The organism is Streptomyces sp. NPDC020996 (assembly GCF_040641355.1).
Taxonomy (GTDB): Bacteria; Actinomycetota; Actinomycetes; order Streptomycetales; family Streptomycetaceae; genus Streptomyces.
In genome coordinates this window covers 1-56,568 of record NZ_JBFADM010000040.1, presented here as the reverse complement: position 1 = coordinate 56,568, position 56,568 = coordinate 1, and the positions used below count along the sequence as shown (strand labels likewise).

Sequence of the window (56,568 nt, the reverse complement as noted above, 5' to 3'; positions counted from 1 at the left end):
GCCGCCGGCAGTGCGTGTACGCCTGCCGCAGCGCGGGATCGGCGATGCCGGCTGCGTCGAGTTCGCGGTCGGTCACGCCGGCCTCCCTTCCCGGGCCTCCCGCACGACGGGCCGCGGTGGCGCGCCGGAGCGTCGGGAGCGGCCGCCGCCCGTGATCCGCGCCGCGGCCAGCTTCCCCGACACCAGCACGGTCGGCACGCCGACGCCGGGGGTGGTGCCGCAGCCGGCCAGGACCGCGTTGGCCGTGCCGCGCACCAGGTTCCGCGGCCGGAACGGGCCGGTCTGCGCGAAGGTGTGGGCGGCGGAGAAGGGTGAGCCGGCGGCGTGTCCCTGCGCCTGCCAGTCGGCCGGGGTGACCAGGCACTGTTCCTCGATGGCGGAGGCGATGCCGTCGAGGCCCCGCCGCTCCAGCTCGGTGAGCAGGGTGTTGCGGTAGCCCGGGGCCAGGTCGCCCCAGTCCGCCGCGCTGGGGCCGAGGGCGGTGTTGGGTGCCGGGGCCAGGATGTAGTGCAGGTGCCGTCCGGGCGGGGCGAGGCCGGGGTCGGTGGTGGTGGGACGGGTGATGAGCAGGGACGGGTCGCTCATCAGGCGGCCGGTCTCGGTGAGTTCGGTGAACGTCCGCCGCCAGGCCGCGCCGAAGGAGATGGTGTGGTGGGCCAGCCACGGCCAGGTGCGGTCCGTCCCGGCGTGCAGGATCACGGCGGAGGGGGAGAACCGCAGCGGCACCGGGCGCTTCGGGGCGTGACCGAGCAGGCGGTAGGCGACGGGCAGGTCGGGAGTGAGGACCACCGCGTCGCAGGGGATCCGCTCCCGCTCGGTGACGACGGCCGTGACGCGGTCCCCGGAACGCTCCAGCCGGGTGACCGCCTCCCCGAAGCGCAGCTCCGCCCCCGCGTCGGCGGCGGCGTCCGCCATGGCCCGGGGGAGCGCGTGCATGCCACCGCGCGGGAAGTACACGCCGGCCACGGTGTCCATGTAGGCGATCACGGCGTAGGCGGCCAGGGCGCGGGCCGGTGACACGCCCGCGTAGAGGGACTGGAAGGAGAAGACCCGCCGCAGCCGTTCGTCGCGCACGAAGCGGCCGATGCGCGTGTCCAGCCGGCCGAACCCGCCGAGCGCGGCCAGCCGGGCGAGGTCCGGGCCGAGCAGTTGCAGCGGGGAGTCGAAGTTGACGTCGATGAAGCGGCGCATCTGCGCCCGGTAGAGCTTCTCCAGCCAGGCGCGCAGCCTGCGGTAGCCGGCTGCCTCGCGCGCTCCGGCGAAGCGTTCCACCTCCGCTTCCATCGCCTCGGCGCCGGTGTGCACGTCCAGGGTGCTGCCGTCGGCGAAGCGCGCCCGGTACGCCGGGTGCAGCGGCAGGAGTTCCACGCGGGCGTGCAGGCTGTCGCCGACGGCGGCGAAGGCCTCGTCGGCGAGGTGCGGCATCGTCAGCACGGTGGGCCCGGTGTCGATGTGGTAGCCGCCCCGCACCAGGCGCCCGGCCCGCCCGCCGGGCGACTCGTCGCGCTCGACCAGGGTGACCCGGCGTCCGGCGCCGAGCAGGTGCAGGGCGGCCGCCAGCCCGGACAGACCGGCGCCGACGACCACGACGTGGTCGGTGCGCCCGGGAACGGTGCGGGTCATCGGCGCGCCCCCTCGTCCGCGGCGGTCAGCAGCAGCGAGACGGGGACCGCGCTGTCCGCCGCGGCGCCGGCGACGCCCGCGGCGTCCCCGGCGCCCGGGGTGCCGGTCGGTGGCGGCGCTGCGGCGGAGCGCAGCAACGCGGTCAGCCGTTGCCCGGCGTGCGGTTCCAGCGGGGCGGCGTCCAGGTGCCGCAGGCCCTGCGCCACCAGCCGCCCGATCTTGCCTTCCACGGTCCGCCGTGCCCCGGTGGCCGTGAACACCTCGCGTACGGCGTCCAGTTCGGCGTCGGACGCGTCGGCCCGGCCGAGCGTGTCCCGCAGCACGGTCAGGGCGTGCCGGTCGCCCGCCGCCTCGGCCCGCGCCCGGGCGACGGCGGCGAGGTAGGTCGGCTTGCCGGTGCGCAGGTCGCCCCCGGCGGGCTTGCCGGTGCGGCGGGGGTCGCCGAAGACGTCGAGGAGGTCGTCGCGCAGCTGGAAGGCGAGGCCGACGCAGCGGCCGGCCGAGCACAGCGCCCGGGTCGTGAGCGGGTCCGCGCCGGCCAGGGCGGCGCCCAGCGCCAGCGGACGCTCCACGGAGTACAGCGCGCTCTTGAGGCAGGCGGCGCGGATCGCGCGGGCGAGGGACCGCGCCGAGGTGGCCTCGCCGTGCGCGTCGAGGTACTGCCCGGCGACCATCTCCATCCGCATGGTGCTCCACAGCTCCCGCACCCGGTGGGCGGTGTCCGGCGTCAGCTCGGTGTCCGCGACCACGTCGTCCGCCCAGGCCAGGGCCAGGTCGCCGGCCAGGATGGCGGCCGCCTGGCCGAGTCGGGCGCTGCCCGGTCCGGCGGCGCGGGCGTACTGGGCGGCGACGTCGGCGTGCAGCGCGGGACGGCCGCGGCGCAGCGGCGCGGCGTCCATCACGTCGTCGTGGACCAGGGCACAGGTCTGGATTAGTTCGAGGGCGGCCCCGATCCGCAGGGCGGCGTGCGGCGCCGGGGGCGCGCTGCCGGCGCAGGCGCGCTGCGCCCACCACACGAGCCGGGAGCGGGTGAACTTGCCGCCGTCCTCCGTGAACCGCGCGACCCGCGCGGCCAGGTCCCGTGCGAACAGCGGGTCGACCGCCTCGGCCGCGGCCACCCGCTCGGCGAGCAGGCCGGCCAGGACCCCGCGCACCGCCCCGGTCACGTCGGCGTCCACGACGCGCGGATCGTCCGCGCCGGTCGAGTCGCCGTCCACGGCGTGCGGACGGGCCTCGGCGTCCACGGCGTGCGGATCGTCCGCGCCGGTCGCGTCGGCGTCCACGGCGTGCGGGTCATCCGCTCCGGTCATGTCGCCGTCCACGGCGTACGGGTCGTCCGCGCCCGCCGGGTGCGCGGCGGTCGGGGCGCCGTGCGGGGCGCCGTACGGCCGGTCGGCGCGGGGGCGGTCCGGCGGACGTCGGTCCGCACGGTGATCCTTCGCCGCGGTGGGGCTCATGCCGGTTCCCCTCATCGAGATCCTCGCGATCAGAGCTGGCGTCGTCGTCATCGTCGTCATCGGTTCCGCGCGGGCCGGGGCGACGGATGCGGCGATCCCTGCCGGATGACGGCTCTCACGCCGGCTGCTGCCGAATTTTCGATGCAAAGACGATGCGAGTTGTATCGGGGTGCATCGAATCCGCACGGTGGAGTGGTCGTAGTCGCTCTCAGTGGTGATCAGGCTCAGCAGAGGAGTAGCCATGACGACCGCACAGCAAACCCTCGCGGACCTCGACGAGACCGAACTCGTCGACGGTTTCCTCGCCGGGGACGAGGCGTGTCTCGAGGTCGTCCACCGCCGCTGGGGCCCGCTGGTGTACACCCTGGCCAAGCGCTCGCTGGGCGACGCGAGGGAGGCGGAGGACGTCACCCAGTTGGTGTTCCTCGCGGCGTGGCGGGGCCGGGCCGGGTTCGTCCCGGGGCGCGGGACCCTGCCGGCCTGGCTCGTCGGCATCGCCCGCCGGAAGATCGCCGACGCGCTGTCGGCCCGTACCCGGCGGACCGAGCTCGTCGCGGCGGCGGGCGCCAGGCTGCTGCTGACGGTCCCCGACCAGGGGGCCCGGCCGGAGGCGGCGCTCGACCGGGTCCTGCTGGCCCGGGAACTGGAGCGGCTGCCCGCACCGCAGCGGCGCGTGCTCAACCTCGCCTTCTACGACGACCTCACCCAGACCCAGATCGCCGAACTCACCGGATGGCCGCTGGGCACCGTCAAGAGCCACGCCCGCCGCGGACTGCATCGCCTCGCGAGCCGTCTCGCCGACGACGAGGACGAGTACGCGGCGTGACACCGGTGCACGAACGATGCGCGCACCGCGCCGGAGCCGGTACGGCTCGGTAGGCTCACGCGGGACGCGACCGCGCAGGTGACGTACCGCATCCGAACGGGTACCCCGGCGGGAATGATCCGGACAGGCGGGACCGGTGCGGGAGGAGTGAGCGGGACGTGCTCGAGGCGGACGTCGCCATCATCGGAGCGGGAGCCGCCGGGCTGTCCCTGGCGCACCGCCTGTCCTGCCCCGAGCCCGGCGCCCGACGGCTGTCCGCCGTCCTGGTCGACGCCCCGCCCGGCCCGCTGCGCCCGCCGCCCCGCACCTGGTGCTTCTGGGAGGCGGGCCGCGGCCGCTACGACGCCGCCGTCACCGCGTCCTGGCGGCGCCTGCGCGTCCACCGGCCCACCGGAGAGCCGATCGAGGACGACATCGCCCCGCTGACGTACAAGATGCTCCGCTCGGACGACTTCGAGTACCTGGTCGGTCACGACCTCGCACAGAGTGGACGGGTGCAGCGGCTCCAGGCGACGGTCGAGAGCGTCGAGGGCGTCCCCGACGGCGCGCGCGTCCACGCCCGGACGGCCGACGGCCGGGCCCTGTCCGTGCGGGCCCGCTGGGTGTTCGACTCCCGTCCGCCGGGCAGCCTGCCCGCCGCCCGGACCACGCTGCTGCAGCACTTCCACGGCTGGTTCGTGCGCACCGGCCGCCCCGCGTTCGACCCGGCCCGCGTGGAGCTCATGGACTTCCGCACCGCCCAGCCCGCCAAGGGTCTGTCCTTCGGTTACGTCCTGCCCACCGGCTCCGGGCAGGCCCTGGTGGAGTACACCGAGTTCTCCCCGGCGGTGCTGTCCGCCGACGCCTACGAGGCGGCGCTGCGCCACTACACCGGCACCGTGCTCGGCCTCGAGGACTTCGAGGTGGTCGGCACCGAGACCGGCGTCATCCCGATGACCGACGGTCCCTTCCCCCGGCAGACGGCGCCGTCGGTCTTCCGCATCGGCGCGGCCGGAGGAGCGACCCGGCCGTCGACCGGCTACACCTTCGCCGGCGTGCAGCGGCAGACCGCCGCCGTCGCGGCCGCCCTGAGCCAGGGTCGCCGTCCGGTGCCGCCGCAGCCCCACTCGGCGCGTTCCCGCGCCATGGACGCCGTCCTGCTGCACGCCCTGGACGGCGGCCTGGTGGACGGCGCGGCCTTCTTCTCCGGCCTGTTCTCCCGGGTGCCCATGGCCCGGCTGCTGCGCTTCCTCGACGGCGGCACCCGCCTGCACGAGGAGCTCGGCATCGGCCTGCGCACCCCCGTCCTGCCCATGCTCCGCGCCGCCGCGGAGGTCCCCCGGCTGCCCCGCCGCCCCTTCCCCGGACCCTGACCGGCGTGCGCCCCACCGCACCCCCCGCGCCCCGCCCGGCGTGCGCCCCGCCCAGCCCACCGCACGCCCAGCCCACCGCACACCCCGCGCCCCGCACACCCCACGCCCCGCACCTCGCCCACCGCACGCCCCACACCCGACCACCCGCACCAGGAGACGGCATGACCTTGCTGCACGACGCGGACCTGGCCGCCGCGTTCGACCGCGCGGCACACGGCTACGACTCACTCGTCGCCGCCAACCCCGGCTACCACGCCCACCTGCGCCGCTCGGTACGCCGGCTCGGCCTGCCGGGTCCCGGCACGGGACTGCGCGTGCTCGACCTCGGCTGCGGCACGGGCGCGTCCACCGCCGCCCTGTGCGCCGCGCTGCCCGACGCCGAGATCACCGCCGTGGACGCCTCCGCCGGCATGCTGCGCCGCGCGACGGCCAAGCCCTGGCCGAAGGGCGTCCGCTTCGTGTGCGCCCCGGTGGAGGCCCTCGCCGAAGCGGGGGTCGAAGGGCCCTTCGACGCGGTGTTCGCCGGCTACCTCTTCCGCAACGTGACGGACCCCGACGCCGTACTGGCCGCCGTCCACCGCCTGCTCGCCCCGCACGGCCGGCTCGCCGTGCACGAGTACACCCTCAGCGGCCGTCCCGCCCACCGCGCGGTGTGGACCGCCGTGTGCCGGGGGCTGGTGCTGCCCGTCGCCACCGCGCTCGGCGACGGCGACCTGTACCGCCACCTGTGGCGCAGCGTCGTCGGCTTCGACACCGCCGACCGGTTCGCGGGCCGCGTCCGCGCCGCCGGGTTCGACCGGGTGCGGGTCCTGCCGCTGCCCGGATGGCAGACCGGGATCACCCACACGGTCGTCGGCCGCCGCGCCCGCTCCACCGCCGGAGGGCCGCGATGACCCGCGAAACCGCGCCCGCCGCCCGCCCCGGCCGGGACCGGCGCGCCGTCCACCTGCCCGCGCCGCCCGGAGCGCCCCGGGTGAGCGGGACGCCCCGCAGCACCGCCGTCGTCGGCGCCGGCATCGCGGGCCTCGCCGCCGCGACGGCCCTCGCCGAACGCGGCGTCGACGTCACCCTGTACGAGCGCGAGCCCTACCTGGGCGGCCGGGTGGGCGGCTGGCCGGTGGACCTGTACGACGGCTCGCCCGCGACCATGAGCCGGGGCTTCCACGCCTTCTTCCGCCAGTACTACAACCTGCGCGCCCTGCTGCGCCGCACCGACCCCGGCCTGGAACGCCTCACCGGACTGCCCGACTACCCGCTGCTCCACGCGAACGGACTGCACGACAGCTTCCGCAGGGTCCCGCGCACCCCGCCGCTGAGCGCGCTCGGCTTCGTCGCGCTCAGCCCCTCCTTCCGCGCGCGGGACCTCGTGCGGATGAACCCGGCCACCGCGCTGGGGCTCCTCGACGTCCGCGTGCCCGACGTCTACGACCGGCTCGACGGCGTCAGCGCCCACGACTTCCTCGAGGCGCTGGGCTTCCCGCAGGCCGCGCGCCACCTGGCCTTCGAGGTCTTCTCCCGCAGCTTCTTCGCCGACCCCCGGCGCCTGTCGGCCGCCGAGATGGTCCTGATGTTCCACATCTACTTCCTCGGCTCCGCCGAAGGGCTGCTGTTCGACGTGCCCCGCGACCCGTTCCCGGCGGCCCTGTGGGACCCGCTCGGCGGCTACCTGCGGCAGCACGGTGTCACCCTGCGCACCTCCACGGCCGTCGAGTACGTGTCCCCGGCCGCGGACGGGGCCTTCACGGTCACCGCGGGCGGCGCGGAGACACGGCACGACAGCGTCGTACTGGCCCTGGACACCCCCGGACTGCGCTCCCTGGTCGGCCGGTCCCCGCGACTGGGCGACGCCGCCTGGCGCGAACGCGTCGCGCGGCTGCGCACCGCACCGCCCTTCCTGGTCTCCCGCCTCTGGCTGGACCGCCCCGTCGCCCGGGACCGGCCCGGCTTCCTGGGCACCGCCGGCTACGGCTCCCTCGACAACGTCAGCGTCCTCGAACGCTGGGAGTCGCAGGCCGCCCGCTGGGCCGGGCGCACCGGCGGATCCGTGGTCGAACTGCACGGATACGCGCTGCCCGAGGACGCCGACCGCGAGGTGGAGACCAAGCGGCTGATCGACCAGCTCGGCCGGGTCTACCCGGAGACCCGGGCCGCGCGGATCCTCGACGAACGGCACGAGTGGCGCCGGGACTGCCCCCTGTTCCCGGTCGGCGGCCACGAGGACCGGCCCGGTGTGCACACCCCGCAGAACGGTCTGGTGCTCGCCGGTGACCTGGTGCGCACCGACCTGCCGGTGGCGCTGATGGAGCGGGCCGCCACCACCGGATTCCTGGCCGCCAACGCCCTCCTGCGGTCCTGGGGCGTGCGCGGACACCCGCTGTGGACCGTGCCCGGCCACGGCCGCAGCCGCCTGCTCGGAAGCCTGGCGGGCCGGGCCGCCGGCGGCGCCCGCCGAACACAGAGACGAACACGGTGACGAACACTCTGACGAAAGGGGAGGATGAAATGAGAATTCGGGGGTACCTGCCAGCCCGGGCGGCCGACCGGCCGTTCGGGACCGAGGGAGAGGGAACCAACATGACGGCGGCGTTGACGACCGAAGCCGGTGCGGGGCAACTGTCGGAGGTCGCCGACCCCTCCCGGATCGCTCCCAAGGACGCCCGCGAGCTGACCCGTCACTTCCTGGCGCGGCTGGCGGTGCTGGAGGAGGGCACCGAGGAGTACCAGTACGCGCGCAACACCCTGATCGAGATGAACATCTCCCTGGTGCGCTACGCCGCCGCACGGTTCCGCAGCCGCGGGCCGGAGGAGATGGAGGACATCGTCCAGGTCGGTGTCATCGGCCTGATCAAGGCCATCGACCGGTTCGAGGTCTCCCGCGAGGTGGAGTTCACCTCCTTCTCCATCCCCTACATCGTCGGCGAGATCAAGCGGTTCTTCCGCGACACCTCCTGGGCCGTCCACGTGCCGCGCCGGCTGCAGGAGGCCCGGGTGCAGCTGGCGCAGGCGACGGAGGAACTGAGCAGCCGGCTCGGCCGTACGCCGACGGTCGCCGAACTCGCCCAGCTGATGTCCCTGACCGAGGAGGAGGTCATCGAGGCGCGCCTGGCCTCCAACGGCTACAACTCCTCCTCCCTGGACGCCGCCATCTCCACCAGCGAGGACGGCGAGAGCGTCCTGGCGGACTTCATCGGCTGCGAGGACGCCGCGCTGGAACTCGTGGAGGACTTCCACGCCCTGGCGCCGCTGATCTCCCAGCTCGACGAACGCGACCGGCTGATCATCCACATGCGTTTCGTGGAGGAGCGCACCCAGGCGGAGATCGGGGAGCGTCTGGGCGTGTCGCAGATGCACGTCTCCCGCCTGCTCAGCCGCCTGCTGACCCGTCTGCGCGAGGGACTGCTCACCACGGGGTGAGCGTCCGGTCCACCGGGCCGCGGCCGCATGCCGCGGACCCCTTCCCCGTGCCTTTCCGCGCCCCGCCGGGAGCCGACGCACCCGGCGGGGCTCGGTCGTGCCCCCGGCCTCCGCCCGGGTTCGGTATGTTTCCCCCTCCGGCCGCCTCCGGGCCCGCCGCGCTCGGCGCCCCGCCGTACCGGGAGCGGCCGGGAGGGGAGGCGGCGGCACTGGGAGCGGAAGCACAGGTCGGGAGGTGCGGACGTGCCCGGACCGTGCGGCACGGAGATCGGGACGCGAGTATGCTCCCGACTGTTGTCGGCCGACAACGGTCGGGGCGGACGTGAGGCGGGGAAGGCAGGACAATGGTGACGTCGCAGCCGAGGGCTGCAGGGTCGGCCTCTCCCGTCCGCGTCGACGTCGGCGTGCCGTGGCAGTGGCGCGAGCCGACGGTGCTGCTGGTCGAGGACGACCCCGGCGACGCGCTGCTGGTGGAGGAACTGGTCGCCGACAGCGCCCTGCGGATACGGCTGCGGTGGGTCCGTTCGATGACCGACGCCCGCGACGCCCTGCTGCGGGAGAAACCGGACTGCGTGCTGCTGGACCTCAACCTGCCCGACGCCCGGGGGCTGGAGGCGGTCTCGCAGATCCGGGCGCAGGCCGACCAGGTGGCCGTGGTGGTCCTCACCGGACTGGCCGAGGAGGAGACGGGCCTGGCCGCGGTGGCGGCCGGCGCCCAGGACTACCTGGTCAAGGGGCGGGTCGAACCGGACCTCTTCGGCCGGGCCGTGCGCTACGCCATCCAGCGCAAGCAGGCCGAACGGGCGGCCGTGGCACTGCGCGCCAGCCAGCTCCAGGCCCGGGAGAACGCCCGCCTGGAACGCGGCCTGCTGCCGCGCCCGCTGCTGCGCGGCGACGGCGTCGAGGTCGTGGCGCGCTACCGCCCCGGCCGTTCCCAGGCGCTGCTGGGCGGCGACTTCTTCGACATAGTGCAGAGCACGGAAGGCACCGTGCACGCGCTGATCGGCGACGTGTCCGGACACGGACCGGACGAGGCCGCCCTGGGCGTGGCCCTGCGGATCGCGTGGCGCACCCTCGTGCTCAGCGGTGTCACGGGCGCCGAGCAGATCGCGCGGCTCGAGGAGATCCTCGTCGCCGAGCGGGCCCGCACCGAGATGTTCGCCACGCTGGCCACCCTGACCGCGGCGCCGGGTGAACGCCGGGCCCGCATCATCCGCGCCGGGCACCCGGGGATGCTGCTGCGCACGCCGGACGCGCGCGTGGAGTGGGTGGAGGTGCCGGCCGGACCGGCGCTCGGCGTGGTGCCCGGCCGGGCCCGGTGGCCGGTCGAGCAGTTCCACGTGCCGCCCGGAGCGGCGGTGGTGCTGTTCACCGACGGCCTGTTCGAGGGGTACGTCGGACGCGGGCCGGAGCGCCTCGGCGAGCAGGGGCTGCTGCGGCTGGCCCGGGAGACGGCCGGGCTGGCGCCGGAGGACTTCGTCGACGGGCTGATCCAGCGTGCGGAGGCGCTGGCGGAACAACAGGGCGGTCTCGACGACGACGTCGCCGTCCTGCATCTGAGCTGGAACTGAACGAGCCGGACGAACGGGTCGGAGTTGTGCGTGAGTGACAGGACGAGCAGGCCGCCGAGCGGTCCTCGGCTGACGGTGCTGGGCTGGTTCCAGCTGGTCGTGGCCCTGATGATGGTGCTGGTGGTGGTCGGCACCGTCATCGGCGCGCGGCTGCTCGGACAGACCGCGGACATCACCGACCGGCTGACCGACCGCGTCCTGCCGGCCCAGACCGAGGCGTACCGGCTGCAGGCGGCCCTGGTGGACCAGGAGACCGGGGTGCGCGGCTACGCCATCGCCGCCGACCGGCAGTTCCTCGAACCGTACTCCCAGGGCAGGCGGGACGAGGCCCGCTCGGCCGCCCGCCTGCGGGCGCTCGTCGGCGACCGGCCCGCCCTCCTGAAGGACCTGCGGTCGGTGGAGCGGAACGCGGACACCTGGCGCCGCACCTACGCCGAGCCGCTGATCGCCGACGTCACCGAAGGACAGCCGGGGACGATCGACAAGGCGACCGCCGAGCGGGGCCGGAAGGCCTTCGACACGGTGCGCGCCCAGTGGGCGGCGCAGACCGCCGACCTCACCCGGGCCGTGCACGCCGAGAAGGAACGGCTGGCGCACCAGCGGACCGTCCGCGCGGCGGTCCTCACCGCGCTGGTGGTCCTGTTCCTGCTCACCGGCGCGGTGCTGACGGTGCTGATCCGGCTGCTGGTGGCCCGCCCGCTGGCGGCGCTGCGCGACTCCTCCCGCCGGGTCGCCCGCGGCGAGTACAGCCACGTCATCACGGGCGGGGGGCCGAAGGACGTCACCGCCGTCGCCGCGGCCGTGGAGGACATGCGGCAGCGGATCGTCGCCGAACTCGACGCCTCCCGCACCCAGCAGGACCTCCTCACCCGGCAGGCCGCCGACCTCGACGTCCAGGCCGTGGAGCTGCGCCGCTCCAACGCGGAACTGGAGCAGTTCGCCTACGTCGCCTCGCACGACCTGCAGGAGCCGCTGCGCAAGGTGGCCTCCTTCTGCCAGCTGCTGGAGAAGCGGTACGGCGACAAGCTGGACGAGCGAGGCCTGCAGTACATCGCCTTCGCCGTCGACGGCGCCAAACGCATGCAGGTGCTCATCAACGACCTGCTCACCTTCTCCCGGGTCGGCCGGGTCAACGACGCCCATCTGCCGGTCGAGCTCGACCAGGCGCTGGACAAGGCGCTGGCCAACCTGGACACCGCCGTCACCGAGGCACAGGCGCGCCTCGAACGCCCGGAGAAGCTCCCCCGGGTGGTCGGAGACCCGATGCTGCTGGCCATGCTGTGGCAGAACCTGATCGGCAACGCCGTCAAGTTCCGCCACCCCGACCGCGCCCCGGACATCCGCATCACCTGCGAGGAGAGCGCCGAGAACCCCGGCAGCTGGCTGCTGAGCGTCACCGACAACGGCATCGGCGTCCCGCAGGAGTTCGCCGAGAAGGTCTTCGTGATCTTCCAGCGGCTGCACAGCCGGGACGCCTACGGGGGCACGGGCATAGGACTCGCCCTGTGCAAGAAGATCGTCGAGTACCACGGCGGCCGGATATGGATCGACCCCGGTCACACCGACGGCACCCGCTTCCGCTTCACCCTGCCGCTCACCGCCGAGGCCGGCGACGACGCGCCTCACGACACCGACGAAAAGGCCCTGACATGACCGAGCCCGGCGCCACCCCGATCGACGTCCTCCTGGTCGAGGACGACCCCGGCGACGAGTTGATGACGCGGGAGGCGTTCGAGGACAACAAGATCGGCAACACGCTGCACGTGGTCCGCGACGGCGAGGAGGCGCTCGACTTCCTCCACCGGCGCGGCGAGCACGCGGACGCGCCGACGCCGGACCTCATCCTGCTGGACCTGAACCTGCCCAAGTACGACGGCCGGCAGGTGCTGGAGCACATCAAGTCCGACCCGGACCTGTCCCACATCCCCGTGGTGGTGCTCACCACCTCCGCCGCGGAGGAGGACATCCTGCGCAGCTACAAGCTGCACGCCAACGCCTACGTCACCAAGCCGGTGGACCTCGACCAGTTCATCGCGGCGGTCCGCCAGATCGACGACTTCTTCGTCCAGGTGGTTCGGCTGCCCCGCAGCCACGGCTGAAGCGCCCCCGCGTGGGTGAGATACGTCTCGATCCGTGAGCCGATCGGGTCGGGACTGCATGCTTGCGCCAGCGGGGGTAGAAGTGACGGCGTGAGCGTGGTGAAGGCGAGCCGTATGGAGTGGACGTCCCGGGACGAGGACGACACCGCCCCGAGTGCTGAGCGGATACAGGCGATGGCGGGCTTCGACGGGGACGACGGTTCCATCGCCGAGGCCCGCCGCGTGGCGGGCGCGTTCCTCGGCAGAGCGCGGTCCCGGCACGGGGTGCCGGTGTCCGTGCGCGCGGTGGACGTGACCCAGCTGGTGGTGAGCGAGCTGGTCACCAACGCCCGCAAGTACGCGCCCGGCCCCGTGCTGACGGACCTGCGGATCGTCGGGGACACGGTCGAGATCGCGGTCTGGGACTCCGACCCGCGGCTGCCGGCGCCGCAGGCCCCGGACCCCGAGCGCCTCGGCCGGCACGGCCTGGAGATCGTGCTGGCCCTGGTGGAGTCCTACGAGGTGACACGCGAGCCGGTGGGCAAGCGCGTCACGGTACGGATCTCCCTGCGCGACACGCCCCACGGCGCGGCCGGCCGCCCGCTGGCCGCCTGAACCGCACCCCACGGCGGCGTCGATATGACCGCACCCCAGGGCGGGCGGCGCTGATACGACAGCGCCCCCGGCCCCGGCGCTGATCCCGCCCGCCCCGGCCCCGGCTTCACCGCGGCCGGGGTTTCGTCCGTTCGGCCGAGCATGACGGCGCGGTGCCCGGGCAGACGCCCGGACGCCGGGGCAGGTAATGGCGAAGACCCGGCACCCCAGCGGCGTTGCCCTCGATCCCCGAGCCGGCGGCAACGCCGCCGTGTGGTGTCCGACGGGGAATCCCGCCGCCGGGCCGGGTCCGCCGGGCTGGCAGACTGCGCGGCATGGACGTGGACGAAGCGCTGCGCCGCCTCGCGGAGGCGGACGGCGACCGGCGCAGACCGGAGTGGTGCGGCGGACGCTACCTCGCGGTCGCCTACGGCGAGAACCTGGCACTGGACGTGGAGCACCTCCGGTCGCTGGGCGCGGAGAGGTTCGCGGCCCGCGGCGCCGCCGCCTCCCTCTACGACGCCCTGGACCTGCTGGCCGACGACCTCGTGGCGGCCACCGGCGAGCCCGTGGAGGATGTGCTGGACCCGCTGGAGGACGACGTGTCGCCGGCCGGTGACGTGCCCCCGCTCTCCGAGATCGTGTCACCGCGCCGGCGCCTGCTCGCGCTGCTCCTGCTCGGCTTCGGCGGGCCCATGGACCTGGTCACCGAGCGGTTCGAGGAGGAGCACTACCTCGGCGACGCCCTGGCCCAGGTACCCGGCGCCCGCTTCGTCCTCCTGGCGAGCGCGGCCCCGCCGCACCAGGAGTTCGCGCTGGGCGTGCTGGAACTGGGCCGCCGCTAGAGCCCCGCCGGAGCCCGCCTCAGTCGCTCTCGTTCGGTTCCGCGAGCGCGGGCACGGTCGCGGGCCGTGGTTCGGCCGCCGGGGCGGGGCTGGTCGGGCGGGCGGTCAGCCGGAGCGCCACGGGCTCGGTCCAGCGGGCGGTGAGCGGGCCCACGACGACCAGGATGAGCACGTAGGCCGTGGCGAGCGGGCCCAGGGAGGGCTCGACCCCGGCGGTGACGGCGAGTCCGGCGATGACGATGGAGAACTCGCCGCGCGCGACGAGGGCGCCGCCCGCCCGCCAGCGTCCCCTGGCCGAGACGCCGGCCCGCCTCGCCGCCAGGTAACCGGTGGCGATCTTCGTCAGCGCGGTGACGACGGCCAGCGCGAGGGCGGGCAGCAGTACCGGCGGAATGCTGGAGGGGTCCGTGTGCAGGCCGAAGAAGACGAAGAACACGGCGGCGAACAGGTCCCGCAGCGGGGCCAGCAGGTTGTGCGCGCCCTCGGCGACCTCGCCGGACAGCGCGATGCCCACCAGGAAGGCGCCGACGGCGGCCGAGACCTGCAGTTCCTGCGCGAGCCCGGCGATCAGCAGGGTCAGCCCCAGCACCACCAGCAGCAGCTTCTCGGGATCGTCGCTGGAGACGAAGCGTGAGATGTGCCGGCCGAACCGCACCGCCGCCACCAGCACCAGCCCGGCGGCACCGAGGGCGACGGCCAGCGTGACACTGCCGGACGCCAGCCCCGTCCCGGCCAGCAGCGCGGTGATGATCGGCAGGTACACCGCCATCGAGAGGTCTTCCAGGACCAGGATGCTGAGGATCACCGGGGTCTCCCGGTTGCCCAGCCGCCCGAGATCGCCGAGCACCTTGGCGATCACCCCGGACGACGACACCCACGTCACTCCGGCCAGCACCACCGCGGCCACCGGCCCCCAGCCCAGCAGCAGCGCCGCCACGGCGCCGGGTACGGCGTTCAGCGCGGCGTCGACCAGCCCCGCCGGGTACTGCGTCTTGAGGTTGGACACCAGGTCACTGGCGGTGTACTCCAGGCCCAGCATGAGCAGCAGCAGGATCACGCCGATCTCGGCGCCGATCGCCACGAACTCCCCACTGGTGTCCAGCGGCAGCAGTCCGCCCTGCCCGAAGGCGAGCCCGGCGAGCAGGTACAGGGGGATGGGGGAGAACCGGAAACGCCCGGCGAGCCGGCCCAGCAGCCCCAGGGCGAGGATGATCGCCCCGAATTCGATGAGGAAGACGGCGGAGGAGTGCATGCCGGATCACTCCCGACCGAGGATCGCGGCGGCAGCCTCCACGCCCTCACGGGTGCCGATGACGATGAGGGTGTCGCCGCCGGCCAGCCGGAAGTCAGGTCCCGGTGAGGGGATCGCCTCGGCCAGGCGCAGCGCGGCCACGATCGACACTCCGGTCTGCGTCCGCATGCGGGTGTCGCCGAGCAGCCGCCCGTTCCAGTGCGAGGTGGCGGCCAGTTCGATCCGCTCGGCCACCAGCCCCAGCTCGGTCGTCGACAGCAGCCCCGCCCTGTGGTGCGCGGGCATCAGCGCGCCGACGAGCGCCTCCGCCTCCCCGGCCGACAGCCGGACGGACAGCGCGCAGGCGTCGGGATCGTCCTCGCGGTACGCGCTGAGGGTCCGCGCCCCGTCCCGGTGCGCGACCACGGACAGGCGCTGCTGCTCCCGCGTGGTCAGGTCGTAACGGACCCCGATGCCCGGCAACGGCGTACTGCTCATGCGCGTGGCGCCCACGGCTGCCCCCCTGTTCGAGACTTGGGTGTTTCTTGGGTGATTCTTTAACGACACCCTATCGGGCGGTGCCGGGGAGCCGGGCCTGGGCCGGTCTACAGGAACCGTCTGATCGGTGTGACGGCGGTCTCCCTGGCCCGCTGGAGCAGGGACCGGCGCCGCCACCGGGCGAGGTCCACCGGGGCGCTCCGTTCGCGGTCCGCGTCGAAGTCGCGGTCCAGGGCCGCGGTGAACTCCTCGTCCAGGACCGCGAGCATGACCTCCTCGTCGTGCTCCAGCGAACGCCGGTTGAAGTTGGTGGATCCGATCAGCGACGCGACGCCGTCGACCGTCATGATCTTCGTGTGGAGCATGGTCGGCTGGTACTCGCGGATCTCGACGCCCGCCGCCAGCAGCGTCTCGTAGTGCTGCTGTCCGGCCAGCCGGCAGGCCCGCTGGTCGGTGTGCGGGCCGGGCAGCAGGATCTGCACCCGCACCCCACGCCGGGCGGTGTCCGCGAGGAGGCCGACGAAGTAGTCGTCGGGGGCGAAGTAGGCGGTGGACAGCCGGAAGCGTTCCTCCACCGAGGCCAGCACCACCCGGATCAGAGTCTGCATGTCCTGCCAGCCGAAGCTGGCCGAGCCCCGCACCACCTGGACGGTCGCGCCGCCCACCTGCTCGTGCTCGATGAAGCGGTCGCGTTCGTCGTGGAGCGTGTCATGGCACTCGGCCCAGTTCTGCGCGAAGGCGGCGGCTATGCCGTCGACGGCCGGGCCCCGCACCCGGACGTGGGTGTCCCGCCACTCGCCGGGATGACGCGCGTCGCCGCACCACTCCTCGGCGATGCCGACCCCTCCGGTGAAGGCGGTGGTCTCGTCGACGACGAGGGCCTTGCGATGGCAGCGGTGGTTCTGCTTCAGCGGGGACAGCCGCACCGGCTTGCGGAACCACGCGACCTGCACGCCCGCGGCGTCCATGGCGTCGAGGAGGTCCTGCTCGATCTTCTGGGCGCCGAACCCGTCGAGGAGGAGACGCACCCGCAGTCCGGCCCGGGCGCGTTCGGCGAGGGCGTCCGCGAACTCGTGGGCGATATCGCCGCGCCAGTAGACGAAGGTCATCATGTCGACCGTGTGCCGCGCCGAGCGGATCGCCTCCAGCATGGCGGGGAAGATGGCGTCCCCGTTGCGCAGCGGCGTGAGGTCGTTGCCCTCCGTCGCGGCGATGCCGATGAGGCGTTCGAGCCGTCTTCGCAGCCGCTGCTTGCGGACGCGTGTGCGGTCCGTCGTGCCGTCGCTCGCGTCGGCCGTCGCAGCGGTCGCAGCGGTCGCCGTCGCCGTCGCCGCCGCCGACGTCGTCGCCGTCGTCGCAACAGTCGCAGCCGCGAGCGGCTCCGGCTTCGGCGACGGCGTGTCCGGTGTCTCCACCGACCGCAGGGTCATCTCCCGTGCTCCTCTCGTCCTCCACGCCGGGGCCGGCCACGGACGCGGTCCGCGGCGGGCGCGCGTACGTATACCCGGCATCGCCCCTCGTACGGCCCGTTCAGCGCGCCTCGTTTCCGCCGCCGGGCGCCGGGTCCGGACGGACGCCGGGCGCCGGGTCCGGACGGGCGCCGGGCGCCGGCTCCAGATAGACCTCGTCCGCGTAGCACCAGGCCCACGCCTCGCCGGGCTCGGCGGAGCACGCCACCGGGTGCCCGGTCTCCTCGTAGTGCGCGGTCGCGTGGGCTCCGGCGGAACTGTCGCAGCAGCCGACGTGCCCGCAGGTCAGGCACATCCGAAGGTGCAGCCAGGTCCGCCCGCGGGCCGCGCACCGGGCGCAGCCCGGCGGGCGCTCCGGCACGGCGACGGGAGCGGTCCCGCCCAGGTGAGCGCAGCCACGCCCCTCCGGCCGGCCGCCGTCCGGACGTACCCTCCACATGTCCATGGCTCCTCAGCCCTCCTCGTCCGCGCCCGCCGACAGGCACCGACAGTGATTCCGCCGCGGACCGGCCTCCGGTTGCGGCGTGTGCCCCGGCGAGTCGGGGGCATCAGGACCGCACGCACCGTGACGGATTCGACGATCCGAAGGGACGGCTCCCCGTGCTGGCGATCTTCTCCGCGGTCCTGTTCTTCATCGCGTTTCTCATCAACGCGGCCGACATATCGACCAACGACACCTTCACCTCGACCAACGTGATGCTGCTCGGCCTCACCGCGCTGGCCCTGCACCTGGCGGGCATCGGCAGCGCATGGCCCGTGCCGCGCCGCCGGCGCTGACACCGGGCCGCCGCACGGCCGAGGGCGAGAAAGCCTGTGACCTTCTCGGCACGTCCGCGTTAGGGTCGCCGTCATGACCGACGATCTGCGCTCCGTCACCGTCGAGCGGACCGGCCCCGGCCGCTTCACCGCCACCAACGCCCGCGGCGGCACGATCAGCTTCGGCACCGGTGCGGGTCCCGACGGGGCGGAGGAGTTCACCCCGGTCGAGCTGCTGCTCGCCGCACTGGGCGGGTGCACCGCGGTCGACGTCGACCTCGCCACCACCCGGCACGCGGAGCCCACCCGGTTCTCCGTCGCCGTGACCGGCCGGAAGACCGACGACGAACTCGGCAACCGGCTGACCGACCTCACGGTCACCTTCTCCGTCGCCTTCGAGGACGGCGCGGGCGCCGACCGCGCCCGCGCGATCCTGCCCCGCGCGGTCAGGACCTCGCACGACCGGCTGTGCACGGTCAGCCGCACGGTCGAGACCGGTACGCCGGTGACGGCGACGGTCGAGGACGTCTGAGGTCCGCCCATGGCCGCGGACGGACGCGCTCAGCGGCCGGCTCCGTCCGCGTGCCGCCGGTCGGAGTCCGGCCAGACGTAGGGCAGGTCGTCCGGCACTCCGGGAAACCTGGCGGCGTAGACGTCCGGGTCCTTGCGGACGAGGGCGGACCGGTGGCTGAGGTGGAAGGCCTCGTCGCCGAGCCACGGCGGCAGCTCGCCGGCCGCCGCCAGTTCCGCCTGGCCGCGCGGTGGAGTGCCGGGGCGGAAGGCGGCGAAGTCGGCCACCAGGGTGGCGGCGCAGCTGTCCTGGTGGCCCAGCTCGCGCCACACCCGGCAGACCTCCAGCCCGTAGCGCACGAGCGCCTCCTCGTACCCGGTCCACATGCGCACGGCGGGGTGGTGACGCCATCCGTACCCCGGGACGGTCAGGCCGCGCAGCACCTGGAGCGCCTCGACGCGCTGCTTGCCCAGCCGACGCCGGTCGAGTTCCAGCGCCGACAGCCGGAAGTCGGGGTGGGGCAGAAACGTCTGCATGGGGCGGTTTCCGTTCCGGGCCGGGAGGGCGGGGGGAGTCCACCGCGTCCGGGCCCGCTGCCTGCGCCTACGCCTGCTTCTTCCGCTTCAGGGCGGACGGCTTGTGCACCGCCGACCGGCCGGACTTGTCGCTGCGGACCTGGTACTGGGGGTCGTCGGGCGAGGCGTCGACCGGGCGTCCGGCCGCCTCCGTCCGCTCGGTGATCTTCTGCTCGACGGTGCCGGTGGTCTCGGTGCCGTGCGTGCGCCAGGCGACCTTGTCGCCCTTGCGAGGTTCCTCCTCCGTTCCCCCCGATGCCTTCTCCGATGCCTTCTCCGAGTCCTTCTTCGGTGAGCTGTCCCTGTCCTTGGCCATGGGCCGGCCTCCTCGTGGGCGGGGTCGGGCACGTCCGCGGTCCACTCTGACGGCGGTCACCCCGGGACGCACCTCGACGGGTTCCCGGTCACCGGCCGAGCATCCAGGCGCGGGTGCCGAACATCGCGCACGCCTGTGAGGCGAGCGCGGCGGCTTCCCGCAGGGCCGTGACGAAGACCCGCGTCGTCAGGGGGCCCTGGGCGGCGAGGCGGTGGGCGAGGGCCCCGTGCAGGACGTCCCCTGCGCCGAGCGTGTCCGCCACACGGACGGCGGGCACGTCCACGGTGCCGCCTCCCTCGGGTCCCGCCCACACGATGGACCGCCCGCCGCGGCTGACCGCCGACCAGGTGACGCCGTGGGCCCGCAGGAACTCCAGCACCTGCGTGGGCGAGCCCGTGCCGGGCGGGTGGAAGTCGGCCGAGCAGACGGCGACATCGGTCAGGGGCAGCAGGCGGTCGGTGCCGTCCTTCCAGCTTCCGCCGTCGTAGAGGACCGGGCGGCCGGCGGCACGTGCGGCGCGGGCGGCCGCCAGGGCCAGCCGCGGATGGTGGCCGTCGGACTCGACGATGTCGCAGCCGGCCACCAGCTCGTCGAGGCCGTCGGGCGGGAGCAGCCGGTGCCGCGCCGCGTTGGTCGAGGCGACCGCGCGCTCCCCGCTGGAGGCGGTCACCAGGATCGAGGACACGGCCGGTGGTCCGGGCGAGTCGGCCGCCAGGTCCGTCACGCGCACGCCCAGCCGGGCGAGGTCCGTCGCGGCGGCCACGCCCAGGGGGTGCCGGCCGATCGCGGTGAGCAGCGCGGCCGTACCGCCCAGGTGGCTGAAGACCGCCGCCGCGTTCGCCGCCGGGCCTCCCGCGGCGACGACCTGCTCCCGCGCGGTCACCTTCTCGTCCGGACCGGGCGGACGGTCGACGAGCTGGATGACGTCCAGGGTGCACAGGCCGACGAAGAGACCCGCGGGCCGCTTCCGCGTCGCCGACGTCACCCGCGGCACCTCCTCGTCCCTGGGTCTCCCGCCCGGTTCCCCTGCCTGGGCCTGCGGTCAGTGTAGGAACGGACGGCCGCCGCGTGGGCGTGGCAGTTGCGGGCGGGACGGCGGGACGGTCACCGTCGGCGCAGTGCCGGGTCGAGGAGGGAGGGCGGGGTGTCGTTCTTCTCGTGGGGGGCGAGGTCGACGCCGGGGGCGACGACGGCGTCGATCGCGTCGAGGACGTCGGCGGACAGCACGGTGTCGGCGGCGGCGAGCTGTGCGCGCAGGTGGTCCTGCGTGCGCGGGCCGATGAGCGCGCTGGTCACGGCCGGGTGGGCGGTCACGAATCCGAGCGCGAGCTGGATCATGGTCAGGCCGGCCTCGTCGGCGATCCGGGCCAGCCGCTCCACGGCGTCGAGCCGGGCCCGGTTGGCGGGCAGGGTGGTGTCGAACCGCTGCGGCATGAACGTCGAACGGTTGGTGGTGATCTCCCGGCCCTCGCGGATCGCGCCCGACAGCCAGCCGGAGGCCAGCGGGCTCCACACCAGCACGCCGAGGCCGTACTCCTCGGTCACCGGCAGCACATGGGTCTCGGCCCCGCGCTGCAGGACGGAATAACTGGGCTGCTCGGTGACGTACCGGCCCAGGCGGTGCTCGCGGGCCGCCCACTGGGCCTGCACGATGCGGTGGGCCGGGAACGTCGAGGAGCCGAAGTAGCGGATCTTGCCCGCGCGTTGCAGGTCGGTCAGCGCCGACAGGGTCTCCTCGTCGCCGGTGTTCGGGTCCCACCGGTGGATCTGGTACAGGTCGATGTGGTCGACGCCGAGACGGCGCAGGCTGTCCTCCACCGCGGTGACCAGCCAACGGCGCGAACCGCCCTGGCTGTTGCGCCCGTCGCCCATGGGCAGTCCGGCCTTCGTGGCCAGCACGACGTCGTCGCGGCGTCCGGCGATCGCCTTGCCGGTCATCTCCTCCGATTCGCCGTCGCCGTACTTGTCGGCGGTGTCGATGAGGTTGATCCCGGCATCGAGAGCGGTGTCGACGAGGGCGGTGACCTCGTCCTGGGTGGTCCGTCCGATCCTGCCGAAGTTCATCGCGCCGAGCGCGAGGGAGCTGACCTGAACGCCGGTGCGGCCCAGGGTGCGGTACTGCATGGCGGTGTTCCTCCGGGAAGGGGTGGGGTGCGGGCGGGGGCACGGCTTGGCCGGGGGTTCCCGCTCTGGCATCATGAGAAAGCGGAACGTCGTTCCGGAAATGAAGATACGGAACGTTGTTCCGTTTAGCAAGGCCCGGCTGTGGAAGGAGTGCGCCGTGAACGACGGCGAGGAGGGCGCGGGGCGCGCGGCCCCGTCCAGGCGGGCGGACGCCCGGCGCAACAAGGAGACGCTGCTGGACGCGGCCGCCGCGGTCTTCGTCGCCTCGGGCGTGGAGGCGCCGGTGCGGGACATCGCGGCCAAGGCCGGCGTCGGACTGGGCACGATCTACCGGCACTTCCCGACGCGGGCGGACCTCATCATCGCCGTCTACCGGCACCAGGTCGAAGCCTGCGCCGAGGCCGGCCCGGCTCTGCTGGCGAGCTGCGCGACCCCCTACGACGCGTTGCGGGAGTGGATCGACCGCTTCGTCGAGTTCCTGGTCACCAAGCACGGCCTCGCCGCCGTGCTGCGGTCCGACGACGCCGGCTTCGAGGCGCTGCACGCCTACTTCCTCGACCGCCTCGTGCCCGTGTGCGCCCGGCTGCTCGACGCCGCGGCCGACGCCGGCGAGATCAGCCCCGGCATGGACGCCTTCGCGCTCATGCGTGGCGTCGGCAACCTCTGCATCGGCGCGGAGAGCGATCCCCGCTACGACGCGCGCCGGCTGGTCGGACTCCTCGTCGCGGGACTGCGGCGGAGCTGACTCCCTGTCTGACGTACCGTCAACCTGTGGTCGTACAAGGTGACGTGTCCCTAGGATGGACTGCCTCAAGGGCGAGGTCGCCGGGTGCGCGCAGGGAGTTGGGGAGACGATGGAGTCCGGGAAGCAGCAGCTGTCCACCAAGATCGATGCCACGGTGCCGACGGCTGCGCGCATGTACGACCACTACCTCGGCGGCAAGGACAACTACGCCGCCGACCGGGCCGCCTGCGAGGAACTGGACAAGGTGGTGCCGAGCACGCGGGCGCTGGCCCTGAACAACCGGCGCTTCCTGCAGCGCGTGGTCAGGACGCTGGCCGAGGAATACGGCATGCGGCAGTTCCTCGACCACGGATCCGGGCTGCCCACCCAGAACAACGTGCACCACGTTGCCCAGGCGGTCGACCCGTCCTCGCGGGTGGTGTACGTCGACATCGACCCGATGGTCCTGGTGCACGGCCGGGCCCTGCTGGAGCAGAACGAGCGCACCGCCGTCATCCAGGCGGACTTCCGCGACACCGAGAGCATATTGTCCCACCCCGACACCCAGCGGCTGATCGACTTCTCCCAGCCGGTGGCGGTGCTGTTCAACTCGGTGTTCCACTGCATCCCGGACAGCGACACCGACGGGCCCCTCGCGGTGATCCGGCGGGTGACCGAACGGCTGGTGCCGGGCAGCCATCTGGTGATGTGCCAGCTGGTCAGCGACGACCCCGAGGTGCGGAAGTTCGTCACCGACTTCATGGGGCAGGTTACGCAGGGCAACTGGGGGCGGGTGCGCGAGGAGAAGGACGTCGCGGAGTGGTTCGACGGCATGGACATCCTCGAACCGGGCCTCGTGGAGGTGTCCACCTGGCGCCCCGACACCGAGGTGGCGCCCCGTCAGCTCACCCAGGAGTGGATCGAGTTCGGGGGAGTGGGGCGCCTGCGCTAGCCGGTCTCCCGGTCACGTCTCCGCGTACCGCTGGACTGCTGTGTCGCGGAGGCGGGCCAGGGACTCGCGCGGGTTGAGGGCCTCGTCGGCCAGCCGGTCCAGAGTCACCCGGTACTCCTCCGTCTCGTCTCGGTCCTCCAAGAACGTGGCGCTCCTGATGTGCTCGAGGTAGACGACGTCGGGCAGGTCGGCGCCGCCGAACCGCAGATAGGTGACGGGGATGGCGGGCGCGGAGGCGTTCGTGACGTCCAGCGGCACGATCTGGAGCGTCACGTGCGGCAGCCGGGCCATCCTGATCAGGTGCTCGAGCTGCTCCCGCATCACCTCTCGGCTGCCCAGTACCCGCAGCAGCACCGACTCGTCGATGATCGCCCACAGCTGTGGCGCATCCGGCCGCTCCAGCAACTCCCGCCGCCGCATGCGCAGTTCGACGCGGCGCTCGACCTCGCGGCCCGTCGCCGTGGGCAGCCCGCGCTCCACCACGGCGCGCGTGTAGGCCGGCGTCTGCAGCAGTCCGGGCACGTACTGGATCTCGAACGTACGGATGGCGTCGGCCGCCTCCTGCAGCCCGACCAGCCGGTCGAACCACTCCGGCATCAGCCGCTTGTCGAACCGCTGCCACCATCCCGGCTCCCCGGCCCGCCGCAGCAACTGCAGCAGCACCGACGTCTCGTGCTCCCCGGTCTTGTAGAGCTCCAGAAGCGCGCGGACGTCCGCCTCGGTGGGCGGCCGACGGCCCTTGCCCGCCTCGATCCGCGACAGCTTCGCCGCGCTGAAGCCCACCGCGCGGGCGGCCTGCTCCTGAGCGAGGCCTGCGTCCTCCCGGAGGCCTGCCAACTGCACGCCGACCAGCATCTTCAGCAGGGTCGGGGCGGGTTCGGCGCGGCTCAGATACGTTTCCAGGCGGGAGATACGCGGTGACTCGGAGGGCATCCTGACTCCCGGTGGGCAGACGGCGACAGGACGCATTATCGCACTGCGGGACTCACTGTCGCATGCACCGACCGAAGCGGAGCGCCGCTGTCCGCCTCCCGGCTGGCGGAGAACGGGCCGTCTCGGGGCCGCGGAGAACGGGCCGCCTCGGGGCCGCGGAGAACGGGCCGTCTCGGGGCTGTGTCCTGGCCGTCGCCGGGTGTGGTGGCGGTCGTGTCTCCGGGTCACAGAAGATGGTCGAACTCGCCCTCCTTCGCGCCCGCGAGGAAGGCGGCCACCTCGGCCGGCGTGTAGATCAGCGCCGGCCCGTGCGGATCACGGGAGTTGCGCATGGCGATGCCTCCGCCGGCCAGGGCCGCGACCTCGACGCAGTTGCCCTCGGCGTTGCTGTGGCGGCTCTTGATCCAGTCGACGCCCAATGAACTCGCCCGCACCCCGTTCGGAACCGATGCCACGGCGTCCTCCTCCACGTGTTCCGTCACGCCGGCCGCCCTGAAGCGGCGTGCTCCGCGTGACGGCTCCTTCACCCGACCGTGCGCAATTTCCCGTGAAATTGCACGAAGTCGCTGACGGCGTGGATAATAACCAAGGCGTCAACCGCCGCGCTGACGCTTTGTCCTGACGTCACCTCAGGGAGGCGCTGTGTCGCTGCCCGTGCACCCAGCACCCTGGTCGGGGCCTGGTGCGGAAGTCCCGCCCGCCCGGCCGGCGAAGCGGCCCCCACCGGCCGGTGCTCCCCGGCGCGACGCACCGCTGACCGCCACCCTGTGGCTGACCGGCGACGACCACGGCTGCGCCGGGGCACGGGACTTCACCGGCCGCACCCTCGCCGCCTGGGAGCTGGAGCAGTGCCGTGACGACGCGCTCGCCGTCGTCAGCGAACTCGTCGGCAACGCCGTGCTGCACGCCCGGCCGCCCACCCCGGCCGACGAGACCGCCTTCGAGGCGCGACTGAAGCTCACCCTGCGCCCCCGCCACCTGGTGTGCGCGGTCACCGACCGAAGCGACAGCCTGCCCCTGTACCGGCCCCTGACCAGCCCGCTGCAAGAGTACGGACGCGGCCTGCACATCGTCGAGGCCCTGTCCGAACACTGGGGCTGGACCAGGGGCAACCCCACCGGCAAGACCGTCTGGGCCATGCTGCCCACCCGGTCGTGCCCCTGAGACGACGGCACGGAGAAGAGCCATGACAGGCGTCCCGACGCAGACGAAACCTGCCCCGGTGTTCGGGGACTTGGCGCGCGTGCCCTGGAGCGAGATCGAGGACGCCACCGGGTCCGCCGCGGCCATCCCGTTCCTGCTCGCCGCCATCGCCTCCGGCGACCCGGCCGCCGCCGACACCGCGCTGGACAGACTGCGCCACCGCATCTGCCAGTACGGCTTCGTCGTCGGCCAGGCCACCGCCGTCACCGTCCCCTTCCTGTGGGACCTCGCCCAGCGCCCCCAGGTCACCTGCCGGGCGCGGATCCTGCGGCTGCTGAGGAACATCGCGGACGCGCGGCAGTGGGAGACCACGGCCGCCGCCTACCCCAAGCTGCGCCGTCACCACAACGACTACGTCGAATGGGAGTCGGCGGCCCGCCGCGCCGTACGCGACCAGAGCGGCGCCATCCCGCGCCTGCTCGCCGAGCGGAACACCGAACTCGTCCAGGCCACCCGGGAACTCGCCTCCGCCCTGGCCCGCTGACGGCCACCGGGCCAGGGCGCGGCGGTCACCGGCCCGCCTGCGGCGCCGGTCTCATCTCCGGTACCTGTCTCCCCTGTGGCAGGTGCGCGCCACCAGCACCGCGGTCATGACCATTACCAGGGCGGCGACGGCGGCCCAGGGAGGGACGACGCCCGCCGACGGCTGAAGGGCAAGGGTGTGGGTGCTCACGTGAGCCTCCGTGGGTGAGCTCGATGGGTGGTGGGGTGCGTGACCGGGCCGGGGCCTACGGCAGCGGCGTGCCGCCGGTGGCGTTGAGGATCTCCGCGGTGACGAAGCTCGCGTCCTGGGAGGCGAGGTAGACGTACGCCGGCGCCAGTTCGGCCGGCTGCGCCGGACGGCCCAGCGGGCTCTGCTTGCCGAACTCCGCGGTGTCGGGCATCGTCGCCGGGATCAGCGGCGTCCACACCGGGCCGGGCGCGACCGCGTTGACGCGGACGCCGCGCTCCGCGACCATCTGCGCCAGGCCCTGGGTGAAGGTGACGATCGCGCCCTTGGTCATCGCGTAGTCCAGCAGGTGCGGGCTGGGCTTGTACGCCTGCACCGACGCGGAGTTGATGACGCTGCCGCCCGCGGGGATGTGCGGCAGGGCGAACTTGGTCAGCCAGAACATCCCGTAGAGGTTCGTGCGCAGCACCCGGTCGAACTGCTCGCTCGTGATGGCCTCGATGCCGTCCGGCTGCGACATCTGGTAGGCGGCGTTGTTCACCAGGACGTCGATGCGCCCGAACTCCGCGACCGCGCGCTCGATCAGCGCCCGGCAGTTGTCCTCCTCGCGGATGTCGCACGAGACGGCGACCGCCTTGCGGCCCGCCTCCTCCACCAGCCGGGACGTCTCGCCTGCCTCGTCCGCCTCCTGCTCCAGGTGGGTGAACAGCACGTCGGCGCCCTCACGGGCGTAGGCCAGCGCGACGGCCCTGCCGATGCCGGAGTCCCCGCCCGTGACGACCGTCTTGCGGCCCTCCAGGCGCCCGGAACCGCGGTAGGACTCCTCGCCGTGGTCGGGCGGCGGGTCCATCGGGCCGGTCCAGCCCGGATGCGGCTGGTCCTGCGAGGGGAAGTCAGGCCGGGGGTGCTGCGTGGTCGGGTCCTGCTGGGCGTCCCGCTCGTGGCTCACATCGGCCTCCTCATCGGTTCGGGATTCGCTCGGGCGTTGTGCCCGGGCCACCGGGTTCCCTGATCAAGCCCGTCGAAAAGCCCTCTTCGGCCGCGCGGCCGGCCGGGCGGCCCAGGACCCGATGGAGGCCGGACCCGCGACGCCGACGCCGTACAGCACCACGACGGCGACGCCGTCGACCCCATCCGCAGGTACTGGCGGTGCGGCCGGAAGACCGGACCGGCGACGTAGACGGAGGCCAGGACGATCCCGAGGGCGGTGGGGCAGACGTCGGTGTGGTGCGCGGCGGGCAGGACGAAACCAGCTTGGGAACGGCGAAAGGCCCCGCGTACCGCGGACTTCCAGCCCAGGGTGAGCGCCGGCGGCGCCGACCACGACCGTCTGGGGCAGGTACGAGGCCGCGGGCTCGCACACGCCCGATCGCCCGGCACACCGCGGGGGAACCGCCTCGCCCTCCAGCAGACCGCCTTCGGCCGGCGGACCGGGTGCGTCCGGGGGACGGCACGCCGACGGCGGCGTCCGCGGGGCCCGGACCGGGCACCGGTGCGGACGTGCCTCGCACAGCACCCGTACACTCCGCCACGTTCAGTGCGGGGGCCGGCACGTCGCGTAGTCGACGATCCGGGTGAGATCGAACGACCTGCCCAGGTCCACCGCGTCGTCGTAGGCGTCCCCGCCCAGCGCGGCGCGGGCGCGGTCCGCCGCAGTCCGCCGCAATGACTCGTCCGGCCGGTAGTACCCGTACACGTCGGAGCCGACGGCCTCGCGCAGCGACTGGGCCGCGCCGAGGAGGACCGCCACCCGCGCCGACTGCCCCGCCGCGTCCTCGACCACCGCCAGCACGTCCAGGAAGTAGGCCAGATTGGCGAGGTCACGGGTCTGCTCCGAGAGCCGGACGCCCTCCTCCAGATGCGCCCTGGCCCGCTCGTGGTCGCCCTGTTCGATCCGCGCCTGGGAGAGGTTGAACAGGGCGACGTAGATCGCCAGGCGGTCGCCCCGGCGGCGGGCGGCGGCGAGCCCGCGCTCGATGTGCGGCACGGCCTGTGCGGGCCCGGTCTCCAGCATGACCGCGGTGCCCAGCCACACATGGATCAGTGCGCCGATCCACTCGCTCCTCGCCCCCGCGCGCTCCGCCACGGGCACCGCCCCGCGCAGCAGGCTCGCGGCGGTCCAGGGATCGCCGGTGGCCAGCGCGCACAGCGCGATGCCCGGCAGGGACAGTGCCTGCCCTTCGAGGTCCCCGGCGGCCTCGGCCTGCCCGTATGCCTGCCGCCAACGGCCCCTCGCCACCTCGTAGTCGCCCTGCGCGAAGGCCATGGAGGCGGCAGAGCACAGGACCCGCGTGTGCAGCGGACCGGACAGTGGACCTTCGAGGACCGCCTCCAGCGTCCGGCGGCCGTACAGCAGATGGCCCCGCAGCCACCAGTACAGCCACAGGGCCCAGCACAGTCGGCCCGCGGTCTCCGCCGAGCCGTCGCAGAGCGCCCAGTGGATCGCCCGGGTCATGTTGCCGTGCTCGGCGTCGGTCACCTCCAGCCAGCGCACCTGGTCGGCTCCCCGGTATTGCGAGGCGGCCCGTTCGGCCAGTTCCAGGCACCAGCCGACATGCGCGCGCTCCGCGTTCCGCGCCTCGGCGGGGTCGGCGTCCAGAAGGGTCCGGGCGTACTGGGCTGTCGGTTCCAGCAGTCGATAGCGGAGCGGTGCGCCGGCCGTGCTGCCCGAGTCGACGACGACCAGGGACTGCGTCACGAGGGCTTCGAGGGCGGGGAGCACTCCGCTGCCGGTGCCGCGAGGAGTGCCGGGGCCCCGCGGGCCGGCGTGATCACGGCCTCCGTCGGCACGGCCACCGGACTCGCCGGTTCCCACCGCCTCTGCCGCCTCCAGGGTGAAACCGTCGCAGCACACGGCGAGGCGTCTGAGCAGTCGCTGCTCGGCCTCGCCCAGCAGGGAAAAACTCCAGTCGAGGGTCGCCCGCATGGTCCGCTGGCGCTCCGGCAGGTCGGGGTCGCCACCGCCGGACATCGCCTCGTCGAGCCGGGCGAGAAGCAGGGAGGGATCCAGGAAACGCATCCGGGCCGCAGCGATCTCCAGGGCCAGCGGAATGCCGGCGAGCCGGGTGCAGACGGCGGCGACGGCCGGGGCGTTCTCGGACGACAGCCGGAATCCGGGTGACACGGCCCGGGCTCGCTCCACGAACAGGCGCACCGCCGCGGTGGCGATGTCCTCGACCGCGGTCTCACCGGCGGTGGGCAGTGCCAGCGGCCGTACCGGGTATTCGGTCTCCGCGCCGACCCGCAGCGCGGCCCGGCTGGTCACCAGTACGCTCAGCCGCGGGCAGGCGGCGATCAGCCGGGCCACTTCCGGTGCGGCGGGAGCCAGATGCTCGAAATTGTCCAGGACGAGCAACAACCGCCGCTCACGCAGCTGTTCGACGAGCGCCGAGGCGATGTCGCCGCCCTCGGCCTCTTCCACGCCCCGCAGGCCGACGCCGTGTCCGACGGCCGACAGCACGAGCCCGGGGTCGCCGACCGGAGCGAGCGGCACGAAGACGACCCCGTCGGGGAACTCGGCGGCCACCGCTCGGCACACCGCCACACCCAGCCGGGTCTTGCCGACCCCTCCGGTCCCGGTGAGCGTCACGAGACGGCGCTCCGGCCTTCGCAGCAGCGCACAGACCTCGGCGACCTCCCGATCCCGGCCGACCAGCGCGGTGCCGGGCGCGGCCGGCAGCCCCCGTACGGCCCCGTCGCTCTCCGTCGGGTTCTGCGGGTGCGGGTCGGCGCTCAGCCGCCGACAGCTCGCCTCCACCAGCGCGGCCAGGTCACCCGGGGTGGCGTCCAAGGCAAGTGCGAGCGACCGGATCGTGTGCGGATACGGGCGCTTGCGTGCCCCGCGCTCCAGCGCGCCGACGGCGTGGGCACTGACCCCGGCGCGATCGGCCAGTTCCTCCTGGGTCAGCCCGGCCCGCTCCCGCAGCGCCCGAAGCAGGACACCGAACGATTCCCGTCCCGGTGCGGTCGACCTGGTGTCCTCGATCATCACGCGCAAATTGTATGTACCTATGGACGCGTCGGCCCGGGGTGGCCACGGCACGTACCGGACCCACGCAGGGACCCGGCGCGGTGTGCGGCTTCCCCGGGAACTCAGGCCGCCGGTCCACCAGCGCGGCGCGGCACCGACCCGGCCGGTGCCGCGCGGAGCACGACGTCGGTGGCCGAGGAGTCCGTCGCCGGCACCACCGACGTCCACCGGGCCCGGACGCGTTCCATGACCTCGTCCTGGGACAGTGCGCGTCCCCGTTCGGCGGCCGGGCCGTACGCCGAGAGGAGGGTCTCCGTGCGGAGCCGGGCGGCGTACCGGCCGAGCCCGTCGGGGTCCATGGCCTGCGGGGAGACACCGATCCGGGTGCCGAATCCGGTGACCACGCCGGCCAGTTCGGCCGCCTGCACCGGGTGGCCGAGGCGCAGCAGCACCTGGGAGAGGGCGGCGACGCCGAGCAGCCAGAAGGTCGTGTCGGACTCCGTGTAGGTCTGCTCCACCAGCCGCAGCACATGGGGCAGCGCCACGTCGGGACGGTCCCGGTCGAGCTCGATCCCGGCCAGGTGCAACCGTGCCGTGCCCGCGACCAGCGCGTACCCGCACCCGTCCGCCGCGTCCAGCGCGGCCTCCAGATGGGCCGTGGCCGCGTCCGGCCGTCCCGCGTGGCGCTCGATGTCCCCCAGACACAGCAGCACCTCGGCCACGAGCTGTGGGGAGCCGGTGGCACGGGCCATCTCCAAGGCCCTGGACGCGCGCCTGCGGGCCGGCTCCGGCAGACCCGAGAGCGCCTCGAAGCTGGAGGTGGTGGCCATCACCCAGGCGGCGGTCCCGAGGTCGTCGGCCAGCGCCGCGTGGAAGCCGGCCCGGTGCAGGGCGTCGACCACCGAGTCGTGAGAGCCGTCGAGGTACCGCAACAGGGCGAGGCCCGCGGCCGCGCGGGCGTACAGGGAGTGGTCGACGGCCTGTGGTTGCCCGGGGGGCGCACCCTCCCCGGTCCTCGGCCGCGGTGCGGTGCGGTCCACGCCGCGCGGTCCCCCGGGCGGTGTGTCGTCGAGCACCGGCGCCAGGTGGCGGATCCCCTCCATGACGTTCCCCCGCCGGTACCAGAAGCCGGCAAGTCCGGCGGCGATGCGCAGCGCCTTCGTCGTCTCGCCCGTACCGGCCGCGGTGCCGAGCGCCGCGCGGATGTTGAGAAGCTCGTCGTCGAGCCTGCGCATCCACGCGGCGGCACGCGGACCGCGCAGATTCTCGTACGCCTCCTCCGCCAGGCGTACGGCCCAGTCCAGCCGGCGCGCGACCGCCTCCTCGCGCCGGTCCTCGGGAGCGTGCCGCAAGGCGTACTGGCGCAGAGTCTCGAGTATCCGGTAGCGGCGTGGATCACTGCCCGCGACGACCATGACCAGCGACTTGGCGACCAGCCGTGTCAGCTGCGTCACGATGTCGTCCCGTCCGGTGACGTACCGGGCCGCCGCCAGATCGAAGCCGCCCCGGAAGACGGCCAGCGCATCGAGGACCTCGCGCTCCTCGGCGGTGAGCAGCGCGAACGACGACGCGACCGCCGCGAGCAGGGTGGTGTGCCGTTCCGCGCGGTCACGACGGCCGGTGCGCAGCAGGACGAAGCGCTCGTCGAGACGGTCGGTGAGGTGCTCGGCGATCTGCCGCACCGACAGCACCCCGCACTGGGCGGCGGCGAGTTCGATGGCCAGCGGCATACCGTCCAGTTTCCTGCACAGCTCGGCGAGCAGCGTACGTTCGGCCGGATCGGAACGCCGGCCCGGTTCGGCAAGCGCGGCGCGGTCCAGGAAGAGCGCGACGGCGTCCGAGTCCTCGCCGGTCGGCAACGGCGGGACCTCGTAGACGTACTCGCCGTCCAGGCCGAGGGACTCCTGACTGGTGGCCAGCACGCGCAGACCGGGGCAGGCCGCCAGCAGGTGCGGGACGAGGCCGGCCACGGCGTCCACCAGGTGTTCGCAGTTGTCGAGCACGAGCAGGGTCCGCCGGTCGCGCAGAGCGGCCACGAGGTCCGGTACGCCGCGCGGCGCGGACATCCCGAGGGCGGTGGCCGTGGCGTGGGGCAGCAGGGCGGGGTCCGACAGCCCGGCCAGCTCGACGAGCCAGGGGCCGTCCAGGTCGTCGCGCGCCATGGCCGTCTCCAGGGCGAGCCGGGTCTTGCCCATGCCGGCGGCCCCGGTGAGGGTCACGAGCCGGTGCGTGTCCAACAGCGCTTGCACGGCGGCCAGTTCATGCCCCCGCCCCACCAGGCTGCCGGGCAGCCTGGCCGGGAGGTTGGTGTCGGCGCGGACTCCGGCCGGGGCTGCGGGCGAGACGCTGCCGGGTGCGCCGGCGGTCGGCGGCTCTGCCGACGTGACGCTCGTCGGTGTCGGTGTCGGCAGAGGATGCGGTGGTGGTGGCGGTGGCGCGGCGACCGTGTCGTCCTGTGCCAGCAGCGCGGCTTCCAGGCGCCGCAGGGACGGACCCGGGGCGATGCCGAGTTCGTCGGAGAGCGTACGGCGGGCGGTGCGCAGCGCGCCGAGTGCGTCACCCTGGTGCCCCGACCGGTACAGGGCCAGGGCCAGCAGCTCCCAGCCGCGTTCGCTCAGCGGGTGTTCGGCGGTGTGCTTGCGCAGGTCGCCGGCGACCACGGCATGGCGTCCCAGGGCGAGTTCGGCGGCGTACAGGTCCTCATGGGCGGTCAGCCGCAGCCCGTCCAGCCGGGCGACCTCCGGCGCGGCGAGGGCGATGTCGGCGAACTCGGCGTAGGCGGGGCCGCGCCACAGGGCGAGGGCCCGGCGCAGGGCGTCGGCCGCACCGGCCGGGTCGCCGGACTGCAGGAGCCGCTGCCCCTGTGCGGTGAGATCGGTGAAACGCTCGGCGTCCACGGCGTCCGCGGGCAGCCGCAGCGCGTATCCCGTGCCCTCGCGGACCAGGACGCGGGCGGCCTGCCGGGCAGCGCGTCCCGGCTCCAGCACCTTGCGCAGTTCCGCCACGTACGAGTGGAGGGTGGCTGCCGAGGGCGGGCGTCCCTCGCCCCATGCGTCGGCGACGATCCGGTCGGCCGAGACCATCCGCCCGCGCGCCGCGACGAGCACCGCGAGGACCGCGCGCTGCCGCAGTCCGCCCAGGGCCACCGCCCGCCCGCCGACCGTGGCCGACATGGGCCCGAGCACGGCGACCTGGACGTCCATCGTGTTCACCGGTCGTGTCCTTCTTCTTTCCGTTGTACGGAGGCAGCGTCCCATGCGCGGCCTACGCCCCCACGACTGAGGCCACGATGCGGACGCCACCGCCGGTTCCACGACCGCCCGTCGGCCTTCCCGACCTCGCAGCCACGGCCCGGTCCCGGCCCGCGCCATGTCGGGGAACGTTCTCGCAGCGTCCCTGACAAGGATGGCGGCGGCTTCGAGGTGCCGCATGTTTCTGTGCCCCGCCGCCCGCCGCCCGCCGCCCGCCGCCCTCAGCCCGCCGCCCGCCGCGCCCGGCGCCGCAGCCTCATGACGACGTGCCCACCGGCTTCGTATCCGAAGGGCCCGGCCACGGGCCGCCTGCCTGCCCGCCCGGTCCTTCTCGGCATCGAGGCTTCCCCGTCGGTCCCCAGTCGGCCCCAGTGTCACTCCCGTGGCTTCCCAGACCTGCGGCGCACAGTGATTGCTGTCCGGAGCGCAGCCGGGGGACTACCGACGAGTACCGCCGGGTGACCGCGCGACGCCGCGCCGGTGTACGACGGCAGTACCTGACAGCGCGTCACAACGCCTGTTCAGCGGTACGGCCGCAGCACGGCGCGGTCGACCGGCCACTCCGGTGGAGATGGCGGCTCCGGCGGGAAGGGACGGCCCGGTGGACGGCGTACGGAATCGGCCACCGGGCTTCGAGAGACACACGGGAGAGAACGTTGAAGCAGTCAGAGACGCTCGCACGCCGGGGGACCAGCACGAGAACCGCCCGGGCCGCGACGGTCGTGGTGGTCTCGCTGGGAGCGCTGCTCGCCTCCACGGTGCCCGCGGGGGCCAGTACCGCGGACAGCGGTTCACACCGGACCGTCACGTCGGCCTCGGGCCGGCAGGCGTACGTCGTCAAGGGCAAGGTGACCACCGTCGGCGGCAAGCCGATCAAGGGCGCCAAGATCGTGGTCGACGACACGCTGCACTGGGACAGCAACCTCGTGGCCATGACCAACAAGCAGGGCACCTACCGCGTCGGCCTGCCGCACAAGGCCGGCACCTGGAAGGCCAGTGGCTATCTGTCGAAGCGGTACCACGGCAGGAACTACCAGCTCAGCCTCTGGCCCAGCAGCCTCGCCCCGTTCGAGGCGAAGAAGGGGGCGGTCCGTGACTTCAAGTGGAAGCTCACCGGCAAGCGCAAGGGCGAGGAAGGCCGTTACTACGGCGGCATCGTCTCCCACTACCTGTGGTCGGACAACGCGCCGGACGACGAGTGGCTGGACAACCGGAACGTCCGGCTGACCCTCAAGCCCGTCACCAAGCTGATCGACGGCAGCACCGGCAAGACCATCAGCAACCGCAAGGCGGTCTGGGTCGACCCCTATGGCTGGAGCACGGTGGACGTGCCCGTCGGTCGCTACAAGATCACCGCGAAGTACGTCGTCCCCGGCAAGCCGGACCGGGACCTGCTGGTCAAGGAGACCGGCGCCGAGTCCTTCGCCACCAGCGTCACGTCCGACTTCTTCCAGGACGTGACGTCCCAGCGGATCCGCCTGGACGTGATGTTCCCGGCGTCGTGACGACACGACCGTGACCGGAGGGCCGGGGCCGGGTGTGCTCGCACCCCGGCCCTCCGGCCGACGCGGTTCCGGGAGACGCCATCCGCTTCGGCCCTCGGGCCCCGCCCCGCCGACTCCCCACACGGGCATCCGGCAGCGCGGCGGCGCACCTGGTGAACGGCGCCCTCACCGCCCCGGCCGCCGCAGTGACGCTCGGCTACGGCTGGAAGGGCGCCCCGGCAGCCTGTCCGCCCGGCGGTATGGACGCGTCCGGCTTCGACCGTGAGGGCCTGTACGCCCTGTTCATGCTGAACGACTTCGGCAGCTTCGCCGGCTGGAGGTCGTGATCGCGGCCGGCGCGTTCGTCTGGGCGGCCTTGCGGGAGCGCGTCGTCCCGATCCGGATCGGCGTGCTCAGCCTGCTGCCCGTCCGGGCGGTGGCGGCCTTCACCGGCAGCGCCGGACTGCCCGGCTTCCGAGGCGCCGTGGGTCCCTTGCGGATGGCGGTGGCGCTCCACGGCCTCATCCGGCCTCTCGCCGGTCTCTCCGTCGGACGCGGCGCCAACGGCAGGTGGTGCGGGGAGCCCCTGCTGCACCCGTTCCGCGCCCACCGTTCGTATCCCGCTCACTGCGGCTCCGGCTGGTACTGCGCCAGCAGCACCCGCACCTGGTCGTCCGTGAGCTGCCGTCCCAGCGCGAACCGGTGCTCGAAGTCCTCGGGGGACAGGGCCCGGCGTACGCGGTCGGTCTGTCCGGGCGCGTCCAGCGGGTCCATGGCAGCCGGTGAGAAGCCGACCTTCGCGCCGCGTTCCTCCACGACTCCGAGGAGCGTCGCGCCCCGTGGGGCGTCGCCGGTCAGGGCCAGGGCGGCGGCAGTGGTGTGGGCGACCACCAGCCAGGACGTGACGTCGCCGTCCTTGTCCAGCACCCGGAGCACGGACAGGCCGGCCTGCACCGCCGCCTGCGGCCGTCCCAGATCGATGTCGGTCTTCATGCCCAGCCAGGTGGAGGACGCCTCCACGAGACGGTGCCCGCAGGAGTGGGCCACCCGGACGGCCCGTTCCAGCGCCTCGTGCGCCGCCCCCGCCCGCCCGGCCAGCCGAAGCAGCATGCCGAGCCCCATCAGGGCCTCGGCCTCCAGCCACCGCTCCCCGGTGCAGCGCGCCAGCTCGACCGCGGCCTGCGCATTCGCCGCTGCCTCAGGCTCGCCGGCGAGACCGCCGAACAGGGCCCGGTATGTGAGTGCCACCCCCTCGGTGACCAGGTCCTGCGCCGCTCGGGCGTCCCGCGCGGCGGCGTGCATCGCCCGGGCCGCACCGACGAAGTCACCCGCGAGGTACAACAGCCCGCCCTGCCCGACGAGCGCCCGTGCTCGCAGGCCGGGCCCCGCGCCGGGGCTGAGGTCGAGGGCGGCGGCCAGCCAGCCCAGGCCCTCGGCCACGTGTCCCTGGCGGTACCAGTACATGCTCAGCGCGCCCGCCAGCCGCAAGGCGTACTCCCCGTCCCCGGCCAGCAGGGCCGAGTTGAACGCGGACCTGATCTCCGGGACGTCCCGCGTCAGCTGTCGCTGCGCCGTCAGCGCGTCCTCACCGCGCAGCCGCCCCTCAGCCGCCTCCGCGCGCGCCAGCACCCAGGCCCGGTGCGCCTCCTGCGCCGCGGCCCACTGCGTCGGCTCGGCATGCACCCGCCCGAACTCCTTGAGCGTCTCGAGCAGTTGGTAGCGGCGCGGTGTGCTGCCGGGCTCCACCGCCACCAGCGACTTGTGCACGAGTGAGGCGAGCGGGGCGATGACGGGCCGGCCGCAGACCGCGGTGACCGCGTCCAGGTCGAAGCAGCCCGCGAACACGCTCAGCCGGTGGAAGAGTTGCCGCTCCTCCGGCTCCAGCAGCCGGTGGCTCCACGCCACGGCCTCCTGGAGTCCCCGGTGCCGTTCCGGGCCGCTTGCCGCACCACCCACCAGGACCGCGAAGCGGTCGTCCAGCGCTGCCGAGATCTGCTCCACCGACAGTATCCTGCTCTGCCCTGCCGCCAGTTCGATCGCCAGCGGCAGACGGTCGAGTTCGGCGCAGATCCGCCCGACGACGTCGAGTTCGTCCCGGCTCGGCTCCCACCCGGGCACCCTGGCTGTCGCCCGCTCCAGGAAGAGCTCGGTGGCCTGCTGGGCACTCAGCCGGGGGACCTCGTGGACGACCTCGCCCGTCACCCCGAGCGGCTCCCGGCTCGTGGCCAGCACCCGCAGCCCGCCGCAATGGGTCAGCAGCCGTACGACGACCTCCGCGGCGGCGGCCAACAGGTGCTCACAATTGTCCACGACCAGCAGCAGCTCACGGTCCGCCAGCACCTCGGCCAGCCGCTCCGCGGTGTCCGCCCGGATGCCCAGAACCTGGGCGATGCTGCCGGGCAGCAGGGCCGGGTCGTTGAGGGAGGCGAGTTCCACCAGCCACGGCCCGTCGGCGTCGGCATGCGCCCGCGCCACCTCCAGCGCGAGCCACGTCTTGCCCACGCCGCCCGGCCCGGTCAGCGTCACCAGCCGGTGCGCGGCCGACAACTGCCGCACGGCCGCCAGTTCCTCGTCCCGCCCCACCGACTTCGCCAGGGAGAGCGGCACATTGCCGGTGCGCGACCGCGCTTCGCCGCCCTCTGCCTTGTCACCGTCACCCGGGCTGTGGCTCACGCCCCTTGCGGCGCCCGTGACCAACGTGGCGAGGCCACCGTCCTGGGTACGCCCGACGACCGCGGCCACGCTGTCGTCCTGCGCCAGCAGCGCCGCCTCCAACTCCCGCAGGCCCGGGCCCGGGTCGACGCCGAGTTCTTCGGCGAGCGTGTGCCGTGCGGTGCGCAGTGCACCGAGCGCGTCGCCCTGCCGTCCCGACCGGTACAGGGCGAGCGCCAACAGCTCCCAGCCCCGCTCGCTCAGCGGGTGCTCGGCCGTGTACGCGCCGAGGTCCCCGACCACTGAGGCATGCCGCCCCAGCGCCAGCTCCGCCGCATACAGGTCCTCGTACGCGGCGAGTCGCAACGCCTCCAGCCGTACGGCCTCGGGTACGGCGAAGGAGGCGTCGGCGAAGTCGGCGTAGGCCGGCCCCCGCCAGAGGCCGACGGCCTCACGCAGCGCACGGGCCGCGCCGGCGGCGTCGCCGGCCCGCAGCGACTGCTGCCCCTGCGAGGTCCGTTCGGTGAACCGCTCGGCGTCGATTCCCGCTGCCCCCAGCCGAAGCGCGTAACCGGTCCCCTCCCGGACCAGGACGGTGGCGGCCTGCCGTGCCGTGCGCTCCGGTTCCAGGGCCTTGCGCAGATCACGGACGTAAGAGTGGAGGGCCGACGTGGACGGCCGCCGCATCCCGTCCCAGGCCTCGGCCAGTAGGGTGTCCGCCGGGACCACCCGCCCGCGCGCGGCGACCAGCACTGCCAGCACCGCTCGCTGCCGAAGTCCGCCGAGCGAAACCTGACGGCCCGCCACCGTGGCCGTCGTCGACCCGAGTACACCGATCCATGTGTCCACGCCGTTCCACTCCGCCTCTGCCCCGATCCGCGCGATCCGAAGCTCCGTTCGGGCGTGCCGCCGTTGGGCCCGGGGGTGCCACGAGGCAGGCACGGACGACCGCTGCGGTCGCCTAGTCGCCGATGTCCCAGCGATGCAGCCACCGGCGACTGAGAATCCACTTGGACTTCACTGCGTCGTGTCTCCCAATTCCTTTGAGGGCGTGGAGACATGGCGGCATGGCGGCACCAGCGGCGACGACGGGGTGGCCGATGTCGTGCTGGACGCGTTCGGCTCTCACATTCCATTGTTAGATCTCACAGATACATGTTAGAAATGAGGCATGGGTGTCGCCGATCGTTTGGACCTGACCCTGCGGTTGGTGCAGGGCTCGGACCGGGTCTCCGTGTCCGAGCTCTCCCACCGTCTGGGCGTCTCGGAGATGACCGTGCGCAGGGACCTGGACGCGCTGGAGCGCCAGGGCCTGGTGCGCAGGGTGCACGGCGGTGCAGTCGCAACCCGCCCGCTTGAGGAGGGCGGGGGCTTCGCCGCCAGAGAGCAGTGGCAGCCCGCGACGAAGGAACGGCTGGGCGCGGCCGTCGCCGCGCTCGTGGAGCCCGGCTCGCGGGTGCTTCTGGACGCCGGCACCACCACCGTCCACGTCGCCGAACACCTGGCCGGCAGGGGTCCCCTGACGGTCACCGCGCTGAGTCTGCAGACGGCGGCCCGACTGGCCGACCGGCCGGGAATCGAACTGCTGGTCGTGGGAGGCCGCTCCCGCCCCGGTGAGCACTCCCTGGTGGGACCACTGGCGCTGCGCACGCTGGAATCGCTGAGCTTCGACTGCTTCGTGATGTCCATCGGCGGCGTCCACGCCCAGCAGGGCTGGTCCGAGTTCTCCCTGGAGGACGCCGCCGTCAAACAGGCCGGCCTCGCCCAGTCGGCCCGCACCATCGCGGTCGCTGACGCCACCAAGCTGGGCGTTCGCGCGTTCAGCAAGGTCGCTCCGCTCGACGCGGCGCACTGCTTCGTCACCGACGCGGCCGCCGAAGACGCGGCCACCCACCCAGGCGGCCCGCAGACCCTCCAGGCCTTGCGGAAAGCCGGTGTGGAGACCCTTCTGGTCTGACACGGACCACGAACACCACCGAGGAGCACCCCTGTGCAGCCTGCCGCACCCCGGTCACTGATGATTCTCGTCGCCGGCCCCTACCGCTCGGGCACCGGCGACGACCCCCACAAGCTGGAGGCCAACGTCAGGGCGATGAACGAGACCGCCCTCGAACTCTTCCGCGCCGGCCACCTGGGCGTCACCGGCGAGGCGCTCGCGCTGCCGCTGCTGGAGACCGCAGGCAGCACCCGGCCGGGCGACCCGGTCTACGAGGAGATCTTCCACCCCGTCGCCCAGCGGCTCCTGTCCCGCTGTGACGGGGTCCTGCGGATCGGTGGGCCTTCCGAGGGCGCCGACATGATGGTCGCCCAGGCCCAGGCTCAGGGCAAGGCCGTCTACACCGGCCTTGGAGAGATCCTCGCGCCGCGATGAACGCAGGCGCGGCACACCGGACCGCCGTGGCCGCACCGGCACGGCTGCGACCTGACCGGCGACCCGCGCGTGCGGATCCACGACGTGGAGGTGCCGAGGGAGAGACGTTTCCAGTGATCTCCAAGTCGGGGAGCACATGCTTCTTCCGTCACGCGTTCACCCGCTTCGAGCACACCTGGAATCCAGTTCTCAGGAAGTTCGACAGACAAGGAAGAAACAAGATCCCATATGACTTCGACGAACCAGAACGACAACAAGGTTCGCCTGGCGATAGTAGTGGCGGCATTCGCCGTCCTGCCCCTGTTCGTCGGTCTGAGCTTCAAGTCAACCTCCTCCGTGAATGGTGTGATCACGGAGTACAGCTACTTCGGTCTCACCGACATCGTTGTAGGCCTGGCAGGCATCGTCTACGCCGTGCGGCAGCGGAGCACCGCACGCGTCAGGGGAAACCTCACACCCAAGGTGAAGTTCCTGCTGGTGCTCCTGCTCGCGGTGAGTGTGTTCCAGATCGTGCGGGGCTCAGGTGTCGTGCCTGCGACGACCGACTGCACGGCGGGCTACAGCTTCGACCTCTGCAAGCCCGCCGCGGACTGACACCAGGACGCTCGTTCCGGCGGACGGCCCACCGGGCGCCTGTCGGCGTTCGCGAGCACGTCACGCCCGGCCGGCCTCAGGAGCCGGTGAGGACGACGAGTCGCTGGGTCGCCCGGGTCATCGCGACGTAACGGTCGACCGCCCCCTCGACGCCGTCGCCGAACCTCTCCGGATCGACGAGGACGACAGGTCGAACTCGAGCCCCTTCGCCAGCTCCGGGGACAGCGACCGGACACGGGCCGTCGGCCGGAACGCGGGATCGCCGATGACGCGGGCGATCCCGTCGGCGTGCGAGGCGAGCCAGGCGCCGAGGACCGTGTCCAGGTCCGCGACGGAGCCGTACTCGACGGGGACGCCGGTGCCGCGCACGGAGACCGGCACGTTGGCGTCCGGGAGCGCGGCCCGGATGACCGGCTCGGCCTCCGCCATGACCTCGCGCGGTGTCCGGTAGCCGATGCTCCGGGAGGCCAGCCGGATCCGGTCGAACCCGACCCGCTCCAGCCGCTCCTGCCACGACTCGGTGAAGCCGTGCCGGGCCTGGGCGCGGTCCCCGACGACGGTGAAACTCCGCGACGCACACCGTGTCAGCAGCATCTGCCACTCGGCGTCGGTCAGTTCCTGCGCCTCGTCGACGACGACGTGGTCCCCCCACGCCACAGGGCAGTGGGGGAAGGTCCGGGTCGGCGACGGGCAGTTCGGACTCGTCGACCAGGCTGACCCGGGCGTCCGCGCCGCGCAGCGTGGTCACCAGGCCCTCGCCGTCGTCACCGTCGGCGCCGGAGTCGGCCACGGCCTCGATCAGAGTGTCGACGACCCGTGCCATCCGCTCGCGCTGGGCGGCGAGAACGGCCTCCGGCCGGCGCTTGCGCCGCGCCGTCTCCGGATCGCCGAGCCGCTGCCGCGCCGCGTCCAGCGGCGGCAGGTCGGACACCGTCCAGGCGCGGCCGTCCGCGCGCCGCAGCCTGCGCACCTCGTCGGGGCTCAGCCACGGGGCGCACAGGCGCAGATAGGCGGGCACCGTCCACAGATCCGACACCAGGTCGGCCGCTTCGAGCAGCGGCCATGAGCGGCCGAACGCCGTCAGCAGCTCCCTGTTCCGCCGCAGTGACCGCCGCAGCAGGTCGGGCGAGACGTCGCCCTCGTGCTTGTCCACCAGGATCGTGAGCAGTTCCTCCCAGACCCGGTGGCGCGCCTCGTTGTGCGGCGTTCCGGGTTCCGCGGCGTCGAACGCCACGGCCCAGTCCTCGGCGGTGAGCCGGACGTCGGACCAGTGACTGGTGACCGTCATCCCCTCGGCGGGCGGCTCCTCGTAGAACCTGACGGCCGTCTCGATCGCCCGGACCATGTCCGCGGAGGACTTCAGACGGACGACCTCCGGGTCGGTCTCGACGGTCGCCCCGGCGCCCTCGGCGACGAAGTCCCGCAGGACGCAGGTCTGCACGCCCTCCTCACCGAGGCTGGGCAGCACATCGGCGACGTAGGCGAGGTAGGGCCGGTGCGGGCCGACGAACAGCACGCCGCGGACGCGGAGGCCGAACACGCTCCGAGAACGCGTCGGGTTTCCTGAACACCGACGCCGCGAAGGCGTCGTTCGTTCGGAGACCCGGCGCCCGGCCCCGTCCAGTGCGCTCCCAGCCGACTGCCAGTGCCGTGGCCCATCGTGGGCGGTGAGGCGAGCGCCTCGCAGCAGCCGCCCGGTGCGCCGGGCTTGACGGACGACGGGGAACGGGGAACGCCGCATGGGCGAGACGGGGACGAAGGGGATGAAGGGGTACGTTCGGGTGGCCGGGAGTGGGGGAGTGCGGGGGATCCGGCGCGGTCTCGTGGCGGCGGTGGCCGTCGGCGGCGTCCTGCTCGCCTCGGGATGCCGGACGGGCGATGCCGCCATCGACGTGGACGGCACCGGCCGCCCGTCGGTCGGGGCCTCCGCCGAAGGGGACGGAGCGGACCAGGGGTCGGCCGGCGGCGCCCTCAAGGTCACGGGCGTGTCGCTGGCCGTCGTGCCCGCCAGTCTCACCTCGGTGAAGTGCAAGACGGCCGTGCCGGAGAGCTACCTGGCGGTCATCACCTTCGCCAAGGGGCACCGGGGAGGCAAGGTCACCGTCCGCTACGGCGCGACCAGCAGCACGATGAAGGAGGAGACGCTGAGCGTCCCGGCCGGCAAGACGTCGGTGACGAAGAGTTTCTTCTACTCGGAGTACATCGTGAGCAACTCGCTCGCCGCCGCGCAGGTGAACGTGGTCGCACCCAACCTCGTGCAGTCGGCGACCGTCCGCCCCACGGGCGCGTGCAGCGACGGCGGCATGTGGGACATGGGCACCGACAGCGGCGCCACGGGCGGCTACTGACCCGGCGGCCGGACCGTTCGAGGGCTCGGGGCCTCGCACACCGCGAGGTCCCGAGCCCGTTGCCGTATGCCGTGACGCGGGCCACCCCGCCGGTCCTCCGACCCATATGTCACCTTCAGTCCTTACATCCCCTGCATCCTCTGCGTCCCGGTGATCCCGCTGTCGCAGTGAACCGCTGCCGTCTGGCACGCTATGCGCCAGAACTGTGAGAAAAGGCGGGGCATCGGTGGACATACAGGTCGGTGTGCTGGGGCCGATGACGGCCACGGTCTCGGGCCGGCACACCGGCCTCGGCGGACTGCGGCAGCGCGCCGTCCTCGCCGTGCTGGTCGCCGCGCGCGGCCGCATGGTTCCGGAGGACCGGCTGCGCGCCGACGCCTGGGGGCAGACGCGCAGCGCGTCCGCGGCCACGCTCCACTCCTACGTCGGCGAACTGCGCAAGCTGCTGGAACCCGGCCGCCCCGCCCGGCAGCCCGCCCAGGTCCTGGTGCGCGAGGGCGTCGGCTACGCGCTGCGGCTGGACGCGGAGGCGGTGGACGCCGAGTGGTTCACCACGCTGACCGAACGCGGGCAGCACCTCCTCCAGGGCGGCGACGCCGCCGCGGCGGTGGCGGCGTTGCGCGAGGGACTCGCCCTGTGGCGGGGCCCGGCCTACGCGGAGTTCGCCGACGCCACCTTCGCCCTGCCGGAGATCGCCCGTCTGGACGGTCTGCGCCTGGCGGCCCAGGAGGACCTGTACGCCGCCGAACTGTCGACGGGCCGGCACGCCGTGATCGTCGGCGACCTGGAGAAGCACACCGCCGAGCATCCCCTGAGCGAACGCGGCTGGGAGCTGCTGACGCTGGCCCTGTACCGGTCGGGGCGCCAGGGCGACGCGCTGGGCGCCCTGCGCGCCGCGCGCCGCACCCTCGCCGAGGAACTGGGCGTCGACCCCGGGCCCGGGCTGCGGCAGCTGGAGACGGCCGTCCTCGCACAGGACGACGACCTCGCCGCGCCCCCCGCGGCCCGGCCGGCGTCGGCCGCGCCGCGGCCCGCGGTCCGGCCGTCCTTGTGGCCGCCCGCGCCGCCACCGGCGGACCCGGACGGCCCGCAAGCGGCACCCGTGGCCGCGCGGCCGCCGGCCCCCTCGGACGCCGTCGCCGTCGCCGCCGCGCGCCGGTCGCCGCACACGCCGGGCACGCCGCTGGTCGGCCGGGACCGCGACATCGCCGAGGTCGCCGCGCTGCTGCGGCGGCCGGAACACCGGCTGGTGACGCTCACCGGGACGGGCGGGGTGGGCAAGACGCGGCTGGCCGTGGCGGTGAGCCGGCGGCTGGCGGACGACTTCCCCGACGGGACCGTCTTCGTTGCGCTCGCCTCGGTGCGCGACCCCGCGCTGGTGCTGTCGGTCGTCGGCCACGCCGTCGCGCCCGGAGCGCAGGAGGGGCTGGACGTCGAGGCGCTGGTCGTCGACCAGGTGCGAGGCCGGCGGATGCTGCTCGTGCTCGACAACTTCGAGCACGTCACCGACGCCGCGCCGGCGGTGGCCCGGCTGGTCGCCGCGTGCCCGCTGCTGAGCGTGCTGGTGACGAGCCGGGCGGCGCTCCGCGTCCGCGACGAGACCGTCCACCCGGTGCACCCCCTGGACCTGCCGTCCGGCTCGCGGACGGACCCGGAGGCCGTCGGGTCGGCCTCCGCGGTGCGGCTGTTCGTCGAACGCGCCCGCGCCGTGGCACCCGGATTCGCGCTCACCCCGGACAACGCCCCCACCGTGGCCGCCGTCTGCGAGCGGCTCGCCGGCATCCCGCTGGCCCTGGAGATCGCCGCGGCCAAGGCCCGTTTCCTGCCCCCGTCGCTGCTGCTCGCCCGGCTCGACGAGGCGATGGCCGCAGACGGGGCACGGGACCTGCCCGACCGCCAGCGGACCATGCGCGCCACCCTCGACTGGAGCTACGGCCTGCTCGGCGAGCCCGAACAACGGCTGTTCCGGCGCCTGGGGGCCTTCTCCGACAGCTTCACCCTGGAGGCCGCGGAGGCCGTCGGCTCCGGCCCGGAAGGCGACGACCCGGTGCTCGGGCCGCTGGCGGAACTGGTGGACCAGTCGCTCGTCGTCACGGTCACCGACAGGGACGGCCGGTTCCGCTACCGCATGCTCGAACCGGTGGCCCAGTACGCCCGGACCCACCTCGCCCGCGGCCGCGCGGAAGCGTGGGCGGCCGGCCACGCCCATGCCGTCTACTTCCTGGAGCTGGCCGAGCGGGCCGCGCTGGAGCACATGGGCGCCGAACAGGTGCGCTGGCTGGAGGTGACCGACGCCGAGCACGGCAACATGACCCGGGCGATCCACTGGGCGCTCAGCGACGGCTCGCCCGAGACCGCGGGCCGGCTGGGCTGGGCACTGTGGCTGTACTGGTGGCTGCGGGGGGACCTGCTGGTCGGCCGCCGCGCGCTGGAGGCGACCCTGGAGCAGCCGCTGCCGGCCGGGCTGCGCTCCCGGGTGCAGTCCGCGGCCGCCGCGATGGCCTTCGCGCAGGGCGACTTCGCGGCCGCCGGCCGCTGGTGGCAGCAGGCGGACGCGGACGGGGAGACGGCGCAGGACGTGGCGGCGCGGGCGCATGCGCTGCCCGGCATCGGACTGGTCGCGCTCGCCGAAGGCGACCCGGGGAAGGCCGCGGCCCTGTTCCGCGACTCGATCCCGCTGGCGGAGCGGGCCGGTGCGACGGGCCCGTGGCTGTGGTCGCTGATCCACGTGTGGCTCGGCACGGCGATCATGATGGAGACGGGTCCCGCGGACGCCGTCCCGTACATCGAACTCGGGCTCGCCTCCGCACGCAGCCGCGGCGACCTCCTCGCGATCTACGTCGCGCTGTTCAACCTCTCCCAGGCCAGGATCAGCGAGGGCGACCACGAGCGGGCCAGGGAGCACCTGGAGGAGGGCGTGCGCCTGTCGGAACAGACGCGCGACCTGGCCAACCTGGCCTACTTCCTCGACACGCTGGCGGTCGTGGAGGACGCCGCCGGGGACGCCGTACGCGTCGCGACGCTGCTGGGCGCCGCACAGTCCCTGCGCGAGTCCGTGGGCTCCCCGGTCTACGGCTACTACCAGCCGGACGACTCGCTGCGTGATGCCGCGGCCGTTCACGCCCGCGAGACGCTGGGCGGCGCGGCCTTCGACGAGGCCGTCGCCGTGGGCCGCTCGTTCACCTTCGGCGAGACCGTCGCCTACGCCGTCCGCCGCCCCTGACCGGTGGCCGGCGTCGCCTACGCCGTCCGCCGCCCCTGACCGGTGGCCGGAAGGCCCCGCGAGGCGGGCCGGAGAGCGGTGCCGTCCCGCGGTCGCCATGCCGTGGACGCCGGTCCGTGCGAGCACTGGGTGCGCGCATCCAGTCGCTTCCCAGGTGATTGCCAGCGGTCGACGGCACCGTCTGACAGGAAGGCGGTCGCCGATCCTGTGGTGACGCCTCGTCACATCGAGGGCGGCCCTCGTTCCGAGCGCCGCGCCCGTCCGCGTCGATCCGGCCGGCGGCAGACCGCCGGTCGTCAGGGGGAGCCGTTCATGCGCGTCACGCCTATTCCCGCACTCACCGCCGCCGTCCTCGCCCTCGTGCTGCTGGCCGGCTGCCGGACCGACGGCCTCGGGGGCGCGCACGGCAGATCCTCCAAGGGCACATCCAAGGGCACAACCTCCAAAGGGAACTCCAGGGGCTCCTCCAAGGGCATGTCCAAGGGCTCCTCCAGGACGGGGCCGTCCGCCGGGCCCGGGAAGACGCGGACCGCCCGGCCCTCCGCCACCGCGAGCGCGCGCCGGGTGGTCGACGCCGCCACGGCGGGCGGACTGGCCAGGGTCACCGGGCCGGCCGCGCCCGGCGACGCGGTCATCGACCCGGGCGAGATGCGCGGCGGCATGCGTCTGGTGGTGAACGGCTACGCCCGCTCCGGCGCGGGGAGCGGCGACGCCGTCCTCGTCGTCGCGGTCGACAATGTGCCCGAGGAGACCACCAGGCGCCGCGAGCACCTGTGGCGGGGCATGCTGGACCACATCCGGTGGGACGACGACCAGGGCCGGCCCGAGGCCCGGCCGGTCGACGACCCGGGCGCCCTCGGCGGCTCGGTGGAGTGCATGCTCGCCTCGCTCGCCGAGGACGGCGACGTCATCTGCGGCTGGGCCGACGCCGGCACCGCGGGCGTGGCCCACTTCCCCGACAGCACCCCGGCCGAGGCGGCCGAGCTGTTCGTCGCGATGCGCGCCGACCTGGAGAAATGAGTCCCGGCTGCCCGGCGCCGCCCCCCGTACGGCGCCGGAAAGCCGGTCTCGGCACGGCGGCGAAGGGTGCCGATGAGAGGTTTCGCCGCCTGCCATGTCCCCAGGGTGTCCGCCGGGGCTGGGAAGCGGCTGGGAACCGGATCGGAAACGGAGGCTCCGATTCCAGAGAGATTCCGGACCGGCCCGTCCGGCGCTCCGGGTACCCGGCGTCCCGAGCAACCGGCGCCCCGTGCACCCGGCGGCGCACCCGGCGGGCGGCCTCATCCCAAGAGGTCCCGGATGTAGGCGGTCGCCTCGGCGCGTGCCAGCCCGCGCCCCTCGGCGAACCGCGCGTCGAATTCCTCCGCGCTGAGCGCCGCCCGCACGGCCTCGGCGTTGCGCGGTCCGTCCAGGGGATCCATCCGCTCCGGGAAGAAGCCGATCCGCCCGCCGATCGCCGCCACCGTGCCCAGCAGCACGGCGCCGTCCCCGGGACGGCCCAGCATCGTCAGGCAGCCCGCGAGCGAGTGCAGGCCGACCAGCCAGGAGGTGACGTCCCACTCCTCGTACAGCTCCTGCACCAACTCCCGGGCACGGCACACCAGATGATCCCGGTCGCCCATGTCCATCGCGATCTTCAGGCCGATCCAGGTGGACGACAGCGCGGCCCACTCGTGCCCGGACGCGTGGGCCGCCGACACCGCGCGCACGATCAGCGCGTCGGCCGCCGCCAGGTCGCCGCTCGCCCGGGCGACCTGCCCGAGCACCATCAGCGCCTCGGCCTCCACCCACGGCTGGGCCGCCTCGCGGGCCAGTGCGAGCGCCCGCTCGCCCAACTCGGCCGCGCCCGCCACGTCGCCGGTCGCGGCGAGGAAGTACGCGCGGTAGCACAGCACCAGCGCACGGTGCTCGGGATCCTCCGCCTCGAGGGCGAACGGCTGCGCCGCGTCCAGGGCGGCGCCCGCGGACGGCAGGTCACCCGAGAGGTAGTGCAGCACCGCCTTGCCGATGTAGCCCCGGGCGTACAGCGCGGGGTCGGCCGGCGGCGCCTCCGCGAGCCCGCGGGTGAGCCAGTCCAGGCCCTCGCCGACGTGCCCGCGCCGGTAGAAGAACCAGTACAGCTCGGTCGCGATGCGCAGGGCGACGGCCGGCTCCCCGGCCGCGAACGCCGACGTGATGGCGGTGCGGAAGTTCGGCAGCTCCGCCTCCAGGCGGCCGAGCCAGCGCGAGGTGTCGGCGCTGCGCGCCCGGCGGCCGGCCTCCTCGGCGAACTGCTCGGCCCACGCCCGGTGACGGGCGGCCACCTCGCGGCGTTCCCCGTCGGTCAGCTGCCGGTCGCCGTAGTGGCGCAGTGTCTCCAGCATGCGGTAGCGGCGCGGCTCGGTGCCCGGCTCGACCGTCACCAGCGACTTGGCGACCAGGCCGGTGATCCGCGACAGCGCGGCGGAGTCCCCGGTCACCCGGCGTGCGGCGTCCAGGTCGAAGCTGCCCGCGAACACGCTGAGCCGGTCGAAGAAGCGCCGCTCGGCGACGTCCAGCGACTCGTGGCTCCAGGCGACGGCCGCCTCCAGCGAGCGGTGCCGCTGCGGCGCGGTGCGGGTGCCGCCGCTGAGCAGGGCGAAGCGGTCGTCCAGGTGGTCGGCGATCTGTCGCACCGACAGGGTGCGGCTGTGCGCGGCGGCGAGCTCGATCGCCAGCGGCATGCCGTCGAGCGCGCGGCACACCTCGGCGAGCGTCAGGAGTTCCTCGTCGGAAGGCTGCCAGGTGGGCACGAGGGTGCGGGCACGGTCGCGGAAGAGGCGGACGGCCTCGGAGTCGGGGCCGTCCGCGTTCAGCGGCGGCAGGTCGAGCACGGCCTCACCGGCGATCCGCAGGGGCTCCCGGCTGGTGGCGAGCACCCGCAGCTCGGGGCACTGCTCCAGCAGCGACTCCACGAGTACGGCGGCGGCGTCGATGACGTGCTCGCAGTTGTCCAGCACGAGCAGGGCGCTGCGGCCGGCCAGCGCCGGGGCCAGCGAGCGGGCGGAGTCCGCGCCCGCCAGGCCGAGCACGGAGCCGATGGCGTGCGGCAGGTCGGCCGGGTCCGTGACGGTCGTCAGCTCGACGAGCCAGGGACCGTCGAGATCGTCGCGGGCCGCCGCGGCCTCGTTGGCGAGCCTGGTCTTGCCCATGCCGCCCGGTCCGACGACGGAGACCAGCCGGTGTTCGTCCAGCAGCGCGCGCAGGCCCGCCAACTGCTCCTGGCGACCGACGAAGCTGGAGACGTGCCGGGGCAGGTTGCGGGTGCGGTCGGAGGCGGACGCCGTCCGCACCGGCTCCGGGCCGGACCCGGTCCGGGCGGCCGGAGCGAACGCCGCCGCGACGGGCCGGGGCAGATCCAGCGAGGGGGACTGCGCGAGGATGTCCGCCTCCAGCTTGCGCAACTCCGGGCCCGGGTCGGCGCCGAGCTCGTCCACCAGTCGCTCCCGGACGGTGCGCAGCGCGGCGAGCGCGTCTCCCTGCCGCCCGCACCGGTACAGCGCCAGGGCCAGCAGCGACCACGTCCGCTCCCGCAGCGGGTGCTCGTCGGCGTGGGCCTGCAGCGCGGCGACGGCCGTCACGTGCTCGCCCTGCCGCAGGGCGCACGCGAAACGGTCCTCACGGGCGGCCAGTCGCAGCGCCTCCAGCCGCACCACCTCGGGGCGGGCGAACGCGGCGTCGCGGCAGTCGGCGTAGGCGGGGCCGCGCCACAGCCGTTCGGCGGCGTCCAGCTCCTCGGCGGCGCGGGCCGGGTCACCGGCGGCCAGGGCGCGGCTGCCGAGCTGGGCGTGCTGGGTGAAACGTTCGGCGTCCACGGCCTCCGGCGGCACGCGCAGCACGTAGCCGGGGCCCTGCCGCACCAGGAGCGCGGACGGTGCGCGGGCCGCGCGGTCCGGTTCCAGGGCCCGGCGCAGCGAGGCGACGTAGCCGTGCAGGGTGGTGACCGCGCTCGCGGGCGGCGCGCCCTCCCACAGCTCGTCGACGATCCGGTCCGCGCTGACCATGCGGCCTCGCTCGGACACCAGCAGGGCGAGGAGCGAGCGGGGCACCCGGCCACCCAGCGCGGCGGGCTCACCGGCCACGTCCGCGCTGATGCGTCCCAGTACCCCCAGGCGTATGTCGGTCATGCGTCCCCTTGCCGATCGTTTCCGCGTTCGCGAGAGCTTCTTGCCTGCGGCTGGCAACCCACTGGGGAAGGGGGCTCCGGCTCGCTGCCAGCGGCTTCCCAGTCAGATCCGTGAGGGTTCCTCCCGTGGCCGACGCCAGGCCCGAAGCAGCGAGGACTGCTGGAACACCTGATCCCACGGTCCGGGCGGGCGCACTCCGGCGCGCCCGCCCGGTGCCCGCCCGGATCCGGAACGCACAGCGCGGCCAAGGAGCCCACACCATGATCCTGATCATCAGCGACCCGCAAGACGTCACGGTCCACTTCGTGCTCCCGCACCTGGAGCGGTTCGGCGCCGAGGTGCTGTGGTGGAACGAGGACCGCTTCCCGGCGGAGAGCCGCCTGACCCTCCAGGTGCGAGGCGGCCTCCCCGGCGCGCTGCTGCACACCGGCGGCGCCACCCACGACCTCGCCGACGTGACCGCGGTGTGGGTACGCCGCCCCGAACCCGCCCGCGCGGCGGACAGTGTCCGGGAACCGACACACCGCGCCTGGGCGGAGCACGTCTCGACGTACTTCCTGCGCGGCCTGAAGGAGATCCTGCCGGCGCGCCGCTGGATGCCCGGACCGGTCTCACGCGCCGCCGTCGCCGACAACAAACTGGTCAACCTGACCCGAGCGGCCGAGCTGGGCTTCACCGTCCCGGACACCCTGGTCACCAACGACCCGGACGAACTCGTGCCCGCCTGGGAGACCGCCGGCGGACGCCTGGTCAGCAAGGCGCTCACCTGCCGCGACGTCCGTGTCGACGGCGAGCGCCACCACATGCACACCGTGCCGGTGCGCCGCCGCGACCTCGCCGGACGCGCCCGCATCCGCCACGCACCGGTGATCCTCCAGCCCGAGGTGCCCAAGCGGGTGGAGCTGCGGGTCACCGTCGTCGGGGGAGAGGTGTTCGCCGCCGAGACCGACTCGCAGGCCTGCCGCACCGCCGCGCGGGACCGGCGCCACCACCGGGACGCCGCCGTCGCCTCCCGCGAGCACCGGCTGCCCGACGAGGTCCGGCGGCGCTGCGTGGCCCTCGTCGAGTCGCTCGGGCTGTCCTACGGCGCGATCGACCTGATCCTCACGCCCGACGGCGACTACGTCTTCCTGGAGATCGACGTCAACGGCCAGTGGGGCTGGGTGGAGACGCTCACCGGCATGCCCATCGCCCACGCCGTCGCCGACTGGCTCAGCGCCGACGAACCCGCCCGCGGCTCCGCCGCCCCGACCGCCCCCGACCACCCCGCGAAGGTTGTGACGCCATGACCCCCGCCCCCGCCTCCACCGTCCCGGCCGCCTCCGCGCCGCCCACACCGGCCCCGGCCCTGTCCTTCGAAGCCGCCCTCGCCGAGGCCGTCACCCTGCTGCGCGCCCTGCCGCGCCGCCGCGAGAGCCTGCCCGGCGCCCGCCGCACCGCCGAGCACTGGGCCGCGGACGTGCGCCGCCGCGGCGGGCCCGCCGCCGTACTCGTCGTCGACGAGCCGCCGGGCACCCCGCTGGTCGACTACGACCTGCTCATCGACCACCCCGACGGCGGCTGCGTCGCCGTCAACCACCAGGCGGAGGACGGCCTGCCGTGGGCCGTCGACCACTCCACCCACTGGGCGGCCGGCCGGGTCCTCACCGTCGACGGGCTGCACTCGGTGTCCATCCCCGCCGCGCTGTACGTCCTGCGGGCGGCGGGCCTGCCCGACCGCACCCTGCACGACCAGCTCGTGGACCACGTCCTGCTGCTCGCGGACGCCCACGCCGACCCCCAGCCGGCGTCCCCGGCCGAGGTCCAGGCCGCCACGGACGACTTCCGCCGCCGCCTCGGCCTGCACAACCGCGACGCGCTGTTCGCCTGGCTCGACTCGCTCGGCCTCACCCGCGCCGCGTTCGAGCAGCAGATGACCGAGGAGGCGCTGGTGGCCCGGCTCCGCCGCCGCATCGCCGAGACCCAGGCCCACGACCATCTGCGCACCCACGAACGGGATTTCGAGCACGTCCACGCCGTATGGGCCACCGCACGGCAGGCCGCGCTCCTGGCCCCTCTCGCCGAGGCCGGCAGTGCCGAGGAGTTCGCCGTGTTCGCCCGCGCGGCGGCCGACGCGGGCGCGCCGCTGCGCGTGACCGCCGGCACGAGCCTGCCCGACGGCCTGCCGCTCCCACTGCGCGACCTCGCGGCGGGCACGCTCGTCCCCCGGCCCGTCCGGCACGACGGCGAACTCCTCGTCGGCGCCGTCCTCTCCCGCCGTCCCGCACCCCACGACGACGACACCCTCGCCGCGGCGGGCCGCGCGGCCGTCGCCGCGTGGCTGGCCGAACGCCGCTCCCGCGCGCAGATCACCTGGCACTGGCTCTGACCCCGCCCACCGGTCCGCCCCGGCCGCCGCGCGGTCCGCGCGGCGCCGGCTCACCCCGCGCGCCGGCCCGCACCGCGCTGAACGCTGTCGGCGCCGATATTCCGGACGACGACCCGGCGGGCTCCGGCTCGGCCGCCGCCGAGACGGGCACCGCCGCCCGTGCCGGCACCGGCGTGACCGAGTCGGACGGCCCGCCGCTGCGGCTCGGCACAGGGGCCTCGATCTACCGGGTCTCCGACGGCTCCTGCAGCCCGGATCTCGACCCCGACTGCCCCTACGTGCCGCCGGCCCTGGTCGGCGACGGGCACCTGACGCTGGACGGCGAGACCGGGTACGCCGCCGCCGACGGGCCCGTGGTGGACACCGCGGACAGCTTCACCCTGGGTGTCGTCGTACGCCTCGCCGACGCCGAGCCCGCCCACCCGATGACCGCGCTGTCGCAGGCCGGCGAGCACACCGACGCCTTCAGGGTGCGTTACGAGCCCTCCACGCACGCCTGGCAGCTGGTGATGCCCGAGAAGGACGAGGCCGGAGCGCCCGAGCGGGTGGTCTCACAGATCGAGGCCGCCGACGGAGGCGAAGGGCAGGGCCATCGTCTCGCCGTGGTCTACGACGACGCCACCGACACGATCAAGCTGTACCTCGACGGCGTCACCAACGCCCAGGCGACCGCGACCCTGCCCGACGGCTGGCACAGCGCCGGCGCCCTCCAGGTCGGCCGGGCGAAGGCCGGCGACGGCTGGGGCGAGTACCTGCACGGCGACGTGGACGAGGTGCAGGCCTACTCCGGAGCGTTCAGGGACCAGGACATCCCCTTCCTGGGGCTGGGCACGGACTACTGCCCGTGCTGACGGATCCGCGCCGACCCCGGTGACGTGACGTCAGGACGGCCCGCGCGAAACCGGGTTCGCGCGGGCCGTTCCGTTCCGCCCGCGCTCGCGACGCCCACTAGAGTGGGACGGTGACCTCCCTGCCGGAAGACCCGTCGCTCCCGCTCGGCGAAGACGACCGCGACACGGCCGTCCGGCGCGTGCAGGAGGCGTACGCCGCCGGGCACCTCTAGCACGAGGAGATGGACGAACGTCTCCAACGGGCGCTGACCGCCAGGACGCACGGCGAGCTCTCGCCGGTCCTGGCCTCGCTCCCGCTGGAGAGCCCGGGCACGACGTCCCTCATCGCAGCGGCCGGCGGACGGATCAGCAGGCGCGGCCCCTGGCGGGTGCCGCGGGCTCTCAAGGTCGAGTCCGCGTACGGACGCGTGCACCTGGACCTCTCCGAGGCGGTCATCGAGCACCCGCTGGTCGACATCGAGTTGCGGCTCGGCACCGGCAAGGCCAGGATCACGGTGCCTCGCGACGCCATCGTCGATCTCGACGGTCTGCGTACCGAATGGAAGGACACGCGCTACAAGGCCCGGCGGCGCTCCGGCCCCGGCGGGCCGACGATCCGGATCTCCGGCGCCATGGGGTTCGGACGGCTGACGATCCGTCACGCGCGGCGCTGATGCTCGACCGGGCCGCCGGCCGGCACCAGGACCACACGCCGCCGGCGATCCGTCTCACCAGCCTCCTCACAGCGGTCTCACCTGACGATCGGGCTGCGGCCGAAGGACAGGCCGAGGAACGCCACCGCGAGCCACAGGGGGCCCACGATGCCCTGGAAACCGGGCAGACCGGTGGCGCTCACGAACCCCGTCACCACCAGCACGGGCAGGACGCTGACCGCGCCGATCCAGCGCGAGACCGTGCGCTCCCGCAGCGCCATCCAGGCGATCGCGCCGGCGGCGACCACGACGCCGAGCCAGCCGATGAAGCTGCCGAAGTCGTTGAGCATGAACAGCACGTACAGGCCCGCACGGTCGAAGGCGCCCGCGTCCATGCCTCCGGGCAGGTAGACCGCCAGGGCGCCCTTCCAGCCGTAGCCGAGGGTCAGCGCGGCCGCGGACGCCGTCAGGGCGCCGCTGACCACATGGGCCGCCGTGCTGCCGGGCACCTGCGGCTCGACCCGGCGCCGCCACGCCCCGGCCAGCACCAGCAGCAGCGCCACGACGAGGAATCCGGCGACGATGCTGATGTGCGCCTTCGTCTGGGAGACGTCCGAGATCACCTTCGGGGTGAAGCCCTCGGGGTAGCCCTCGGGATGGATGTCGGTGACGAGCGTGGCCACCGCGCCGAGCAGTCCGGCGGCGACGCCGAACAGCGGCCAGCGGGCACGCCTCGACGAGACGTCGGGCGCGGAAGCGGTCCGGACGGCGGATGCGGCATCGGTTGCAGTCATGGTGATGTCTCCTCGGGAAGCGGCACGGGACCGGTCGGGACCGGTGCGGGCATCGATGCGGCGGCCGGGGCGGTGCGCGCCCCGGCCGCCGTACGCGAGTACTCTCGCCCGCCGCGCTGGGAAGGGACCGGGAGAACGCTGGCAGTGCGCAGGACCCGCGCCGGTCCCACCCGCCGCCTCCGTCCCCCGCTCACGACGCGACGAACAGGCCCGCCCAGAACAGCGCGAACGCCATCCAGAAGAAGCCGGCGGAGAGCCCGCCGAGCCACCGCAGCGGACCGCGGTCCACGTCTTCGGCGAGGCCTGCGCACACGCGGAAGGAGACCGCCAGCGCCAGCATCGCCAGCATGCCGACATAGACCCGTACGACCGCCTCGGTGCCGGCCGGCCGCACGGCCACGAACACCAGCAACAGCCCGGTGACCAGGGCCGCCACGGCGAAGAGGGCAAGCGCGGTGCGACCGGCGGCCCGTGCCGCGGCGCTGCGGCCCGGCGACGAGCCCGTCACCGGCCGGGCCGGACCCGGCCGGGGCGCGGCCGGTCCGCCGCCCGGCCCCCCGTTCTCGTGCGCGCGGCGCAGCGGATGCGACTTGGGCAACTCGTCGTACTCCAGCAGCCCGGCGCGGACCGCCAGGGCGTCCTGTTCGGGCGAGGCGGCCTTGTGCTCGCCCTTGAGGCCCCGCCGTCCGCGTGCGTGGGTGAGGACCGGCCGGCCGCCGCCGACGGGGGACAGCACGCCGCCGAACCGCAGGTCCCCCGCGAACCACGCCTGCTGCTGACCGCCGTCGGCGTCGAACGCCTCGTCCAGGACGCGCGGGGCGCACGGCGACCGGACGGAGGAGTTCAGCGGGCCGGGCCCCGGAACGCCGTGCACCCATACCCGCCCGGCGACGTCGGGATCGGCCAGCCGGAAGAACGGGCCCCGCCACTTGCGTGCGGAGGCCCGTTCCGCCTGGTCGTCCAGATCCGGCCCGCGCTCCAGCAGACACGGCCGCCACGGGTAGTGCTCCAGGACCAGCCGCGCCCGGCGGGCGTTGACCGAGGCGTGCCGGCAGTGCCACCGGTGGGCGGGCACGGCGACGACCAGACCCGTGCCGACCACCACGGCGACGAGCCACCGGGGCACGCCCAGCGCGGGGCACAGCCCCGACAGCACGGCGAGAAGCACGTAGGGGCCGAGGTGGCGTACCCGGTGCAGCGCTCTCGACCTGCGCCAGGCCCGGCGCGTGGCAGGACACGCGAAGGCGGTCGCCTTCCCGGGCGGCACACCGAACGCCCCGCTGTGCCCAGCGCCTCCGCTCGTTGACGACATTGGACTTCCTGTCTCTCGTCTCCGCTGTCACGGGCGGCCCTGGGAACCGCCCGTGACATGGTGCGTACCGCGACTGGGAAACCGCTGGGGACGGTGCTATTCGGCGGGCGCCTCCTGCGGCTCGGATGCCGTCGCATGCAAGGCCGCCTCCCACGAGTGGCTCGCGCGAGGCACCCTCAGCCGCGGCGACCTGCACGCCGACCGTCCTGGTGGAGTCCTCCGTCCCGGCCCCGCGTGATCGTCTTCGGCGCGGTCGACTTCGCCTCGGCGCTGGTGCGGGTCGGCAAGTTCCTCGGCCACCACGTGACGGTGTGCGACGCGCGCCCCGTCTTCGCGACGAGGGAACGCTTCCCCGGAGCGGACGAGATCGTCGTCGAGTGGCCGCACGAGTACCTGGCGCGCACCGACGTGGACGCCCGTACGGTGCTGTGCGTCCTGACCCACGACGCCAAGTTCGACGTGCCGCTCCTCGAACTCGCCCTGCGCCGGCCCGTCGCCTACGTGGCGTCATGGGCTCCCGTCGCACCCGCCTGCACCGTGACGCCCGGCTTCGCGAGGCCGGCCTCACGGACCGGGAGCTGGTCCGGCTGCGTTCGCCCATCGGCCTCGATCTCGGCGCCCGTACGCCGGAGGAGACCGCCCTGTCCATCGCCGCGGAGATCGTCGCCGCCCGCTGCGGCGGCGCCGGCCTGCCCCTCGCCGGCACGCACGGCCCGATCCACGACGATGCCGCCGCCCCGGCGGACGGCGGCGGCGTGCAGCCGGGAGCGGCCGGTGACCGGTTCGCAGGGGAACCCCCCCCCCGGGTGAAGGGGGGGGCCGGGGGGGGTGCGAGGGGGGGGGGGGCGGCG

Annotated in this window: 49 protein-coding genes and 2 pseudogenes (1 of these 51 only partly in view); 29 read left to right on the top strand and 22 right to left on the bottom strand. The window is 74.0% G+C overall.

Annotation, left to right across the window (positions count from 1 at the left end; translation table 11 throughout):
* The 3 genes in view from AB0G63_RS25235 to AB0G63_RS25225 are tightly spaced (each overlapping or abutting the next) and all read right to left on the bottom strand, a layout consistent with a single transcriptional unit that may run on beyond the window.
* On the bottom strand, positions 1-76 hold the 5' portion of the coding sequence (locus AB0G63_RS25235; protein WP_360754242.1) for a phytoene/squalene synthase family protein. It extends 995 nt beyond the left edge of the window; only the first 76 of its 1,071 coding nucleotides appear in the window; the start codon lies at positions 74-76; its stop codon lies beyond the left edge, outside the window.
* Positions 73-1,623 carry a phytoene desaturase family protein gene (gene crtI / locus AB0G63_RS25230; protein WP_360754239.1) on the bottom strand — a complete coding sequence of 517 codons (1,551 nt, stop codon included), beginning with the start codon at positions 1,621-1,623 and terminating at the stop codon, positions 73-75. The genes AB0G63_RS25235 and crtI overlap by 4 nt, the downstream gene beginning before the upstream one ends.
* Positions 1,620-3,080 (bottom strand): polyprenyl synthetase family protein, encoded by a 1,461-nt coding sequence (locus AB0G63_RS25225; protein WP_360754236.1) that lies wholly within the window; start codon positions 3,078-3,080, stop codon positions 1,620-1,622. Before AB0G63_RS25225 ends, crtI begins: the two co-directional genes overlap by 4 nt.
* Positions 3,081-3,321: 241 nt before the next feature.
* Here AB0G63_RS25225 and AB0G63_RS25220 point away from each other — a divergent pair, with 241 nt between their 5' ends.
* The 10 genes from AB0G63_RS25220 (at position 3,322) to AB0G63_RS25175 (ending at position 13,760) form a co-directional block, all read left to right on the top strand.
* The gene (locus AB0G63_RS25220; protein ID WP_360754233.1) at positions 3,322-3,906 is read left to right on the top strand and encodes a sigma-70 family RNA polymerase sigma factor; all 585 of its coding nucleotides are present in this window, start codon (positions 3,322-3,324) and stop codon (positions 3,904-3,906) included.
* 158 nt (positions 3,907-4,064) lie between these two features.
* On the top strand, positions 4,065-5,258 hold the full coding sequence (locus AB0G63_RS25215; protein WP_360754230.1) for a lycopene cyclase family protein: 1,194 nt from the start codon (positions 4,065-4,067) through the stop codon (positions 5,256-5,258).
* A 161-nt stretch (positions 5,259-5,419) separates the two neighbouring features.
* Positions 5,420-6,151 (top strand): class I SAM-dependent methyltransferase, encoded by a 732-nt coding sequence (locus AB0G63_RS25210; protein WP_360754227.1) that lies wholly within the window; start codon positions 5,420-5,422, stop codon positions 6,149-6,151.
* Positions 6,148-7,731, top strand: a complete 1,584-nt coding sequence (locus AB0G63_RS25205) for an FAD-dependent oxidoreductase (RefSeq protein WP_360754224.1) — start codon at positions 6,148-6,150, stop codon at positions 7,729-7,731. Before AB0G63_RS25210 ends, AB0G63_RS25205 begins: the two co-directional genes overlap by 4 nt.
* 101 nt (positions 7,732-7,832) lie before the next feature.
* Positions 7,833-8,672: a SigB/SigF/SigG family RNA polymerase sigma factor gene (locus AB0G63_RS25200; RefSeq protein WP_360754222.1), complete on the top strand. Its 840-nt coding sequence runs from the start codon at positions 7,833-7,835 to the stop codon at positions 8,670-8,672.
* A gap of 344 nt (positions 8,673-9,016) precedes the next feature.
* Positions 9,017-10,243, top strand: a complete 1,227-nt coding sequence (locus tag AB0G63_RS25195; protein WP_360754219.1) for a fused response regulator/phosphatase — start codon at positions 9,017-9,019, stop codon at positions 10,241-10,243.
* Between the two features lie 108 nt (positions 10,244-10,351).
* A complete protein-coding gene (locus AB0G63_RS25190) occupies positions 10,352-11,896 on the top strand; it encodes a CHASE3 domain-containing protein (protein ID WP_360754300.1) in 1,545 nt (514 codons plus the stop codon).
* Positions 11,893-12,342, top strand: a complete 450-nt coding sequence (locus tag AB0G63_RS25185; protein WP_360754216.1) for a response regulator — start codon at positions 11,893-11,895, stop codon at positions 12,340-12,342. The genes AB0G63_RS25190 and AB0G63_RS25185 overlap by 4 nt, the downstream gene beginning before the upstream one ends.
* 174 nt (positions 12,343-12,516) lie before the next feature.
* Positions 12,517-12,936, top strand: coding sequence for an ATP-binding protein (locus AB0G63_RS25180; RefSeq protein ID WP_360754297.1), 420 nt, complete (start codon positions 12,517-12,519; stop codon positions 12,934-12,936).
* A gap of 314 nt (positions 12,937-13,250) precedes the next feature.
* A complete protein-coding gene (locus AB0G63_RS25175) occupies positions 13,251-13,760 on the top strand; it encodes a hypothetical protein (RefSeq protein WP_360754213.1) in 510 nt (169 codons plus the stop codon).
* Between the two features lie 19 nt (positions 13,761-13,779).
* Here AB0G63_RS25175 and AB0G63_RS25170 read toward each other — a convergent pair whose 3' ends face one another.
* The 4 genes from AB0G63_RS25170 to AB0G63_RS25155 form a co-directional block, all read right to left on the bottom strand.
* On the bottom strand, positions 13,780-15,012 hold the full coding sequence (locus AB0G63_RS25170) for a cation:proton antiporter (RefSeq protein WP_360754210.1): 1,233 nt from the start codon (positions 15,010-15,012) through the stop codon (positions 13,780-13,782).
* Between the two features lie 6 nt (positions 15,013-15,018).
* A complete protein-coding gene (locus AB0G63_RS25165) occupies positions 15,019-15,489 on the bottom strand; it encodes a TrkA C-terminal domain-containing protein (protein WP_360754294.1) in 471 nt (156 codons plus the stop codon).
* A gap of 107 nt (positions 15,490-15,596) precedes the next feature.
* Positions 15,597-16,919: a phospholipase D-like domain-containing protein gene (locus AB0G63_RS25160; protein ID WP_360754208.1), complete on the bottom strand. Its 1,323-nt coding sequence runs from the start codon at positions 16,917-16,919 to the stop codon at positions 15,597-15,599.
* Positions 16,920-17,019: 100 nt separating this feature from the next.
* Complete coding sequence (locus AB0G63_RS25155; protein ID WP_360754205.1) at positions 17,020-17,397, bottom strand: UBP-type zinc finger domain-containing protein; 378 nt, start codon at positions 17,395-17,397, stop codon at positions 17,020-17,022.
* 161 nt (positions 17,398-17,558) lie between these two features.
* On the opposite strand from AB0G63_RS25155, the gene AB0G63_RS25150 reads away from it, so the two are divergent.
* Both AB0G63_RS25150 and AB0G63_RS25145 read left to right on the top strand, forming a co-directional pair.
* Positions 17,559-17,735: a hypothetical protein gene (locus tag AB0G63_RS25150; protein ID WP_360754202.1), complete on the top strand. Its 177-nt coding sequence runs from the start codon at positions 17,559-17,561 to the stop codon at positions 17,733-17,735.
* A gap of 73 nt (positions 17,736-17,808) precedes the next feature.
* Positions 17,809-18,246, top strand: coding sequence for an OsmC family protein (locus AB0G63_RS25145; protein WP_360754200.1), 438 nt, complete (start codon positions 17,809-17,811; stop codon positions 18,244-18,246).
* A gap of 29 nt (positions 18,247-18,275) precedes the next feature.
* Here AB0G63_RS25145 and AB0G63_RS25140 read toward each other — a convergent pair whose 3' ends face one another.
* From AB0G63_RS25140 to AB0G63_RS25125, 4 genes are all read right to left on the bottom strand, one after another.
* On the bottom strand, positions 18,276-18,761 hold the full coding sequence (locus tag AB0G63_RS25140; protein WP_360754197.1) for an MSMEG_6728 family protein: 486 nt from the start codon (positions 18,759-18,761) through the stop codon (positions 18,276-18,278).
* A gap of 67 nt (positions 18,762-18,828) precedes the next feature.
* Positions 18,829-19,116, bottom strand: coding sequence for a DUF2945 domain-containing protein (locus AB0G63_RS25135; RefSeq protein ID WP_360754194.1), 288 nt, complete (start codon positions 19,114-19,116; stop codon positions 18,829-18,831).
* Between the two features lie 88 nt (positions 19,117-19,204).
* On the bottom strand, positions 19,205-20,101 hold the full coding sequence (locus AB0G63_RS25130; RefSeq protein WP_360754192.1) for a PfkB family carbohydrate kinase: 897 nt from the start codon (positions 20,099-20,101) through the stop codon (positions 19,205-19,207).
* Positions 20,102-20,220: 119 nt separating this feature from the next.
* On the bottom strand, positions 20,221-21,240 hold the full coding sequence (locus tag AB0G63_RS25125; RefSeq protein ID WP_360754189.1) for an aldo/keto reductase: 1,020 nt from the start codon (positions 21,238-21,240) through the stop codon (positions 20,221-20,223).
* Positions 21,241-21,397: 157 nt separating this feature from the next.
* Here AB0G63_RS25125 and AB0G63_RS25120 point away from each other — a divergent pair, with 157 nt between their 5' ends.
* On the top strand, positions 21,398-21,985 hold the full coding sequence (locus tag AB0G63_RS25120) for a TetR/AcrR family transcriptional regulator (protein ID WP_360754188.1): 588 nt from the start codon (positions 21,398-21,400) through the stop codon (positions 21,983-21,985).
* 109 nt (positions 21,986-22,094) lie between these two features.
* Positions 22,095-22,916: an SAM-dependent methyltransferase gene (locus AB0G63_RS25115; RefSeq protein WP_360754291.1), complete on the top strand. Its 822-nt coding sequence runs from the start codon at positions 22,095-22,097 to the stop codon at positions 22,914-22,916.
* A 12-nt stretch (positions 22,917-22,928) separates the two neighbouring features.
* Here the strand turns inward: AB0G63_RS25115 and AB0G63_RS25110 are convergent, their stop codons facing one another.
* Both AB0G63_RS25110 and AB0G63_RS25105 read right to left on the bottom strand, forming a co-directional pair.
* Positions 22,929-23,849 (bottom strand): helix-turn-helix transcriptional regulator, encoded by a 921-nt coding sequence (locus AB0G63_RS25110; protein ID WP_360754185.1) that lies wholly within the window; start codon positions 23,847-23,849, stop codon positions 22,929-22,931.
* Positions 23,850-24,073: 224 nt separating this feature from the next.
* On the bottom strand, positions 24,074-24,304 hold the full coding sequence (locus AB0G63_RS25105) for a DUF397 domain-containing protein (RefSeq protein ID WP_324789546.1): 231 nt from the start codon (positions 24,302-24,304) through the stop codon (positions 24,074-24,076).
* A 187-nt stretch (positions 24,305-24,491) separates the two neighbouring features.
* Between AB0G63_RS25105 and AB0G63_RS25100 the strand changes: the two genes are divergently transcribed.
* Positions 24,492-25,013, top strand: a complete 522-nt coding sequence (locus AB0G63_RS25100; protein WP_360754182.1) for an ATP-binding protein — start codon at positions 24,492-24,494, stop codon at positions 25,011-25,013.
* 22 nt (positions 25,014-25,035) lie between these two features.
* Positions 25,036-25,536 carry a hypothetical protein gene (locus AB0G63_RS25095; RefSeq protein ID WP_360754179.1) on the top strand — a complete coding sequence of 167 codons (501 nt, stop codon included), beginning with the start codon at positions 25,036-25,038 and terminating at the stop codon, positions 25,534-25,536.
* A gap of 51 nt (positions 25,537-25,587) precedes the next feature.
* Here the strand turns inward: AB0G63_RS25095 and AB0G63_RS25090 are convergent, their stop codons facing one another.
* The 4 genes from AB0G63_RS25090 to AB0G63_RS25075 all read right to left on the bottom strand — a co-directional run bounded on the left by AB0G63_RS25090 (position 25,588) and on the right by AB0G63_RS25075 (position 32,895).
* Complete coding sequence (locus tag AB0G63_RS25090) at positions 25,588-25,725, bottom strand: hypothetical protein (protein WP_360754177.1); 138 nt, start codon at positions 25,723-25,725, stop codon at positions 25,588-25,590.
* A 55-nt stretch (positions 25,726-25,780) separates the two neighbouring features.
* On the bottom strand, positions 25,781-26,671 hold the full coding sequence (locus tag AB0G63_RS25085) for an SDR family oxidoreductase (protein ID WP_360754174.1): 891 nt from the start codon (positions 26,669-26,671) through the stop codon (positions 25,781-25,783).
* Between the two features lie 585 nt (positions 26,672-27,256).
* Complete coding sequence (locus tag AB0G63_RS25080) at positions 27,257-29,710, bottom strand: helix-turn-helix domain-containing protein (protein ID WP_360754288.1); 2,454 nt, start codon at positions 29,708-29,710, stop codon at positions 27,257-27,259.
* 104 nt (positions 29,711-29,814) lie between these two features.
* Positions 29,815-32,895, bottom strand: coding sequence for a BTAD domain-containing putative transcriptional regulator (locus tag AB0G63_RS25075; RefSeq protein WP_360754285.1), 3,081 nt, complete (start codon positions 32,893-32,895; stop codon positions 29,815-29,817).
* A 704-nt stretch (positions 32,896-33,599) separates the two neighbouring features.
* Here AB0G63_RS25075 and AB0G63_RS25070 point away from each other — a divergent pair.
* Together AB0G63_RS25070 and AB0G63_RS25065 are read left to right on the top strand one after the other, a co-directional pair.
* Positions 33,600-34,448, top strand: coding sequence for a hypothetical protein (locus tag AB0G63_RS25070; protein WP_360754172.1), 849 nt, complete (start codon positions 33,600-33,602; stop codon positions 34,446-34,448).
* Between the two features lie 152 nt (positions 34,449-34,600).
* Positions 34,601-34,774 (top strand): hypothetical protein, encoded by a 174-nt coding sequence (locus AB0G63_RS25065; protein WP_360754169.1) that lies wholly within the window; start codon positions 34,601-34,603, stop codon positions 34,772-34,774.
* Positions 34,775-35,051: 277 nt separating this feature from the next.
* Here AB0G63_RS25065 and AB0G63_RS25060 read toward each other — a convergent pair whose 3' ends face one another.
* Positions 35,052-37,928 carry a BTAD domain-containing putative transcriptional regulator gene (locus AB0G63_RS25060; protein WP_360754166.1) on the bottom strand — a complete coding sequence of 959 codons (2,877 nt, stop codon included), beginning with the start codon at positions 37,926-37,928 and terminating at the stop codon, positions 35,052-35,054.
* 322 nt (positions 37,929-38,250) lie between these two features.
* Here AB0G63_RS25060 and AB0G63_RS25055 point away from each other — a divergent pair, with 322 nt between their 5' ends.
* From AB0G63_RS25055 to AB0G63_RS25045, 3 genes are all read left to right on the top strand, one after another.
* Positions 38,251-39,036, top strand: coding sequence for a DeoR/GlpR family DNA-binding transcription regulator (locus tag AB0G63_RS25055; RefSeq protein WP_360754163.1), 786 nt, complete (start codon positions 38,251-38,253; stop codon positions 39,034-39,036).
* Positions 39,037-39,069: 33 nt separating this feature from the next.
* Positions 39,070-39,450 (top strand): DUF4406 domain-containing protein, encoded by a 381-nt coding sequence (locus AB0G63_RS25050; protein WP_360754160.1) that lies wholly within the window; start codon positions 39,070-39,072, stop codon positions 39,448-39,450.
* 228 nt (positions 39,451-39,678) lie between these two features.
* The gene (locus AB0G63_RS25045) at positions 39,679-40,044 is read left to right on the top strand and encodes a hypothetical protein (protein WP_360754157.1); all 366 of its coding nucleotides are present in this window, start codon (positions 39,679-39,681) and stop codon (positions 40,042-40,044) included.
* A 76-nt stretch (positions 40,045-40,120) separates the two neighbouring features.
* Here AB0G63_RS25045 and helR read toward each other — a convergent pair.
* Positions 40,121-41,563: pseudogene (gene helR, locus AB0G63_RS25040) on the bottom strand (RNA polymerase recycling motor ATPase HelR); the annotation flags it as partial.
* Positions 41,564-41,783: 220 nt separating this feature from the next.
* Between helR and AB0G63_RS25035 the strand changes: the two are divergent.
* The 3 genes from AB0G63_RS25035 to AB0G63_RS25025 all read left to right on the top strand — a co-directional run bounded on the left by AB0G63_RS25035 (position 41,784) and on the right by AB0G63_RS25025 (position 46,635).
* Entirely contained in the window at positions 41,784-42,392 is a 609-nt protein-coding gene (locus AB0G63_RS25035) for a hypothetical protein (RefSeq protein WP_360754154.1), read from the top strand.
* 226 nt (positions 42,393-42,618) lie between these two features.
* The gene (locus AB0G63_RS25030; RefSeq protein WP_360754151.1) at positions 42,619-45,615 is read left to right on the top strand and encodes a BTAD domain-containing putative transcriptional regulator; all 2,997 of its coding nucleotides are present in this window, start codon (positions 42,619-42,621) and stop codon (positions 45,613-45,615) included.
* A gap of 312 nt (positions 45,616-45,927) precedes the next feature.
* Positions 45,928-46,635, top strand: a complete 708-nt coding sequence (locus tag AB0G63_RS25025; protein ID WP_360754148.1) for a hypothetical protein — start codon at positions 45,928-45,930, stop codon at positions 46,633-46,635.
* Positions 46,636-46,895: 260 nt separating this feature from the next.
* On the opposite strand, the gene AB0G63_RS25020 is transcribed toward AB0G63_RS25025, so the two are convergent.
* A complete protein-coding gene (locus AB0G63_RS25020; protein WP_360754146.1) occupies positions 46,896-49,760 on the bottom strand; it encodes a BTAD domain-containing putative transcriptional regulator in 2,865 nt (954 codons plus the stop codon).
* Between the two features lie 260 nt (positions 49,761-50,020).
* Between AB0G63_RS25020 and AB0G63_RS25015 the strand changes: the two genes are divergently transcribed.
* The 4 genes from AB0G63_RS25015 (at position 50,021) to AB0G63_RS25000 (ending at position 53,632) form a co-directional block, all read left to right on the top strand.
* Complete coding sequence (locus tag AB0G63_RS25015; RefSeq protein ID WP_360754141.1) at positions 50,021-51,049, top strand: MvdC/MvdD family ATP grasp protein; 1,029 nt, start codon at positions 50,021-50,023, stop codon at positions 51,047-51,049.
* Positions 51,046-52,128, top strand: a complete 1,083-nt coding sequence (locus AB0G63_RS25010; protein WP_360754139.1) for a TIGR04500 family putative peptide maturation system protein — start codon at positions 51,046-51,048, stop codon at positions 52,126-52,128. The genes AB0G63_RS25015 and AB0G63_RS25010 overlap by 4 nt, the downstream gene beginning before the upstream one ends.
* On the top strand, positions 52,077-52,979 hold the full coding sequence (locus tag AB0G63_RS25005) for a LamG-like jellyroll fold domain-containing protein (protein WP_360754135.1): 903 nt from the start codon (positions 52,077-52,079) through the stop codon (positions 52,977-52,979). Before AB0G63_RS25010 ends, AB0G63_RS25005 begins: the two co-directional genes overlap by 52 nt.
* 221 nt (positions 52,980-53,200) lie before the next feature.
* Positions 53,201-53,632, top strand: a complete 432-nt coding sequence (locus AB0G63_RS25000; protein ID WP_360754132.1) for a hypothetical protein — start codon at positions 53,201-53,203, stop codon at positions 53,630-53,632.
* Positions 53,633-53,709: 77 nt separating this feature from the next.
* On the opposite strand, the gene AB0G63_RS24995 is transcribed toward AB0G63_RS25000, so the two are convergent.
* A complete protein-coding gene (locus tag AB0G63_RS24995) occupies positions 53,710-54,405 on the bottom strand; it encodes a hypothetical protein (RefSeq protein WP_360754129.1) in 696 nt (231 codons plus the stop codon).
* Between the two features lie 190 nt (positions 54,406-54,595).
* Positions 54,596-55,717 carry a hypothetical protein gene (locus tag AB0G63_RS24990; protein WP_360754126.1) on the bottom strand — a complete coding sequence of 374 codons (1,122 nt, stop codon included), beginning with the start codon at positions 55,715-55,717 and terminating at the stop codon, positions 54,596-54,598.
* Between the two features lie 200 nt (positions 55,718-55,917).
* Here AB0G63_RS24990 and AB0G63_RS24985 point away from each other — a divergent pair.
* Positions 55,918-56,445: pseudogene (locus AB0G63_RS24985) on the top strand (XdhC family protein); the annotation flags it as partial.
* Positions 56,446-56,568 lie beyond the last annotated feature (123 nt).

Excerpts from the sequence above, each read along its gene's own strand:
- AB0G63_RS25115 (WP_360754291.1), top strand. The coding sequence starts at position 22,095 with ATGGAGTCCGGGAAGCAGCAGCTGTCCACCAAGATCGATGCCACGGTG.
- AB0G63_RS24995 (WP_360754129.1), bottom strand. The coding sequence starts at position 54,405 with ATGACTGCAACCGATGCCGCATCCGCCGTCCGGACCGCTTCCGCGCCC.
- AB0G63_RS25135 (WP_360754194.1), bottom strand. The coding sequence starts at position 19,116 with ATGGCCAAGGACAGGGACAGCTCACCGAAGAAGGACTCGGAGAAGGCA.
- AB0G63_RS25160 (WP_360754208.1), bottom strand. The coding sequence starts at position 16,919 with ATGACCCTGCGGTCGGTGGAGACACCGGACACGCCGTCGCCGAAGCCG.
- AB0G63_RS25225 (WP_360754236.1), bottom strand. The coding sequence starts at position 3,080 with ATGAGCCCCACCGCGGCGAAGGATCACCGTGCGGACCGACGTCCGCCG.
- AB0G63_RS25210 (WP_360754227.1), top strand. The coding sequence starts at position 5,420 with ATGACCTTGCTGCACGACGCGGACCTGGCCGCCGCGTTCGACCGCGCG.
- AB0G63_RS25190 (WP_360754300.1), top strand. The coding sequence starts at position 10,352 with ATGATGGTGCTGGTGGTGGTCGGCACCGTCATCGGCGCGCGGCTGCTC.
- AB0G63_RS25045 (WP_360754157.1), top strand. The coding sequence starts at position 39,679 with ATGACTTCGACGAACCAGAACGACAACAAGGTTCGCCTGGCGATAGTA.
- AB0G63_RS25000 (WP_360754132.1), top strand. The coding sequence starts at position 53,201 with ATGGACGAACGTCTCCAACGGGCGCTGACCGCCAGGACGCACGGCGAG.
- AB0G63_RS25080 (WP_360754288.1), bottom strand. The coding sequence starts at position 29,710 with ATGATCGAGGACACCAGGTCGACCGCACCGGGACGGGAATCGTTCGGT.
- AB0G63_RS25195 (WP_360754219.1), top strand. The coding sequence starts at position 9,017 with ATGGTGACGTCGCAGCCGAGGGCTGCAGGGTCGGCCTCTCCCGTCCGC.
- AB0G63_RS25015 (WP_360754141.1), top strand. The coding sequence starts at position 50,021 with ATGATCCTGATCATCAGCGACCCGCAAGACGTCACGGTCCACTTCGTG.
- AB0G63_RS25125 (WP_360754189.1), bottom strand. The coding sequence starts at position 21,240 with ATGCAGTACCGCACCCTGGGCCGCACCGGCGTTCAGGTCAGCTCCCTC.
- AB0G63_RS25110 (WP_360754185.1), bottom strand. The coding sequence starts at position 23,849 with ATGCCCTCCGAGTCACCGCGTATCTCCCGCCTGGAAACGTATCTGAGC.
- AB0G63_RS25025 (WP_360754148.1), top strand. The coding sequence starts at position 45,928 with ATGCGCGTCACGCCTATTCCCGCACTCACCGCCGCCGTCCTCGCCCTC.
- AB0G63_RS25205 (WP_360754224.1), top strand. The coding sequence starts at position 6,148 with ATGACCCGCGAAACCGCGCCCGCCGCCCGCCCCGGCCGGGACCGGCGC.
- AB0G63_RS25170 (WP_360754210.1), bottom strand. The coding sequence starts at position 15,012 with ATGCACTCCTCCGCCGTCTTCCTCATCGAATTCGGGGCGATCATCCTC.
- crtI (WP_360754239.1), bottom strand. The coding sequence starts at position 1,623 with ATGACCCGCACCGTTCCCGGGCGCACCGACCACGTCGTGGTCGTCGGC.
- AB0G63_RS25220 (WP_360754233.1), top strand. The coding sequence starts at position 3,322 with ATGACGACCGCACAGCAAACCCTCGCGGACCTCGACGAGACCGAACTC.
- AB0G63_RS25180 (WP_360754297.1), top strand. The coding sequence starts at position 12,517 with ATGGCGGGCTTCGACGGGGACGACGGTTCCATCGCCGAGGCCCGCCGC.
- AB0G63_RS25185 (WP_360754216.1), top strand. The coding sequence starts at position 11,893 with ATGACCGAGCCCGGCGCCACCCCGATCGACGTCCTCCTGGTCGAGGAC.
- AB0G63_RS25075 (WP_360754285.1), bottom strand. The coding sequence starts at position 32,895 with ATGGACGTCCAGGTCGCCGTGCTCGGGCCCATGTCGGCCACGGTCGGC.
- AB0G63_RS25175 (WP_360754213.1), top strand. The coding sequence starts at position 13,251 with ATGGACGTGGACGAAGCGCTGCGCCGCCTCGCGGAGGCGGACGGCGAC.
- AB0G63_RS25145 (WP_360754200.1), top strand. The coding sequence starts at position 17,809 with ATGACCGACGATCTGCGCTCCGTCACCGTCGAGCGGACCGGCCCCGGC.
- AB0G63_RS25155 (WP_360754205.1), bottom strand. The coding sequence starts at position 17,397 with ATGTGGAGGGTACGTCCGGACGGCGGCCGGCCGGAGGGGCGTGGCTGC.
- AB0G63_RS25035 (WP_360754154.1), top strand. The coding sequence starts at position 41,784 with ATGGGCGAGACGGGGACGAAGGGGATGAAGGGGTACGTTCGGGTGGCC.
- AB0G63_RS25010 (WP_360754139.1), top strand. The coding sequence starts at position 51,046 with ATGACCCCCGCCCCCGCCTCCACCGTCCCGGCCGCCTCCGCGCCGCCC.
- AB0G63_RS25095 (WP_360754179.1), top strand. The coding sequence starts at position 25,036 with ATGACAGGCGTCCCGACGCAGACGAAACCTGCCCCGGTGTTCGGGGAC.
- AB0G63_RS25165 (WP_360754294.1), bottom strand. The coding sequence starts at position 15,489 with ATGAGCAGTACGCCGTTGCCGGGCATCGGGGTCCGTTACGACCTGACC.
- AB0G63_RS25140 (WP_360754197.1), bottom strand. The coding sequence starts at position 18,761 with ATGCAGACGTTTCTGCCCCACCCCGACTTCCGGCTGTCGGCGCTGGAA.
- AB0G63_RS24990 (WP_360754126.1), bottom strand. The coding sequence starts at position 55,717 with ATGTCGTCAACGAGCGGAGGCGCTGGGCACAGCGGGGCGTTCGGTGTG.
- AB0G63_RS25055 (WP_360754163.1), top strand. The coding sequence starts at position 38,251 with ATGGGTGTCGCCGATCGTTTGGACCTGACCCTGCGGTTGGTGCAGGGC.
- AB0G63_RS25020 (WP_360754146.1), bottom strand. The coding sequence starts at position 49,760 with ATGACCGACATACGCCTGGGGGTACTGGGACGCATCAGCGCGGACGTG.
- AB0G63_RS25200 (WP_360754222.1), top strand. The coding sequence starts at position 7,833 with ATGACGGCGGCGTTGACGACCGAAGCCGGTGCGGGGCAACTGTCGGAG.